This is a genomic window from Streptomyces sp. NPDC006544 (assembly GCF_040611715.1).
Lineage (GTDB): Bacteria > Actinomycetota > Actinomycetes > Streptomycetales > Streptomycetaceae > Streptomyces.
Map to the genome: position 1 here is coordinate 57,672 of NZ_JBEXOV010000001.1, position 56,617 is coordinate 114,288.

Annotated in this window: 51 protein-coding genes and 1 pseudogene (2 of these 52 only partly in view); 24 read left to right on the forward strand and 28 right to left on the reverse strand. The window is 71.6% G+C overall.

All coding sequences use genetic code 11. The features are described from left to right. From pta to pyk, 3 genes are all read left to right on the forward strand, one after another. Window positions 1–637, forward strand: partial view of a phosphate acetyltransferase gene (gene pta / locus ABZY44_RS00230; protein ID WP_356649293.1) — the 3' portion only. 1,448 nt of this gene lie to the left of the window's left edge; the window shows 637 of its 2,085 coding nt (coding positions 1,449–2,085); its start codon lies beyond the left edge, outside the window; its stop codon occupies window positions 635–637. Window positions 638–679: 42 nt separating this feature from the next. After that, window positions 680–1,900: an acetate kinase gene (locus ABZY44_RS00235; RefSeq protein ID WP_356649294.1), complete on the forward strand. Its 1,221-nt coding sequence runs from the start codon at window positions 680–682 to the stop codon at window positions 1,898–1,900. A 63-nt stretch (window positions 1,901–1,963) separates the two neighbouring features. After that, window positions 1,964–3,394: a pyruvate kinase gene (pyk, locus tag ABZY44_RS00240; RefSeq protein WP_356649295.1), complete on the forward strand. Its 1,431-nt coding sequence runs from the start codon at window positions 1,964–1,966 to the stop codon at window positions 3,392–3,394. A gap of 211 nt (window positions 3,395–3,605) precedes the next feature. Here pyk and ABZY44_RS00245 read toward each other — a convergent pair whose 3' ends face one another. The 4 genes from ABZY44_RS00245 to ABZY44_RS00260 form a co-directional block, all read right to left on the reverse strand. Then, the gene (locus tag ABZY44_RS00245; protein ID WP_356649296.1) at window positions 3,606–4,910 is read right to left on the reverse strand and encodes a hypothetical protein; all 1,305 of its coding nucleotides are present in this window, start codon (window positions 4,908–4,910) and stop codon (window positions 3,606–3,608) included. Next, window positions 4,900–5,487, reverse strand: coding sequence for a DUF6114 domain-containing protein (locus ABZY44_RS00250; RefSeq protein WP_356649297.1), 588 nt, complete (start codon window positions 5,485–5,487; stop codon window positions 4,900–4,902). Before ABZY44_RS00250 ends, ABZY44_RS00245 begins: the two co-directional genes overlap by 11 nt. Before the next feature lie 114 nt (window positions 5,488–5,601). Continuing rightward, window positions 5,602–6,246 carry a DUF6230 family protein gene (locus ABZY44_RS00255; protein ID WP_356649298.1) on the reverse strand — a complete coding sequence of 215 codons (645 nt, stop codon included), beginning with the start codon at window positions 6,244–6,246 and terminating at the stop codon, window positions 5,602–5,604. Between the two features lie 604 nt (window positions 6,247–6,850). After that, window positions 6,851–7,864, reverse strand: a complete 1,014-nt coding sequence (locus ABZY44_RS00260; RefSeq protein WP_356649299.1) for a tetratricopeptide repeat protein — start codon at window positions 7,862–7,864, stop codon at window positions 6,851–6,853. 287 nt (window positions 7,865–8,151) lie between these two features. Between ABZY44_RS00260 and ABZY44_RS00265 the strand changes: the two genes are divergently transcribed. Continuing rightward, the gene (locus ABZY44_RS00265) at window positions 8,152–8,829 is read left to right on the forward strand and encodes a TetR/AcrR family transcriptional regulator (protein WP_356649300.1); all 678 of its coding nucleotides are present in this window, start codon (window positions 8,152–8,154) and stop codon (window positions 8,827–8,829) included. A gap of 131 nt (window positions 8,830–8,960) precedes the next feature. Here the strand turns inward: ABZY44_RS00265 and ABZY44_RS00270 are convergent, their stop codons facing one another. The 4 genes and pseudogenes from ABZY44_RS00270 to ABZY44_RS00285 form a co-directional block, all read right to left on the reverse strand. After that, window positions 8,961–10,661, reverse strand: a complete 1,701-nt coding sequence (locus ABZY44_RS00270) for a methylmalonyl-CoA mutase family protein (protein ID WP_356649301.1) — start codon at window positions 10,659–10,661, stop codon at window positions 8,961–8,963. A gap of 87 nt (window positions 10,662–10,748) precedes the next feature. Then, the gene (locus ABZY44_RS00275) at window positions 10,749–11,078 is read right to left on the reverse strand and encodes a DUF3817 domain-containing protein (RefSeq protein WP_356649302.1); all 330 of its coding nucleotides are present in this window, start codon (window positions 11,076–11,078) and stop codon (window positions 10,749–10,751) included. A gap of 64 nt (window positions 11,079–11,142) precedes the next feature. Further along, window positions 11,143–11,652 carry a MarR family transcriptional regulator gene (locus ABZY44_RS00280; RefSeq protein ID WP_356649303.1) on the reverse strand — a complete coding sequence of 170 codons (510 nt, stop codon included), beginning with the start codon at window positions 11,650–11,652 and terminating at the stop codon, window positions 11,143–11,145. Window positions 11,653–11,662: 10 nt separating this feature from the next. Then, window positions 11,663–13,052, reverse strand: a pseudogene (locus ABZY44_RS00285) (MFS transporter). Window positions 13,053–13,138: 86 nt separating this feature from the next. Here ABZY44_RS00285 and ABZY44_RS00290 point away from each other — a divergent pair. Both ABZY44_RS00290 and ABZY44_RS00295 read left to right on the forward strand, forming a co-directional pair. Then, complete coding sequence (locus ABZY44_RS00290; RefSeq protein ID WP_356649304.1) at window positions 13,139–14,131, forward strand: DUF5937 family protein; 993 nt, start codon at window positions 13,139–13,141, stop codon at window positions 14,129–14,131. Window positions 14,132–14,198: 67 nt separating this feature from the next. Continuing rightward, on the forward strand, window positions 14,199–15,230 hold the full coding sequence (locus ABZY44_RS00295) for a glycoside hydrolase family 6 protein (protein WP_356649305.1): 1,032 nt from the start codon (window positions 14,199–14,201) through the stop codon (window positions 15,228–15,230). A 16-nt stretch (window positions 15,231–15,246) separates the two neighbouring features. Here ABZY44_RS00295 and ABZY44_RS00300 read toward each other — a convergent pair whose 3' ends face one another. The 4 genes from ABZY44_RS00300 to ABZY44_RS00315 form a co-directional block, all read right to left on the reverse strand. Then, window positions 15,247–17,217: a kelch motif-containing protein gene (locus ABZY44_RS00300; RefSeq protein WP_356649306.1), complete on the reverse strand. Its 1,971-nt coding sequence runs from the start codon at window positions 17,215–17,217 to the stop codon at window positions 15,247–15,249. Window positions 17,218–17,220: 3 nt separating this feature from the next. Next, window positions 17,221–19,008 (reverse strand): cellulose synthase catalytic subunit, encoded by a 1,788-nt coding sequence (locus ABZY44_RS00305; RefSeq protein ID WP_356649307.1) that lies wholly within the window; start codon window positions 19,006–19,008, stop codon window positions 17,221–17,223. A gap of 227 nt (window positions 19,009–19,235) precedes the next feature. Continuing rightward, window positions 19,236–19,532 (reverse strand): MTH1187 family thiamine-binding protein, encoded by a 297-nt coding sequence (locus ABZY44_RS00310; RefSeq protein WP_356649308.1) that lies wholly within the window; start codon window positions 19,530–19,532, stop codon window positions 19,236–19,238. Continuing rightward, entirely contained in the window at window positions 19,529–19,873 is a 345-nt protein-coding gene (locus ABZY44_RS00315) for a DUF3817 domain-containing protein (protein WP_356649309.1), read from the reverse strand. The genes ABZY44_RS00310 and ABZY44_RS00315 overlap by 4 nt, the downstream gene beginning before the upstream one ends. Window positions 19,874–20,076: 203 nt before the next feature. Here ABZY44_RS00315 and ABZY44_RS00320 point away from each other — a divergent pair, with 203 nt between their 5' ends. From ABZY44_RS00320 to ABZY44_RS00340, 5 genes are all read left to right on the forward strand, one after another. Beyond that, window positions 20,077–20,715: an AIM24 family protein gene (locus ABZY44_RS00320; RefSeq protein ID WP_356649310.1), complete on the forward strand. Its 639-nt coding sequence runs from the start codon at window positions 20,077–20,079 to the stop codon at window positions 20,713–20,715. Further along, window positions 20,715–21,365, forward strand: coding sequence for an AIM24 family protein (locus ABZY44_RS00325; protein WP_356649311.1), 651 nt, complete (start codon window positions 20,715–20,717; stop codon window positions 21,363–21,365). Before ABZY44_RS00320 ends, ABZY44_RS00325 begins: the two co-directional genes overlap by 1 nt. A gap of 11 nt (window positions 21,366–21,376) precedes the next feature. Further along, on the forward strand, window positions 21,377–22,180 hold the full coding sequence (locus ABZY44_RS00330; RefSeq protein WP_356649428.1) for an AIM24 family protein: 804 nt from the start codon (window positions 21,377–21,379) through the stop codon (window positions 22,178–22,180). A 98-nt stretch (window positions 22,181–22,278) separates the two neighbouring features. After that, a complete protein-coding gene (locus tag ABZY44_RS00335; RefSeq protein ID WP_356649429.1) occupies window positions 22,279–22,755 on the forward strand; it encodes a MarR family transcriptional regulator in 477 nt (158 codons plus the stop codon). A gap of 118 nt (window positions 22,756–22,873) precedes the next feature. Continuing rightward, a complete protein-coding gene (locus ABZY44_RS00340; RefSeq protein WP_356649312.1) occupies window positions 22,874–23,425 on the forward strand; it encodes a PepSY domain-containing protein in 552 nt (183 codons plus the stop codon). A 185-nt stretch (window positions 23,426–23,610) separates the two neighbouring features. Here the strand turns inward: ABZY44_RS00340 and meaB are convergent, their stop codons facing one another. Beyond that, on the reverse strand, window positions 23,611–24,597 hold the full coding sequence (gene meaB, locus ABZY44_RS00345) for a methylmalonyl Co-A mutase-associated GTPase MeaB (protein WP_356649313.1): 987 nt from the start codon (window positions 24,595–24,597) through the stop codon (window positions 23,611–23,613). A 56-nt stretch (window positions 24,598–24,653) separates the two neighbouring features. Further along, window positions 24,654–25,853, reverse strand: coding sequence for an acetyl-CoA C-acetyltransferase (locus tag ABZY44_RS00350; protein WP_356649314.1), 1,200 nt, complete (start codon window positions 25,851–25,853; stop codon window positions 24,654–24,656). Between the two features lie 137 nt (window positions 25,854–25,990). Here ABZY44_RS00350 and mce point away from each other — a divergent pair, with 137 nt between their 5' ends. From mce to ABZY44_RS00385, 7 genes are all read left to right on the forward strand, one after another. Then, on the forward strand, window positions 25,991–26,419 hold the full coding sequence (gene mce, locus ABZY44_RS00355; RefSeq protein ID WP_215033973.1) for a methylmalonyl-CoA epimerase: 429 nt from the start codon (window positions 25,991–25,993) through the stop codon (window positions 26,417–26,419). 181 nt (window positions 26,420–26,600) lie between these two features. Continuing rightward, entirely contained in the window at window positions 26,601–31,190 is a 4,590-nt protein-coding gene (gene scy / locus ABZY44_RS00360) for a polarized growth protein Scy (RefSeq protein ID WP_356649315.1), read from the forward strand. Between the two features lie 201 nt (window positions 31,191–31,391). Further along, entirely contained in the window at window positions 31,392–32,330 is a 939-nt protein-coding gene (locus ABZY44_RS00365; RefSeq protein WP_215033977.1) for a cellulose-binding protein, read from the forward strand. A 102-nt stretch (window positions 32,331–32,432) separates the two neighbouring features. After that, a complete protein-coding gene (locus ABZY44_RS00370) occupies window positions 32,433–33,470 on the forward strand; it encodes an ATP-binding cassette domain-containing protein (RefSeq protein WP_356649316.1) in 1,038 nt (345 codons plus the stop codon). A gap of 2 nt (window positions 33,471–33,472) precedes the next feature. Continuing rightward, window positions 33,473–34,252, forward strand: coding sequence for an ABC transporter permease subunit (locus tag ABZY44_RS00375; protein WP_356649430.1), 780 nt, complete (start codon window positions 33,473–33,475; stop codon window positions 34,250–34,252). A 135-nt stretch (window positions 34,253–34,387) separates the two neighbouring features. Beyond that, window positions 34,388–35,590 (forward strand): ATP-binding cassette domain-containing protein, encoded by a 1,203-nt coding sequence (locus ABZY44_RS00380; protein WP_356649317.1) that lies wholly within the window; start codon window positions 34,388–34,390, stop codon window positions 35,588–35,590. Next, window positions 35,587–36,456 (forward strand): ABC transporter permease, encoded by an 870-nt coding sequence (locus ABZY44_RS00385; protein ID WP_356649318.1) that lies wholly within the window; start codon window positions 35,587–35,589, stop codon window positions 36,454–36,456. Before ABZY44_RS00380 ends, ABZY44_RS00385 begins: the two co-directional genes overlap by 4 nt. 49 nt (window positions 36,457–36,505) lie before the next feature. Here ABZY44_RS00385 and ABZY44_RS00390 read toward each other — a convergent pair whose 3' ends face one another. Beyond that, window positions 36,506–36,847: an ATP/GTP-binding protein gene (locus tag ABZY44_RS00390; RefSeq protein ID WP_356649319.1), complete on the reverse strand. Its 342-nt coding sequence runs from the start codon at window positions 36,845–36,847 to the stop codon at window positions 36,506–36,508. A 230-nt stretch (window positions 36,848–37,077) separates the two neighbouring features. Here ABZY44_RS00390 and ABZY44_RS00395 point away from each other — a divergent pair, with 230 nt between their 5' ends. Further along, window positions 37,078–38,145 (forward strand): LLM class flavin-dependent oxidoreductase, encoded by a 1,068-nt coding sequence (locus ABZY44_RS00395; protein WP_356649320.1) that lies wholly within the window; start codon window positions 37,078–37,080, stop codon window positions 38,143–38,145. Window positions 38,146–38,358: 213 nt separating this feature from the next. Here the strand turns inward: ABZY44_RS00395 and ABZY44_RS00400 are convergent, their stop codons facing one another. After that, window positions 38,359–38,751: an SCO5389 family protein gene (locus ABZY44_RS00400; RefSeq protein WP_356649321.1), complete on the reverse strand. Its 393-nt coding sequence runs from the start codon at window positions 38,749–38,751 to the stop codon at window positions 38,359–38,361. A gap of 219 nt (window positions 38,752–38,970) precedes the next feature. Between ABZY44_RS00400 and nucS the strand changes: the two genes are divergently transcribed. Then, window positions 38,971–39,642, forward strand: a complete 672-nt coding sequence (gene nucS / locus ABZY44_RS00405) for an endonuclease NucS (RefSeq protein WP_356649322.1) — start codon at window positions 38,971–38,973, stop codon at window positions 39,640–39,642. A 46-nt stretch (window positions 39,643–39,688) separates the two neighbouring features. On the opposite strand, the gene ABZY44_RS00410 is transcribed toward nucS, so the two are convergent. The 3 genes from ABZY44_RS00410 to ABZY44_RS00420 form a co-directional block, all read right to left on the reverse strand. Further along, the gene (locus tag ABZY44_RS00410; protein WP_356649323.1) at window positions 39,689–42,166 is read right to left on the reverse strand and encodes an ATP-binding protein; all 2,478 of its coding nucleotides are present in this window, start codon (window positions 42,164–42,166) and stop codon (window positions 39,689–39,691) included. 192 nt (window positions 42,167–42,358) lie between these two features. Next, window positions 42,359–42,682, reverse strand: coding sequence for an STAS domain-containing protein (locus ABZY44_RS00415; protein WP_030708167.1), 324 nt, complete (start codon window positions 42,680–42,682; stop codon window positions 42,359–42,361). 194 nt (window positions 42,683–42,876) lie between these two features. Beyond that, window positions 42,877–43,725 carry a 3-hydroxyacyl-CoA dehydrogenase family protein gene (locus ABZY44_RS00420; protein ID WP_356649324.1) on the reverse strand — a complete coding sequence of 283 codons (849 nt, stop codon included), beginning with the start codon at window positions 43,723–43,725 and terminating at the stop codon, window positions 42,877–42,879. Between the two features lie 250 nt (window positions 43,726–43,975). Between ABZY44_RS00420 and ABZY44_RS00425 the strand changes: the two genes are divergently transcribed. The 4 genes from ABZY44_RS00425 to ABZY44_RS00440 all read left to right on the forward strand — a co-directional run bounded on the left by ABZY44_RS00425 (window position 43,976) and on the right by ABZY44_RS00440 (window position 48,711). Then, entirely contained in the window at window positions 43,976–44,548 is a 573-nt protein-coding gene (locus ABZY44_RS00425; protein ID WP_356649325.1) for a cob(I)yrinic acid a,c-diamide adenosyltransferase, read from the forward strand. A 191-nt stretch (window positions 44,549–44,739) separates the two neighbouring features. Beyond that, complete coding sequence (locus ABZY44_RS00430; protein WP_356649326.1) at window positions 44,740–45,975, forward strand: histidine kinase; 1,236 nt, start codon at window positions 44,740–44,742, stop codon at window positions 45,973–45,975. Next, window positions 45,972–46,619: a response regulator transcription factor gene (locus ABZY44_RS00435; protein ID WP_356649327.1), complete on the forward strand. Its 648-nt coding sequence runs from the start codon at window positions 45,972–45,974 to the stop codon at window positions 46,617–46,619. The genes ABZY44_RS00430 and ABZY44_RS00435 overlap by 4 nt, the downstream gene beginning before the upstream one ends. Window positions 46,620–46,899: 280 nt before the next feature. Continuing rightward, a complete protein-coding gene (locus ABZY44_RS00440) occupies window positions 46,900–48,711 on the forward strand; it encodes a glycoside hydrolase family 18 chitinase (protein WP_356649431.1) in 1,812 nt (603 codons plus the stop codon). A 171-nt stretch (window positions 48,712–48,882) separates the two neighbouring features. Here ABZY44_RS00440 and ABZY44_RS00445 read toward each other — a convergent pair whose 3' ends face one another. The 9 genes from ABZY44_RS00445 to atpB form a co-directional block, all read right to left on the reverse strand. After that, window positions 48,883–49,329 carry a DUF2550 domain-containing protein gene (locus ABZY44_RS00445; protein WP_356649328.1) on the reverse strand — a complete coding sequence of 149 codons (447 nt, stop codon included), beginning with the start codon at window positions 49,327–49,329 and terminating at the stop codon, window positions 48,883–48,885. A 156-nt stretch (window positions 49,330–49,485) separates the two neighbouring features. Beyond that, on the reverse strand, window positions 49,486–49,860 hold the full coding sequence (locus tag ABZY44_RS00450; protein ID WP_356649329.1) for a F0F1 ATP synthase subunit epsilon: 375 nt from the start codon (window positions 49,858–49,860) through the stop codon (window positions 49,486–49,488). Window positions 49,861–49,988: 128 nt separating this feature from the next. Next, on the reverse strand, window positions 49,989–51,431 hold the full coding sequence (gene atpD / locus ABZY44_RS00455; protein ID WP_356649330.1) for a F0F1 ATP synthase subunit beta: 1,443 nt from the start codon (window positions 51,429–51,431) through the stop codon (window positions 49,989–49,991). Then, a complete protein-coding gene (locus ABZY44_RS00460; protein ID WP_356649331.1) occupies window positions 51,431–52,348 on the reverse strand; it encodes a F0F1 ATP synthase subunit gamma in 918 nt (305 codons plus the stop codon). The genes atpD and ABZY44_RS00460 overlap by 1 nt, the downstream gene beginning before the upstream one ends. Window positions 52,349–52,368: 20 nt before the next feature. Continuing rightward, window positions 52,369–53,964, reverse strand: a complete 1,596-nt coding sequence (gene atpA / locus ABZY44_RS00465) for a F0F1 ATP synthase subunit alpha (protein ID WP_356649332.1) — start codon at window positions 53,962–53,964, stop codon at window positions 52,369–52,371. Between the two features lie 127 nt (window positions 53,965–54,091). After that, entirely contained in the window at window positions 54,092–54,907 is an 816-nt protein-coding gene (locus ABZY44_RS00470; protein WP_356649333.1) for a F0F1 ATP synthase subunit delta, read from the reverse strand. Next, window positions 54,904–55,443 (reverse strand): F0F1 ATP synthase subunit B, encoded by a 540-nt coding sequence (locus ABZY44_RS00475; RefSeq protein WP_356649334.1) that lies wholly within the window; start codon window positions 55,441–55,443, stop codon window positions 54,904–54,906. Before ABZY44_RS00475 ends, ABZY44_RS00470 begins: the two co-directional genes overlap by 4 nt. A gap of 42 nt (window positions 55,444–55,485) precedes the next feature. Further along, entirely contained in the window at window positions 55,486–55,719 is a 234-nt protein-coding gene (atpE, locus tag ABZY44_RS00480) for an ATP synthase F0 subunit C (RefSeq protein WP_073773063.1), read from the reverse strand. Window positions 55,720–55,796: 77 nt separating this feature from the next. Beyond that, on the reverse strand, window positions 55,797–56,617 hold the 3' portion of the coding sequence (atpB, locus tag ABZY44_RS00485; RefSeq protein ID WP_356649335.1) for a F0F1 ATP synthase subunit A. Its footprint extends 4 nt past the window's final position; only the last 821 of its 825 coding nucleotides appear in the window; the start codon falls outside the window, past its right edge; it ends in the stop codon at window positions 55,797–55,799.

Genomic DNA, 56,617 nt, shown 5'->3' on the forward strand with positions numbered 1-56,617 from the left:
CGGCATGGTCTCCGGTTCGGTGCACTCCACCGCCGCCACGATCCGCCCGGCGTTCGAGATCATCAAGACCAAGCCCGACGCGTCCATCGTCTCCTCGGTCTTCTTCATGTGCCTGGCCGACAAGGTCCTCGCGTACGGGGACTGCGCCGTCAACCCGGACCCCAACGCCGAGCAGCTCGCCGACATCGCCATCCAGTCGGCGACGACCGCCGCCGCCTTCGGGCTGGAGCCGCGGATCGCGATGCTCTCGTACTCGACCGGCACCTCCGGCACGGGCGCCGACGTGGACAAGGTCCGCAAGGCCACCGAGCTCGTCCGCGCGCAGCGCCCCGACCTGCTGATCGAGGGCCCGATCCAGTACGACGCCGCCGTGGAGCCCTCGGTCGCCGCGACGAAGCTCCCCGGGTCCGAGGTGGCCGGCCGCGCGACCGTGCTGATCTTCCCGGACCTGAACACGGGCAACAACACGTACAAGGCCGTGCAGCGCTCGGCCGGCGCCGTGGCGGTCGGTCCCGTCCTGCAGGGTCTGCGCAAGCCGGTCAACGACCTCTCGCGCGGCGCCCTGGTCCAGGACATCGTCACCACCGTGGCCATCACCGCCATCCAGGCGCAGGGCGCGCCGGCCCCCACCGCCTGAGCTCTTCCCCCGAGCCCCCACCGCAAAGGAAAGACCCCCATCGTGACCGCATCGCGCGTACTCGTCCTCAACTCCGGCTCCTCGTCGGTGAAGTACCAGCTGCTCGACATGGCGGACTCCTCCCGTCTGGCGGCCGGCCTGGTCGAGCGCATCGGCGAGGAGACCTCCCGGCTCACGCACGAACCGTTCACCGGCGGGGCCCCGGACGGCGCCGGCGCCCAGCGCGAGCGGGCCGGGCGGATCGCGGACCACGGGCAGGCGCTGCGGGCCGTGGCCGAGGAGCTCGCCGCCGACGGGCTGGGACTGGACTCCCCCGAACTGGCCGCCGTGGGCCACCGGGTGGTGCACGGCGGGACCAAGTTCACGCACCCGACGCTGATCGACGACGCGGTGCTGGCCGAGATCCGCGCCCTGATCCCGCTGGCGCCGCTGCACAACCCGGCGAACGTGACCGGCATCGAGGTGGCGCGCGAGCTGCGCCCGGACCTTCCTCAGGTGGCCGTCTTCGACACGGCCTTCCACTCGACGATGCCGGAGCACGTGGCCCGGTACGCGATCGACGCGGCCACGGCGGACAAGTACTCCATCCGGCGGTACGGGTTCCACGGCACCTCGCACGCGTACGTCGCCCGCGCCACGGCCGCGCTCCTCGGCGAGCCCGAGGAGGACGTGAACGTGATCGTGCTCCACCTGGGCAACGGGGCCTCGGCCTCGGCCGTGCGCGGCGGTGTCTGCGTGGAGACGTCCATGGGCCTGACCCCGCTGGAAGGGCTGGTCATGGGCACCCGCTCCGGCGACATCGACCCGGCGGTCGTCTTCCACCTGGCGCGCGTGGGCGGCATGCCCATCGACGAGATCGATTCGCTCCTGAACAAGAAGAGCGGTCTGCTGGGTCTGTGCGGCGACAACGACATGCGCGAGGTGCAGCGGCGGGCGCAGGAGGGCGATGCCCCGGCGCGCCTGGCACTGGCCTCGTACGTCCACCGGCTGAAGAAGTACATCGGTGCCTATACGGCCGTCCTGGGCCGTGTGGACGCGGTGGCCTTCACGGCCGGTGTCGGCGAGAACTCCTCCTCCATCCGGGAGATGGCCCTGGCCGGGCTGGAGGAGCTGGGTCTGGCCCTGGACCCGGAGGCCAACGCGGCGCGGTCCTCCGCGCCGCGCCTGGTGTCCGCGGAGCATGGCCGGGTGGCCGTGGCCGTGGTCCCGACCGACGAGGAACTGGAGATCGCCAGCCAGACGTACGCGCTGGTTACTCGCTAGTCACTTTGGACTTTCCACCAGACGGAATATTCCACTGCGAAACAAACCGATAGGATCCGCTCCATGCGCCGTTCCAAAATCGTCTGCACCCTGGGCCCCGCCGTCGACTCCTACGAGCAGCTGAAAGCGCTCGTGGAGGCCGGTATGAACGTGGCCCGATTCAACTTCAGCCACGGCTCCCAGGCAGAACACCAGGAGCGGTACGACCGCGTCCGGAAGGTCTCCGGGGACACCGGGCGGGCGGTGGGCGTCCTCGCCGACCTCCAGGGCCCGAAGATCCGTCTGGAAACCTTCGCCGAGGGTCCCGTCGAACTCGTCCGCGGTGACGAGTTCACCATCACCACCGACGACGTCCCCGGTGACAAGTCGATCTGCGGCACGACCTACAAGGGCCTGCCGGGCGACGTCTCCAAGGGCGACCAGATCCTGATCAACGACGGCAACGTCGAGCTCCGGGTGACCGAGGTCGACGGGCCCCAGGTCAGGACCATCGTCATCGAGGGCGGTGTCATCTCGGACCACAAGGGCATCAACCTGCCGGGTGCCGCCGTCAACGTCCCCGCCCTGTCGGAGAAGGACGTCGACGACCTCCGCTTCGCCCTGCGGATGGGCTGCGACATGGTCGCCCTCTCCTTCGTGCGGGACGCCGACGACGTCAAGGACGTCCACAAGGTCATGGACGAGGTGGGCCGCCGGGTGCCCGTCATCGCCAAGGTCGAGAAGCCGCAGGCCGTCGCCAACATGGAGGGCGTCGTAGCCGCCTTCGACGCGGTCATGGTGGCCCGTGGCGACCTGGCCGTGGAGTACCCGCTGGAGAAGGTCCCGATGGTGCAGAAGCGCCTCGTGGAGCTCTGCCGCCGCAACGCCAAGCCGGTGATCGTCGCGACCCAGATGATGGAGTCGATGATCACCAACTCCCGCCCGACGCGCGCGGAGGCCTCCGACGTGGCCAACGCGATCCTCGACGGTGCGGACGCGGTCATGCTGTCGGCCGAGTCCTCGGTGGGTGCCTACCCGATCGAGACCGTCAAGACGATGTCGAAGATCGTCGAGGCGGCCGAGGAGGAGCTCCTGTCCAAGGGCCTCCAGCCGCTGGTCCCCGGCAAGAAGCCCCGCACCCAGGGCGGCTCCGTGGCCCGCGCGGCCTGCGAGATCGCCGACTTCCTCGGCGCGAAGTCGCTCGTCGCCTTCACCCAGTCCGGCGACACCGCCCGCCGGCTCTCGCGCTACCGCACGATCCAGCCGATCCTCGCCTTCACCACCGACGAGGGCACCCGCAACCAGCTCACCCTGAGCTGGGGCGTCGAGTCGTACGTGGTCCCGCACGTGGACAACACCGACGCGATGGTCGACCTCGTGGACGCGGAGCTGCTCAAGCTCAACCGCCACAACCAGGGCGACATCATGATCATCACCGCCGGCTCGCCCCCCGGCGTCCCGGGCACGACCAACATGGTCCGCGTCCACCACCTGGGCGGCGACACCCGCGACTGACGTCGCCCGCACCGCCGTGTGAACTCTGCCGCGCAGAGACCGAGGGCGGCGCCACGGATCCCTCACGGATCCGGGGCGCCGCCCTCGGCGTCTCCCCGTGCGTCACGGCCCCGCCCCGCATCCTGCCCGGTGGACGGCGAACGGCCCGCCCCCCCTTCGCAGGGGGGCGGGCCGCCGGCCACGGACCTGGGTGCTCGCCCGGCGGGAGCCGCTACTCCGCCGGGCCGATGTAGTTCTTGAGGCCCGGTACGGTCAGCGTGCCGCCGAACTGGCCGGCCTGGACGACCTTGGCGTTCGTGAAGAACGCGAAGGGAACGTTCAGGGGCGGCGGGCTGTTCGGGCTGAACTCGATCGGGATCAGGCCGAACAGATTGCCCTTGAGGCTCTCGGTGTACATCGTCACCTTGGCGCCGCGGATCTTCGACGTGGAACCCGGACGGGACTTCAGGTGCGCGACCTGCTGGCCCGTGCCGACCGTCTGGTACAGGTCCTTGATGTCCAGCGAGTCCGCCGTGAACTTCAGGACCGTCTTGGTCTTGCCGCCCGCCGTCTTCACCTCGACGATGCCCTCGTAGTCGAGGCCGTAGAGGGTCAGCAGCGAGCTGTCCAGGTACCAGGGCTCGTCCGGGAGCAGCGGGATGCCCTGCTCCACTTCGGCGTCGGCCAGCGCCTTGGCGTCGTAGGTCGGGCAGGGGAAGGGTTCCTTCCCGTCCGCGTCCTTCTCGTCCTCGGCCTTCTCCTCGGCGGCCTTCTCGTCCGCCGCCTTCTTGTCGGCGGCCTTCTTGTCCGCCGCCTTCTTGTCGGCCTCGGCCTTGGCGCCCGTCTCGTCCTTCGGGGTGGCCGCGGTGTCCTTGACCTCCTCGGAGAGCTCCGAGACCTCGGCCCCGGCCGTCTTCGCGGCCTCGCGGATCGCGTCCGCCGCCGGGTCCGGGGCGGGAGCAGCGGGTGCCGGCTTGTCGGCCGTCTTCCCGGCGGGCGGGGTGACCGCGGCCTGGAGGGGCTTGCCGAGCTCGTCGAAGAAGCCCTTGACCGCGGCGCCCACACCCAGCGGGTCCAGCGGGTTCGCGGCCTTGGCCTCCGCCGGGGCGGGGGCCGCCTGCTTCTCGGCGGGCTTGGCGGGCGTCTCGGCCGGCTTCGCCGCCTCCTTGGACGCGGAGGGGCTCGCGGTCGGCGAGGGCACCGCGGTGGGCGACTTGCCCGGCGACGGTTCCGTCTTCTTCGAAGGGGTCTTCGACGGTGACGAGGACGGGGAAGCCGACTCCGCGGGCTCGTCGGACCGCGTCACACACGGTCCGGGCGCGAAGGGGATCTCCTTGTCGTCGGCCACGGCCAGCTTCGGCGCCATGCTCATGCCCACGAAGACCGCCGTGGGCATGGCTGCCAGCGCCATCGTCTTGCCGACGGGTATCTGGAACTTGGTCAGCAGCGACTTCCTGGGCGCCGCGTGGCGCGGGCCCTTCTTCTCACGGGACTCCGCACCTGGGGTCACACCCCGCTGCGTCTCGTCACCCCGCACTGTTCCTCCCGCCATCGGCGTGGGCAGTCGTCTCGCTCGCGTATGCCGTTTCCGTCTCACGGGGGCCGGGTACGCCATGGAACCCACCCGCCATCGCGTCCGTCATGCCCGGGTCCACGGCCTGCGCCGTACCCCGGTCGCCCGATGCGTCCGTCTCGTCCTGCTCCGGCCTGGCCGGCACCCAGGCGAGCGCGAGACCCCCGCCGACCATGGCGAGGACGAAGCCCAGGCCGAAACCACCGAGGTTGGACACCGGCAGGGACACCAGCGCCAGCAGGATCGAGGCGACCCCGGCGAAGATGCGTACGCCCTGCTGGAACCAGAGGGTCAGGCCCAGCGTGATCAGCAGGATGCCGATGATGAGCGAACCGGCACCGGCCGTCGTCGCCATCGCGATGGTGACGTTGCCGAGCCGAAGGTCCGCGTACGGGAAGTACGCGATCGGAAGACCACCGAGGAGCGTGAACAGACCTGCCCAGAAGGGACGGCGACCGCTCCAGCCGTGGAAGCGGTAATACACCAAGGTGAGCCAAGCGTCGTCTTCGGCGCGCACGTAAGCCGGGGCCTGGGGGTTCATGGACAACAGCTCCCTGGAAACGGGTGGTACTGAGAACTATGTGGAGCCCGGACGGGCGGGCGACGGCGACGGCCGCCGTCACCGCCCGCCCGTCCGGTTACGCACCCGGGACGATTACTGCCCGTCCTGGTAGCAGGGCTGGTCGCCACCCATGAGGCGCAGCTTGAGGTCGGGCAGCTTGAAGGTGCCCGCCGTCGTCGCCCACGCCTTCTGGCGCACGTTGGACAGCACCGCGCGGTCCGCACGCTGCGAGAACGCGTAGGGGCTGGCAACCGTACCGGCCTGCGGCTTGGTCTTGTGGCTCGCGTCGCCGACGGCGACACCGATATCCAGGTTGGTGAACTCGGCGTCGGTGTCGAGCTCCGCAACATCGAGGTAGATGTTGTCGGCCACCGCGGGCTTGCCCGCCTTGGTGCCCGTCTGGAGCTTCATCGTGATGTTGCCGAGCGGGGTCGGCGTCACCAGCGACTGGCACATGTTGGTGATCTCGGCGTGGCTGAACCCGGAGATGGTGACCGGGTGGTGCGCCGCGGCACCCGTCTTGAGGTCGTGACCCTCGGCGACGCCGCCGTACTGGATCAGGTTCTGGCCGTCGAGCTTGTCGGCCGAAACCTTGAAGTCCTGGCCGGACACGGCGAACGAGGCCGCGAGGGCACCCTGCGCCAGGCCGACACCGACCACGGCCGTGGCCGCGATGCTCGGCACCATGACGAGCGCGAAGCGCTTCCATCTGGTCCCGCCACGAATCTGAGAACTCATTACGTTCCTCCTTCTCGGACGTACATCTCCGGTCCGGGCGGTGCCCGTCCTGGGATGGGAGAAGTGCTACGTCCTCGGGAAGGAGCGCGCGCTGCCGGGCGGCGGCACAGCCGCTTCCCGTACACCGGCGATCACCCCCGAGCGACAACCACTTGGCCACGCGTTCGCGCAACCTCGAGGACAGGCCCCGCCGTGTGACGGAGACCCCCCTGTCCCACGGCCGGTGCCACTGCCACCGGCCGGCCCGGTGGGGACCCTCCGCCGCGGCTCCGGATGAGCGGCTCTGCGGGAAGGACCGAGCGTCGCCGATCGTGGTCCATTCGGGGCCGGGGCACAAGGGGGTTCGTTACTGGCGGGTAACGGCCAGATAACTTGAGGAAGACATGCCGCTGTCGGGCAGCAACACAGGGTGTCACCAAGGGCCACGACAGATCGGCGGAAGAGTGAACACACCGGACAGTTCACGGGGTTCGATTTACTGCGAGTAACAGCGACCGCGATTGCCAAGTTTTGGCAAAGTGCGGCCGCTGTTTATCTCCGTGTCAACACATCACCGGCGCCGGACCCGAACCCGGGCCGCTGCCGGACCAGCGGCGGGGCGCCGCTAGAAGAGCACCCGCGCGAGCGCCGTACGGGCCGAGGTGACGAGCGGATTGTCCGCGCCGACGGCCTCGAACATCTCCAGGAGCCGCACCCGTACGGAGTCCCGGTCCTCACCCACCGTCACGCGGACGGTGTCCACCAGGCGCCCGAACGCGTCCGCCACGTGGCCGCCGGCCAGGTCCAGGTCGGCGGCGGCGATCTGCGCCGCCGCGTCACGCGGGTTCTCGGCCGCCGCGGTGCGCACCGCCTGCGGGTTCATGTCCTTCACCCGGGCGAGGAGCTCGGCCTGTGCGAGGCCCAGCTTGGCCTCGGTGTTGGCCGGATCCGACACCAGGACGTTCTTGTACGCCTGCACCGCGCCGCCCAGGTCGCCCGCGTCGAGCGCCGCGACGGCCGCGTCCAGCAGCGCGTCGTACGGCCCGGCGGGCGCCTCGGCGGGTTCCGCGCCGGGGCCGCGGCCCGGGGCGTCCGCGCCCTCCGCGGCCGGGTCCACGGTGAGGCCGAGGACGCCGAAGCGCTCCTCGGCGATCTGGACGAGCTGGGCCAGGACCGCACGGACCTCGTCCTCGCGCGCGAAGTCCTGGAACAGGGGCATGGCCTGCCCCGCGACCAGGGCGAAGACGGCCGGGAGGGCCTGGATGCGGAACTCGCGGATCAGGTTCTGGCTGGCCGCCACGTCGAGCGAGGCCAGGGCCAGGCGGCCGTTCGCCTCGAAGGTGAGCCGCTCCAGCAGCAGGCTCAGCTCGCGGCCCTGCTCGAAGCCCTCGGCGCGGAAGTCGAGGATGACCGGAACCTCGCTCGAGAGCGGGACGACATGGCTCTCGAACTGGGTCTCGTCGGTGTCGAAGACGAGCGCGGAGGGCGGCACCGCACCGGCGGACGCGGGCGCACCGCCCTGAGCGGCCTGCCGGGACGCCTCGGCACGGGCCTGCTCGGCCTTCGCCTTGGCCTCGCCGGCCGCCTTCACCGCGGCGAGGTCGACGACGCCGCTCATGGACATGTTTCTGGGCTGCATGCGTACATCCTCCCCCGTGTGTGCGCGCCGACGAAAAAGATCGGCCGAAACGAACCGATCGCGGTATGCCTGGTACTCCCGTACTGCCCCGGTTGCGCCGGGCCCGCTCGCCGTACCGGTTGCGCCGTGGCGCCGGGTCCCCACCTGGCGCCGGTAGCTCTTCGCGTGGTTGCCGCTCTTACGCTACGACCCGTAGCGTAACTCGCTACGCCCGTCCGTGCCCCGTGATCTGAGGCACACCGGCGGGGCCCCCGGCGGTTCCGATACCGGCGGGTATGGTCTCGCCCATGCGCAACCCCAGCTCAGGCGGCCCGTCCGGCGGCCCCCTCCCCTCCCCGGCCGGCCGCACCGGCCGCCCGCGCAGCGCCACGGCCGACGCCGCGATCCTCGCCGCGACCCGGGACGCGCTGGTGGAGCTGGGCTGGTCGAAACTGACGATGGGGGACGTCTCGGCGCGGGCGGGGGTCGCGAAGACCACCCTCTACCGACGCTGGTCCGGCAAGAACGAGCTGGTCGTGGACGCCGTGGCGGAGCTCTTCGACTCCCTGGAACTCCCGGACCGGGGTTCGCTCGAGGCCGACATCGAGTACGTGGTGCTCCAGTTCGCGGAGCTGCTGCGGCGCCCCGAGGCCCGCACCGCCCTGATGGCGGTCGTCGCCGAGTCCACCCGCGACGAGGCCCTGCGGGACCGGATCCGGTCGGCCATCGTGGACCGGCAGAAACGTCTCGTCGTACTGGGCCGCGAGCGGGCGCAGGCCCGCGGCGAACTGCCCTACGAGGAGGACGAGTCCCTCGCCTCGCACACCACGGACCTGATCTTCGACGTGATCGCGGGCACGGTCGTCCACCGCGCGCTGGTCAGCTCGGAGCCGGTCGACGAGGTGTGGGTGGCCACCTTCACCGCCCTGCTGATGCACGGCCTCCAGGGCGCCGGTGGCGCCGCTCCCGGCCCCGCCGGGGCGTGACCACCGCTTCGGACGGCCGCCCCGGCCACGGGGACGGGAAGCCGAAGGGCCGGCCGCGGCCGCCACCGCGGGGGTGGACGGCCACGACCGGCCCGTGTGCGAAGGCGGTCGGGATCTGGGCGGGGCCGGCCTCAGAAGCCGGGCGGCTCCGTGTAGGTGCCCCACTCGTCGCGCAGCAGGTTGCAGATCTCGCCCATCGTGGCCTCGGCGCGCGCCGCGTCCAGCATGGCCGGGATCATGTTCGACCCGTCCCGGGCGGCGGCCAGCATGGCGTCGAGCGCCCGCGTCACCTTCGCCTCGTCGCGGCCCGCCTTGCGCTCCGCGAGCTCCCGTACCTGCACGCGCTCCACCTCGTGGCTGACCCGGAGGATCTCCAGGTCCCCGGTGACCGAGCCGTGGTGGACGTTGACGCCGACGACCCGCTTGTCGCCCTTCTCCAGCGCACGCTGGTACTGGAAGGCCGACTCGGCGATCTCGCCGGTGAACCAGCCGTCCTCGATGCCGCGCAGGATGCCCGAGGTGATCGGCCCGATCGGGTGCCGGCCGTTCGGGTGGGCGCGCAGTCCGCGCTCCTTGATCTGCTCGAAGATCTTCTCGGCTTCGGCCTCGATGCGGTCGGTGAGCTGCTCGACGTACCAGGAACCGCCCAGCGGGTCGGCCACGTTGGCGACGCCGGTCTCCTCCATCAGCACCTGCTGCGTGCGCAGGGCGATCTCGGCGGCCTGCTCGCTCGGCAGCGCGAGGGTCTCGTCGAGGGCGTTGGTGTGCAGCGAGTTGGTGCCGCCGAGGACGGCCGCGAGGGCTTCCACGGCGGTGCGGACGACGTTGTTGTACGGCTGCTGCGCGGTGAGGGAGACCCCCGCCGTCTGGGTGTGGAAGCGCAGCCACATCGTCTTCTCGGACTTCGCCCCGTACACCTCCTTCATCCAGCGGGCCCAGATCCTGCGGGCGGCGCGGAACTTGGCGATCTCCTCGAAGAAGTCGAGGTGCGCGTCGAAGAAGAAGGAGAGCCCGGACGCGAAGTGGTCCACGTCCAGTCCCCGCGAGAGGCCCAGCTCCACGTAGCCGAACCCGTCGGCGAGGGTGTACGCGAGCTCCTGTGCGGCCGTGGCCCCGGCCTCGCGGATGTGGTAGCCGGAGACGGAGAGCGGCTTGTAGGCGGGGATGCCGTTCGCGCAGTACTCCATGAGGTCGCCGATGAGCCGCAGGTGCGGCTCGGGCTCGAAGAGCCACTCCTTCTGGGCGATGTACTCCTTGAAGATGTCGGTCTGGAGCGTCCCGTTGAGGACGGCCGGGTCGACACCCTGTCGCTCGGCGGCGACGAGGTACATGCAGAAGGCGGGCACGGCGGGCCCGCTGATGGTCATGGAGGTGGTCACGTCGCCGAGCGGGATGTCCTTGAAGAGGACCTCCATGTCGGCCGCGGAGTCGATGGCGACCCCGCAGTGGCCGACCTCGCCGAGCGCGCGCGGGTCGTCGGAGTCCCGGCCCATGAGGGTCGGCATGTCGAAGGCGACCGAGAGCCCGCCGCCGCCCGCGGCCAGGATCATCTTGTAGCGCTCGTTGGTCTGCTCGGCGTTGCCGAAGCCCGCGAACTGCCGGATGGTCCAGGTCCGCCCCCGGTAGCCGGTGGCGTGCAGGCCCCGAGTGTAGGGGTACTCCCCCGGCCAGCCGATGCGCTCGAAGCCCTCGTACGTGTCGCCGGGCCGCGGCCCGTAGACGGGATCGACGTCATCCCCGGAGAGCGTGGTGAAATCGGCCTCGCGCTTGCGGGCCTTGTCATAACGGGCCTGCCAGCGACGGCGGCCCTCCTCGATGGCGTCAGCGTCCATACCGATGAATTTACTAGGACGTCCTAGTAAATGTCGATGGGCAACCCCCGGAGAGTCGCTCCCCGGGGGTGGTGGATCACATGGGGATCAGGCGCGGGCGCCGGCCAGGCCGCCCTCGACGAGGGGCTCGACCTCGGCACGGACCTTGCGCTCGACGAAGAACGCGGCGAGCGGGATGGTGCCCGAGACCAGCACCCACAGGAGCTTGCCGAACGGCCACTTCGCCTTGGAGCCCAGGTCGAAGGCGAAGACCAGGTAGACCATGAACAGCACACCGTGCGCCTGCGAGACCGCGAAGGTCAGGTCGGCGCCGGTGTCGAAGCCGTACTTCGCCACCATGCAGCAGCACAGGATCAGGAGCATGACCGCGGTCACGTAGGCCATGACGCGGTAGCGGGTCAGCACGCTTCGTTTCATGCCGCCGAGCCTAGCCGTCCGTTTTGCACGATCTTGCAGCGGGCCGCCCCGGCCGGCGCCGCGGCTACCTCTCCTCGAAGTCCGAGGCCGCCACGCGCAGCGGGCGCAGCAGGGCGAAGATCTCCTCGCACTCCTCGGCGTCGTACACGCCCAGCCCGAAGTCGACCTCCATGAGCGCCTTCGTGGCCGCCTCGACGACCTCGCGGCCCTTGTCCGTGATCGACGCGAGCGTGCCGCGCCCGTCGTTCGGGTTGGGGCGCTTGGCGACGAGCCCGGACCGCACCAGCCGGTCCACCGTGTTGGTCACGGACGTCGGGTGGACCATCAGCCTCTCGCCGATCTTCGACATCGTCAGCTCCCCGGCCTTGGAGAAGGTCAGCAGCACCAGCGCCTCGTAGCGGGCGAAGGTCAGTCCGTACGGTTTGACGACCGCGTCGACCTCGCCGAGCAGGATCTGGTGCGCCCGCATGATCGAGGTGATCGCGGCCATCGAGGGCACCGGCCCCCACCGCTGCTGCCACAGTTCGTCGGCGCGGGCGATCGGATCGAAGGGAAGGCTGAGCGGCTTGGGCACGCATCAGACCCTACCGGGCGGTCATTTGGCGGCGGGACCCGTCTCACGCCTCGGCCCGTCCGTCCTGCGGACCTCCCTGAGGAGCAGCAGGACGACACCCGTGGCGAGCAGGGCCGCGAGCGTGACCACGGCGTGGACGGGCAGGAACTCCGCGGCCACCCCGGCCAGCGCCATGCCCACGCCCTGCAGGGTCATCAGGCCGGTGCTGAGCAGCGTCATCGCCCGGCCGCGGAGCTCCTCGGGGACGGCGTCCACGTACCACTGGTCGAGGCCGAGGGTGTAGGCGTGGGCCAGCCCGGCCAGGACGAGCGCGGCGAGCAGGAGCGGTACGCCGGGCCGGACGGCGTACGCGAGCAGCGGCAACGGCGAGAGGGCGGCGAGCGGCGCCACGATCCGCGAACGCGTTCGGGCGGTGAGCACGGAGCCCGCCCACAGCTCCCCGGCGATCGTGCCCGCCGGCAGCGCGCACATCAGCAGCCCGAGCGCGGCGGTCGACGCGCCGGTCCCGGCGGCGTACGGAGTGAGCAGCGCCTCGGGGACGACCACGAAGAGCGGCGGCAGCCAGCACAGGAGGGTGAGCGCGCGCAGCCGTCGCTCACCCAGGACGGCGCGCAGGCCCGCGAGCGGGGAGCTGCGGGGCGCCCCGTCCGCGGCGCGGGCGGCCGGGCCCGGGTGCCGAGGCGCAGCAGGAGCGCGGAGCCGAGGAATCCGGCGGCCGTGAGGGTGATGGCCCCGCGCGGGGCCAGCACGGTGAGCAGCAGCCCGCCGAGGCCGAAGCCGACGAGCTGGGCGCTCTGCGCGACCATGCGCAGCAGGGAGCGGCCGAGGACGTAGGCGTCCCCGGGGCCGAGGACGTCGGCGAGGGAGGCGCTGCGGGTGCCCTGGAACAGCGGGGCCACGAAGGCCATCGCGCAGCGCAGTACGAGGAGCAGCGCGATCGGGGTGGCGGGCACGGCCATGGCCGCCGCGCAGGCCGCGCAGAGGAGGTCGCAGCCGACGAGCACGCGGCGGGCGGGGAGGCGGTCGGCCAGGGGGGCGAGGAGGGTGCCGCCGAAGGCGTAGGGGATGAAGCCGAGGGCGAAGGTGAGGGCGCTCATCAGGGGCGAGCCGGTGGCGCGGAAGACGAGGACGGTGAGGGAGATCTCGGCGACGACGATCCCGAGCACGGACAGCAGGTGCGCGGCGAAGACGGGCCGGAACTCGCGGACGCGGAAGACGGAGCGGTAGCCGGCGGACTCCTTCGCGGGGGCCCGCACGGGGGCGGGAGCGGGGCCTGCGGTGGGAGCGGGGTCTGCGGCGGGGGTGGTCTCCTCCGGACGGGAGGTCTCCTGCGGACCGGAGGTCCCCTCGGGTGTGGTCCGAGATGCGGGGGCGGGTGCGCCCGGGTCGACGGTCGTCATACGGAGCACCCTGACGGCGCCTAGGCTGGGGGGACAGAGATTCGTTCCAGCACGAATGATCCGGCCGGACGTCCGGGGAGGGCGCGGTGACGTTCCACTTCCGCTTCGGTCCGGCGGACCTGATGCGCTGCCGGTTCTCGATCTCCCCCCGCTGGGAGACGCAGGAGGCGGTACGGGTCCTGCTGGACCGGCGGCGCCATGCCTACCACCTGCCCTGGCTGCGCCAGATCCGCGGGGCGGCGGCCGGGCTGGACCTGCGTCCCCTGTGGCTGCTGATGCCGCGCACCGGACACAACCCGGATTTCCTCAGCCCGCCGCCGACGGGCCCCTCCGTCACCTTCGAGGAGGAACTGGCGCGGGTCCGGGCCACCGGTCCGGACGCGGCCGAGGACGACCTGCGACGCTCCCTGGCGTGCACCCCGGGCGCCCTCGAGAGCGAGGCCGGACGGCGGATGCTCGCCGATCCGGCGCGGGCCGTCCAGGAGTTGGCCGACCTGATGGAGGCGGCCTGGCACGCGCTGGTCGCCCCGCACTGGCCCCGGCTGCGGGCGCTGCTGGAGGCCGACGTCCTCTTCCACTCGCGGCGGCTGGCGGCGGGCGGGCTGGAGGCGCTCTTCGACGGCCTCCATCCGGACCTGCACTGGTCGGGCGACACCCTGACGATCGACCGCCGCACGCACCACGACCGCTCACTGGACGGCCAGGGACTCCTGCTCATGCCGAGCGCGTTCATCTGGCCGGAGGTGGTCGGCGGCTACGACCCGCCGTGGCAGCCCACCCTGGCGTACCCGGCCCGCGGCATCGGCGCCCTGTGGACGGCCTCGGCGGGCCCGGCTCCACAGGCCCTGGCCCGCCTGCTGGGGCGCGCCCGCGCCGACGTCCTCTGCGCGCTGACCGACCCGGCCTCGACCACGGCCCTGGCCCACCGGCTGTCCCTGGCCCCCTCCACGGTCTCGTCCCACCTGAAGGCCCTTCAGGCCGCCGGCCTCCTGGTCACGTCCCGCCACGGCCATCAGGTCCTCTACGAACGCACCCCGCTGGCCATCGCCCTGACGGCGGGTCCGGACGCGGGCGCCTAAGGGCTGTCCCGCATGTCACGATATGCCGGTCCGCTGCCCGACCCTCCGCCCCCCAGGAAGCCGCCGGATGCCAGGCCGTCGCAGAGCCCTCACCCTCTCTCCCCTCGTCCCCGCCGTCCTCGCCCTCGCACTCGCCGCACCGGCCTGCGGCCACCGCCCCGACGCGCAGCCGCAATCCGCGCCGCCCAGGTCCCCCGCGGCCGCCGGCCTCGTGGACGAGTCGCCGTTCTGGGTGGACCCGCAGAGCGACGCGGCCCGGCAGGTCGCCCTCTGGGAGGCACAGGGCCGCACCGGCGACGCCCAGGTGCTCCGGCGGATCTCCGAGAGGCCGATGTCCCTGTGGAGTCCGGGGGACGACCCCGGCCCCGAGATCCGCCGGGCCCGGGAGAGCGCCCGCGCGGCCGGCCGCACGCTCGTCCTCACCGCCTACAACATCCCGTACCGCGACTGCGGCCAGCACTCCGCCGGCGGCGCGGCCGACGCCGCCGCCTACCGCAGCTGGATCGGCGCCTTCGCCGACAACATCGCCGACAGCAAGGCCCTGGTCGTCCTGGAGCCGGACGCGGTCCCGCACGTCGTCGACGGCTGTACGCGGGCCGGCCACCACGACGAGCGGCTGCGCCTCCTCTCCGACGCCGTCGACCGGCTCAAGCGCAACAGGAACACCAGGGTCTACCTGGACGCCGGCAACCCGGACTGGATCCCGGACCCGATGAAACTCGTCGGCCCCCTCTACCGGGCCGGACTCGAGCACGCCGACGGCTTCTCGCTCAACGTCTCCAACTTCCAGCCCGACTCGGCCGGCCGGGCCTACGGGGCCGCGATCTCCAAGGCGGCCAAGGGCAAGCACTTCGTCATCGACACCAGCCGCAACGGGAACGGACCGCTCCCGGGCGCCGACCACGCGCAGGCCTGGTGCAACCCGCCGGGCCGGGCGCTGGGCACGCCCCCGACCGACCGGACGGGGGACCCGCTCGTGGACGCGTACCTCTGGGTCAAGCGGCCCGGCGAGTCCGACGGCTCCTGCCGCGGCGGCCCGCCGGCGGGCACGTGGTGGCCGGACTACGCCCTGGGCCTGGCCCGCCGCTCGACCCGGTAGGGGCGCGGCGCCCCGGTCAGCCGGCGGAGCCCGCCCGGACCCGTATCCACCGCGCCGCCGAGGGGGTCCCGTCGGCGTTCGTCACGAAGAGCATGTACCAGCCCGGTGGCGCCAGCGTGGGATCCGCGGGGACGGTGACCGTCACCGTCCCCGCCGACTTCTCCAGCCCGAGCGCGACCGAGCGCTGCTCCACGTCCGTGGTGTGCGTGACCGCGCTCGGCCGCATGAGGCGGGCCCGCACGATGTCCCGCGCCCCCTTCGCCCCGAAGGTGGCGCGGCCGCCGAGGGCGACCTCCCCGGGCCCTTTCCCCAGCACCGGCCGCAGCGCCGGATCCCGGTAGAGGTAGGGCGGGGTGTACACCTCCAGGCGGTGTTCGAACTTGCCCAGCCTGGTGTTGTCCTTGTCCGCGAAGAGCGGGTCCGACCCGAAGGTGGCGACCCTCCCGTCGGGCAGCAGCAGCGCCTCGGAGTGGTAGTTGCGGCCGACGGCCGGATCGGCGGCGGCCGTGAAGGAGTCCGTGCGCGGGTGGTAGAACTGCGCCTTGCGGACGTCGCTGGCGCCCCGGCCCCGGTAGTCGGCGGAGCCGCCCGTGGTGAAGACGGAGTCGTCGGGGAGCAGCACGCTGCTGAGGTAGCGGACGCCGCGGGGCAGCCGGGCCGTGGGGCGGAAGACCGGGTCGGCCTCCTTGAGGTCGACGACGGCCGTGCGGGCGGTGACGAGCCTGGACTCGCCGACGCCGCCCCCGCCGAGCACCATCACCTTCTGGTCCTGGGCCGGGGGGAGCAGCACGGAGGAGGAGGTCTCCAGCCGGTCCTGGTCGGCCAGCCCGCGGACCTTCCGGAACCGGTTGGTCTTCAGGTCCCACAGCCCCGGCTCGCGCCCCTTGTCCTTGGGCCCGTAGCCCGCGTTGGAGCCGGTGTAGAGGAGCGTGCCGCCCCGGGCGAGGAAGAGGGCGGGGTAGGTGGGGAAGTAGTGGGAGGGTCCTGCGGTCCACTTCTTGGTCCGCGGGTCGTAGTACTCGTTGTCGCCGGGTACGACGTCGCCCACGTCGTTGAGTCCGGACACCGCGAGGACCCGTCCGTCCTGGAGGCCGACCAGGGTCGGGTACCAGCGGGCGTCCTTCATCGGGTCGACCGGGACGTACTTCTCCGCCACGGGGTCGAACTCGTAGGCCGACCTGATGCCCTGGAAGTCCTGCTTGTCGGCGCTGAGCCGTTCCGCGAGCCCGTACACGTTGTCCGCGTCCTTGCCGGTGAGGCCGGCCACCGCGTACTGCGCGGCCTGGGTCGTGAGTCCCGCGGCGCCCCGCTCGACGGCCTCGACGAACACCCGGGCCTCGGCGGCGACCACCTTGGTCCTCCACGGCGTCGGCTGGCCGCCGCGCCCGTAGCCGGCCTCCAGCCGCCGGGTGGCCCTGGGGACGGTGACGTCGAACTTCGACACGTACTCGACGCCCGAGGGGGACCTGAAGACGGTCCCCTTCGGCAGTCGGACCGCCTTGTCGGGGCTCTCGTTCTTGACCCGCATGCCGCCGCCCGCGCGGGTGACCTTCCCGCCGAGGACCTCGTAGCGCGCCGTCCCGCCGGCCACGAGCAGGCGCCCGTCGGGCAGTTGGCCGTGCCCGGAGCAGAAGAAGTCCTCGGGGGTCGGGATCTTCTTGAAGGTGTCCTCCTTCGGGTCCCACAGGACCGTGGAGAAGGTGCCCCTGTCGAAGTTCCGCTGGTCGTTGCCCGAGCCGGCGATGAGGAGGACCTTGCCGGTGTGCAGCAGCGCCGCGTGCATCGCGTTGATCTTGTACTCGTCGGGCAGGCCCACCAGCGCCCAGGAGCCGTACTGGAGGCGGTAGCCGGGCCGCCCGGTCCTGTACGCGTGGTACCTGCCCTCGGCGAAGGAGAGCGCGGCGGGCGCGTTGAGCGCGAGGAGGAGCGCCACGGCGCCCGTACCGAGTGCGGTCCTCTTGAAGGGCTTCGACGGCCGGTACCCCATGGCTCAGTCCCCTCCGGCGCTCGTCGCGCACGCGGGCTCCGGCTCCTCGCCCGGTTCGCGGCCCCCGCCCGGGAGGGCCGGGCGGGCCCGCGCCGCGTCGCGGGCCCGCGCCGCGTCGCGCAGCGCCGTCGCGGCCCATGCGGCCGGAGGCGCGAGGGACACGGCCAGCGCGAGCACCGCCCAGACGCGCATGGCCGCGTGGGTGTGGCCGGTGCGCACGGAGGCGGCGAGCGAGGCGAGGAGGACGGCGGCCCACAGGAGGTGGGTGCGGAAGGTGGCGGGCCGGTCGCGGCTGGCGTCGCCGCCCTTGGGGGTGACGACGAAGCGGCCCCGGGTGCGCAGCACCGCCGAGCCGAGGGACGCGAGGTAGACGGGCGCGCAGATCGCGGACATCGCCATGCCGGCCAGCCCGCCGGAGCCGGCCGGCTCGTGGGGCGAGACGTTGTGACGGCGGTTCCACAGGTACAGGCCCACCTGGAGGGCGGCGGCGTCGGTGCAGAGCATCAGCCAGACCTCGGAGGAGACCTGGGTGCCGGAGGCCCCGAACCACAGGAAGAGCACGCAGCTGAGGACGCCGAGCAGCCAGTTGACGGCCGTCATCGGGTAGTAGACGAGCATCAGGGTGTAGTGGAACCACCGGCCCGGGGGCATCCGGAAGCAGCCGCGCCAGTACTGCCGCAGGAGGGTCTCGTACGTGCCGCGCGACCAGCGCAGCTGCTGTGTGAAGAGGTCGGTCCAGGAGGTCGGGCCCTCTCCGACGGCGAGCACGTCGGGGGTGTAGACGGAGCACCAGAACCGCCCGGTGGCGGGGTTGCGGCGGCGGTGCAGTTCGAAGCCGGTGGCCATGTCCTCGGTGACGGAGTCGTAGAGCCCGCCGGCCTGTGCCAGGGCGCTGATCCGCACGGCGTTGTTGGTGCCGACGAACATGGGGGCGCCGTAGCGGTTGCCCGCGCGCTGGATCAGCGCGTGGAAGAGGTACTGCTGGGATTCGGCGGCCTTGGTGACCGAGGCGGTGTAGTTGCCGTAGACCTGCGGGCCGACGACGAAGGCGATGTCGGGGTCGCGGAAGAAGCCGAGCATCCGTTCCAGGTAGTTCGGCAGCGGCACGTGGTCGGTGTCGACGGAGGCGAAGTAGTCGTAGTCCGCGCCGTGCCGGGCCAGCCAGGAGTTGTAGTTGCCGTGTTTGGTCCTCGCCCGGTGGGCGCCCTTCGCGGTGTTCCACTCGGGTACGCCCTTGCGGGTGAAGTGGCGCACGCCGAGTTCCGCGCACAGTTCCCTGGCCCCTGGGTCGTCGCCCTCGTCGAGGAGCCAGACGTCGAGCGGCCCGTCGTGGCGGATCCGCACGGCCCCGCGGAGGGTGGCCGCGAGCATGGGGAGCGGTTCCTTGCCGGGCACGTAGGTGGTGAGGAAGGCGACCCGGGTGGCGGGTTCGGCGGGGACCGGTACGGGGTCCCGGGCGGCCATCGTGGCGTGGGCGATCGAGACCACGTTGACCAGCATGAAGAGCGCGATCAGGGCGATGGCCACGAGCATCACGGCGTCGAGGTGGACCAGCCAGGGGCTCGCGCCCTCGCGGACGGTCCGGTGCGTGGGCCAGACGAGGTAGAGGAGGAGCGCGGCGGCGGCGAGGGGGGCGAGCGTCATGAGGGCGAAGGCCCGTATTCGGGTGCGGAGCTCCTCGCGCGACAGCAGGGAGCGGTACTCCACCCGGTAGGTCCCGGCCGGGTCCGGCTCCGCGAGCGGGCCGGCGAGACGGCTGTGCGTCTCGTAGTCGAAGTCTTCCGCCCTCACGGTTCCTCCCGTGCTCGAAACCGAGGCCTTCGTCCCCACGAAAGGGGACGCGGGCCGGCCTGTCGAACCGGGTTGGGCCGAGCGGGCGGTTCCGCGCGGGGCGGCGCGCGCGGGGCCGTACGGGTGGCGGCGGGGTCCGCGGCCGGCCCCTGCCGGTCGCAGGGGGCACGCGAGAGCGCCCCCGCCCTGTCGGGCCGGGGGCGCTCTCGGCAAGGACCGGCGGGGGGTCAGCCCCGCGCGAGGTGCCGCTCGATCGTCTCCATCTTGGAGGTCATCCCGTCGGTGACCCCGGGGCGGATGTCGGCCTTGAGGATGAAGGAGACCCGGGGCGCGCGCGCCTCCACGGCCTCCACCGCGCGCTTCACCACGTCCATCACCTCGTCCCAGTTTCCTTCGATGGTGGTGAACATCGCGTCCGTGCGGTTCGGCAGCCCGGACTCGCGCACGACGCGGACGGCGTCGGCCACGTACGCGCCGACCTCTTCGCCGACGCCCAGCGGAGTCACCGAGAACGCGATCATCATGCGCGGGCCGCCTCACGGGCGCGGGCCGCGAGCACGCTGGCCGACTCCTCGCGCTTGAGCAGCCGGTCGCCGTAGAGCCCGCCGAAGGGGAGCATCGCCAGCAGGAAGAACAGCCCGGCCTTCTTCAGCGGCCACTTCGCCTTGTTCCAGACATCCAGCAGGAACACCGCGTAGATCAGGAACAACAGCCCGTGCAGGGCGCCGAGGGGCATCATCAGGTAGTCGATGTCCGAGATACGGCTCAGCAGCGATCCGAAGATCAGCAGGGCCGGGAACGACAGCGCCTCCGGTACGGAGATGAGGCGCAGCCGGTGCAGGGCGGAAGCGGTCTTGATGTCCACGTGGAACCTTCGGGATGGATGCCGGGGGTCCGCCCCAGTGTCTCAGCCGCCGGGAGTGATCTTCCCGCAGGCCCCGTCGGGAATCCGCCGGGGACGCGGGCCGTGGCCGACGTGACGTCCGCCACCGTCGGAACCGACCATTCCTGACCCATATCGGCCACGGGGCCCTGTTCGCTCCCGCGCTCTGCCGATAACGTCATCCCGTGGCTCAGTTCAGACTTCAAGGCAGCAAGGTGCTCGCCGTCGACCTGACCGGTGACGCCGTCAAAGCAAAGAACGGCGCCATGGTCGCGTACGACGGCCAGATGGCCTTCAAAAAGATGACCGGCGGCGGCGAAGGCCTCCGCGGCATGGTGACCCGGCGGCTCACCGGCGAGCAGATGACCGTGATGGAGGTACAGGGTCACGGCACCTGCTTCTTCGCCGACCGGGCGAGTGAGATCAATCTGGTCAATCTGCGCGGCGAGAAGCTGTACGTCGAGTCCAGCAACCTGCTGTGCACCGACGCGGGCCTGCGCACCGGCACCACGTTCACGGGCCTGCGCGGCGCGACGTCGGGCAACGGCCTGTTCACGACGACCGTCGAGGGCAACGGGCAGGCGGCGATCACGTCCGACGGCCCGGCGGTGGTGCTGCGCGTCAGCGCCCAGTACCCGCTCTCCGTCGACCCGGGGGCCTACGTCGCGCACACCGGCAACCTCCAGCAGTCCTTCCAGTCGGGCGTGAACTTCCGCACGCTGATCGGCGAGGGCTCGGGCGAGGCGTTCCAGATCCGTTTCGAGGGCGAGGGCCTGGTGTACGTGCAGCCCAGCGAGCGCAACACCGTCGGGGGCGACATCTGATGCCGTTCCGCGAGCTCAACTCGAAGATGGTCGAGGCCCAGGTCGTACCGGGCCAGAAGATGTACAGCCAGCGCGGCGCGATGCTCGCGTACCGCGGCGAGGTCTCCTTCACCCCGAGCCTGACCGGCGGCCAGGGCGGCGTGATGGGCATGATCGGGCGCCGGGTGGCGAACGAACAGACCCCGCTGATGGAGGTCGAGGGCAGCGGCACCGTGATGTTCGGCCACGGCGGGCACCACATCCAGGTGATCCACCTGACCGGCGAGACCCTCTACGTGGAGGCGGACCGGCTCCTCGCCTTCGACGGCACCCTGCAGCAGGGCACGATGTTCATGGGCTCGCAGGGCGGGGTCATGGGCATGGTGCGCGGCCAGGTCACCGGACAGGGCCTGTTCACCACCACCCTCAAGGGCCACGGCTCGGTGGCCGTGATGGCCCACGGCGGGGTCATCGAGCTGCCGATCACCCCGCAGCGGCCGGTCCACGTGGACCCGCAGGCCTACGTCGCCCACCACGGCGAGGTCCGCAACAAGCTTTCCGCGGCGCTGGGCTGGCGGGACATGGTCGGGCGGGGCTCGGGCGAGGCGTTCCAGCTGGAGCTGTCGGGACAGGGCGCGGTGTACGTACAGGCCTCGGAGGAGAAGCTGTGAACTTTGGCCCTGTGACCGGCGGTCCCGGCGGACCGACGGTGTTCGACCCGCACACCCTGCCCTCCGACGACAACGTCAACGCCTACACCTTCTGCGTGGAGCTCAAGGGGAGCCAGTGGTTCCTGCAGAAGGGCAAGATGATCTCGTACTACGGGCGCATCGAGTTCAACGGCATCGGCCACGGCCGCTTCGACCGGCTGCTGCGCAGCAGCTTCCACTCGCCGCTGCACGCGAGCGACTGGGTGGTGGCCGAGGGGCAGGGCAAGATGCTCCTCGCCGACCGGGCCTTCGACGTGAACTCGTACGACCTGGACAACGGCAATCTGACCATCCGGTCGGGGAACCTGCTCGCGTACCAGCCCTCGCTCGCGCTCAAGCAGTCGATCGTCCCGGGTTTCCTCACCCTGATCGGGACCGGCAAGTTCGTCGCGGCCTCCAGCGGGCCGGTGGTGTTCATGGAGCCGCCGCTGCGCGTGGACCCGCAGGCGCTGGTGGGGTGGGCGGACTGCCCGTCGCCCTGCCACCACTACGACCACGGGTACATGTCGGGCGTGATCGGGGGCCTGCGTTCGCTGACGGGCATCGGGGGTTCCTCGGGCGAGGAGCACCAGTTCGAGTTCGTGGGCGCCGGGACGGTGCTGCTGCAGTCCTCGGAGATGCTGATGCCGGAGCAGGCGGTCGGGGCCGTGGGCGCCGGCGCGGCCACGGGCAACGCCCAGGGCGTCCCGGGAGCCGGCCAGGGGCCGCTCGGGCAGCTGGGCGTTCCGCGGATGCCCGGACAGCTGGGTGATCTCCAGCGGCGCTTCGGCCTGTAGCGGGCCCGCGGGGCACCCGGCGCATCCGGAGCATCCGGCACGCACGGCAATTTTTGTACGCAATTCAACATCTTAGGTAGAGTTCTTTCATGGAGACCATCGAGACCGAGACGGCCACCCAGTGGCTGAACGACGCCGAGCAGTGCGCCTGGCGCACACACCTGGACGTCAGCAGACTGCTGATGCACCAGCTGGAAAAGGATCTCCAGCCCTTCGGGCTCACCAACAACGACTACGAGATCCTCGTGAACCTCTCGGAGTCCGAGGACCACCGGATGCGGATGAGCGACCTCGCGACGTCCACCCTGCAGTCCAAGAGCCGGCTCTCCCACCAGATCACCCGGATGGAATCCGCGGGCCTGGTCCGCCGCGTGAACTGCGAGTCCGACCGCCGGGGGCTCTACGCCGTCCTCACCCCCGAGGGCATGGAGACCATGCGCAAGGTCGCCCCGCACCACGTGGCGTCCGTCCGCCGGCACTTCATCGACCTGCTGCCGCCGGACGCCCTGGCGGCGCTGCGCGCCTCGCTCGGGCCGGTCGCCGAGCACCTGCGCGCGGGCCGCGGCAAGGCCTGAGTCCGGGGCGCTCGACGCGCCCGCCCCGGCGGATCACCGGACAATGGGTGCGTAACGCACTCGCTGCCGGCCCCGCCGGGCAACCGCAGGCGTCGTGGCCGGCCGAAGGAGGTCAGCCATGCAGCGCAACACCTACGTCTCGGCGGCCGCGGCCGTGGTCCTGGCACTGGGGGGCCCGGTGGCGGCCGCGGCGACGGCGGCCGCCGCCGCGCCGGCCGCCCTGCCCGCGGCCACGGCCGCGCGCGCCGACGTGACCGCCGAGGCGGCGGCCGCAGCGGCCCTGAAGGCCCACCCGGGCGTCGTCGAGTCCCTCGACCGCGACGGCGCCGTCTGGCACGTGGACGTGGTCGCCAAGGACGGCACGCACGCGGAGCTGGAGGTGAACGCCGCGAGCGGCGCCGTCACCAAGGAGGACCAGGACGACGAGCGGCAGGCCGAGGAGTACGCCGCGCTGCTCGCCGCCAAGGTGACCGCCGAGCAGGCGATGAAGACGGCCCTCGCCGCCCACCCCGGCACGGTCTGGTCGGTCGAGTGGGACGACGGCGACAACGGCGGCGCGGCCTCCTGGAACGTCGAGGTCAAGACGGCCGACGGCAAGACGCAGAACGTGCACGTGGACACCGCCACCGCCAAGGTCGTCCCGTCCGACTCGGACGACGACGACAACTGACGGCGTACGCGAGAGGAGCCGCACCCCCGTCACGGGGGCGCGGCTCCTCTCGTACGTTCACACGGGCCGGTCAGGCGTTGGGACGCTTGCCGTGGTTGGCCTTCTTCTTCTTGCGGGCTCGCTTCTTGTTGCCGCGCTTCGCCATGAAACCTCCCTGCGTCGGGGCATTCCGGGCGTTCGACAGTCTATGACCGGCCCGCGTCCCGCGCATCCGGTTCGGTCAGGGTCGCCAGCAGCGCGTCCGAAGCGGCGTACGGGTCCAGCTCGCCCCCGGCGACCCGGCCGGCCAGGGCGTCGAGCCGGGCGTCGCCGTGCAGATCGGCCAGCCTGGCCCGGAGCGCGGTGATCGCGATCGTCTCGACCTCGCGCGCCGCCCGTGCCGTGCGGCGCTGGGCCAGCACCCCGCGTTCGTCCATCCACGCCCGGTGCTTCTCCAGCGCCTCGACGAGCTCGTCGATGCCCGTGCCACGGGCCGCGACCGTCTTGACGATCGGCGGCCGCCAGTCTCCCTTGCCCCGGGACTCCCCGAGGCTCAGCATGTGGTTCAGCTCCCGCGCGGTGGCGTCCGCGCCGTCCCGGTCGGCCTTGTTGACCACGTAGACGTCACCGATCTCCAGGATGCCCGCCTTCGCGGCCTGGATCCCGTCGCCCATCCCGGGGGCCAGCAGCACCACCGAGGTGTCGGCCTGGGCCGCGATCTCCACCTCCGACTGCCCGACCCCGACGGTCTCGACCAGGATCACCTCGCAGCCGGCGGCGTCCAGCACCCGGATGGCCTGCGGAGCGGCCCAGGCGAGGCCGCCCAGGTGCCCGCGGGTGGCCATCGAGCGGATGTAGACCCCCGGGTCGGAGGCGTGGTCCGACATCCGCACCCGGTCGCCGAGCAGCGCGCCGCCGCTGAACGGCGAGGACGGGTCGACGGCGAGGACGCCGACCCGCCTGCCGGCCTGGCGGTACGCGGAGACCAGCGCCGAGGTCGTCGTGGACTTGCCGACGCCCGGCGAGCCCGTGAGGCCCACCACGTACGCGTTGCCCGTGAGCGGCGCCAGCGCCGCCATCACCTCGCGCAGCTGCGGGGACGCCCCCTCGACCAGCGAGATCAGCCGGGCCACCGCCCTCGGCCTGCCTTCGCGCGCCTGGGCAACCAGCTGGGGGACGTCCACCGCCGTCATAACGTGCTGCACTCCTCGGTTCTCGAACGGGTACGGGGTCCGGCCGCGGGCCGTGCCTACTGGGCGACGCGCACGATCAGGGCGTCGCCCTGCCCGCCGCCGCCGCACAGCGCGGCCGCGCCGACCCCGCCGCCGCGGCGCTTGAGCTCCAGCGCCAGGTGCAGCACCACGCGGGCCCCGGACATGCCGATCGGGTGGCCCAGGGCGATGGCGCCGCCGTTGACGTTCACCTTTTCCGGGGTCACCCCGAGGTCCTTCATTGACTGCACGGCGACCGCCGCGAAGGCCTCGTTGATCTCGATCAGGTCCAGGTCGGCGACCTCCAGGCCCTCCTTCTTCAGGGCGTGCAGGATCGCGTTGGACGGCTGCGACTGGAGCGAGTTGTCCGGGCCGGCCACGTTGCCGTGGGCGCCGATCTCGGCGAGCCACTCCAGGCCCAGCTCCTCGGCCTTGGCCTTGCTCATCACGACCACGGCGGCCGCACCGTCGCTGATCTGCGAAGAGGTGCCGGCGGTGATGGTGCCGTCCTTGGTGAAGGCCGGGCGCAGCTTGCCGAGGGACTCGGCGGTGGTCTCGGGGCGGATGCCCTCGTCCTGCGAGAAGATGACCGGGTCGCCCTTGCGCTGCGGGATCTCGACCGGGGTGATCTCGGCCTCGAAGACGCCGTTCTTCTGCGCGGCGGCGGCGCGCTGGTGCGAGGTGGCCGCGAACGCGTCCTGCGGGGCCCGCTCGATGCCCAGGCGGGTGTTGTGCTTCTCGGTGGACTCGCCCATCGCGATGTTCTCGAAGGCGTCGGTGAGGCCGTCGTAGGCCATCGCGTCGAGCATCTCGATGGCGCCGTACTTGAAGCCCTCGCGGGACTTCGGCAGCAGGTGCGGGGCGTTGGTCATCGACTCCTGGCCGCCCGCGACCACGATGTCGAACTCCCCGGCGCGGATGAGCTGGTCGGCCAGGGCGATGGCGTCGAGGCCCGAGAGGCACACCTTGTTGATGGTGAGGGCGGGCACGTTCATCGGGATGCCGGCCTTGACCGCGGCCTGGCGGGCGGGAATCTGGCCCGCGCCGGCCTGGAGCACCTGGCCCATGATCACGTACTGGACCTGGTCACCGGAGATCCCGGCCCGCTCCAGCGCGGACTTGATGGCGAAGCCGCCGAGGTCGGCGCCCGAGAAGGACTTCAGCGAACCCAGCAGCCGTCCCATGGGCGTGCGGGCCCCGGCGACGATCACTGACGTGGTGTTGTTCGTTCCGGACATGGAGCACAGCCCCTTGAAGATGAGGAGTGAACGAGGGTTTACCCGAATGTACTGAGCGGTACCCGCGCCGTCACCGGCCCGCCAGTGTGATCGCGCGCACGTTGCGTAACCACCTCCCGTGGCGCTGCACTGTGTCCATGCTGACAAGAATCGACCACATCGGGATCGCCTGCTTCGACCTGGACAAGACCGTCGAGTTCTACCGTGCCACGTACGGCTTCGAGGTGTTCCACTCCGAGGTCAACGAGGAGCAGGGTGTGCGCGAGGCCATGCTCAAGATCAACGAGACCTCCGACGGCGGCGCCTCGTACCTCCAGCTCCTGGAACCCACCCGCGAGGACTCCGCGGTCGGCAAGTGGCTGGCCAAGAACGGCGAGGGGGTGCACCACATCGCCTTCGGCACCGCGGACGTCCTCGGTGACTCGGAGGCCATCCGCGGCAAGGGCGTGCGCGTCCTCTACGACCAGCCCCGCACGGGTTCGATGGGGTCTCAGATCACCTTCCTGCACCCCAAGGACTGCCACGGCGTCCTGACCGAACTGGTCACGAGCAACCCCGAGCACTAATGTCCCGTTTCCCCGGCCGGTAGAGTGGCTCTGGCTCGGCCGGGGTTCGGTGCGGAGACGGGGTCGGGGCCTGTATCCCCAGCCCCGCCATCTGACACCATTCCCCGGGGGCGTCGTTCAGCGGGCGGACGATGCTCATGTGCGTGTGAGCTTGCGACCAGGGGACGGATGGGACCGCGCTGTGCGGGGCTACGAAAGCCAGGAGAGCCATCAGGCCGAGGCCGACCATCTCTCGCTCTTCGAAGCCGAGATGGAGCGGCTGAGGAAGGAACGCGGGAAGGCCGTCCAGCACGCCGATGACCTGGGATACCAGGTCGAGGTGCTGCGCGCCAAGCTCCACGAGGTACGCCGCAATCTGGCGTCCCGCCCCGCCTACGACGGCGCGGACATGGGCTATCAGGCGGAGCAGCTGCTTCGCAATGCCCAGATCCAGGCCGACCAGATGCGTTCCGACGCCGAGCGCGAACTGCGCGACGTACGGGCGCAGACCCAGCGCATCCTCCAGGAGCACGCCGAGCACCAGGCGCGGCTCCAGGCCGAACTGCATGCCGAGGCCGTCAACCGCCGCCAGCGGCTGGACCAGGAGCTGGGCGAGCGCCGCCAGACGGTCGAGGCCCACGTCAACGAGAACGTGGCCTGGGCCGAGCAGTTGCGCGCCCGCACCGAGTCGCAGGCCCGCCGGCTCATGGACGAGTCCCGCGCCGAGGCCGAGCAGACCCTGAACGCCGCCCGGGCCGAGGCCGCCCGGGTCACCGCCGAGGCCACCCGCCGGCTCGCCGCCGAGAACGAGGCGACCCGCGCCGAGGCCGAGGCGACGCTGCTGCGCGCCCGCAAGGAGGCCGAGCGGCTGCTGACCGCCGCCGGGGCGCAGGCCCAGGAGGCCACCGAGCACGCGGAGCGGCTGCGCTCGACCACCTCCGCCGAGGCCGAGCAGACCCGCCAGCAGACCATGGACCTGGGCCGGGTCGCCGAACAGCGCGCCCAGGAAGCCGACGTGTCGCTGCGCGAGGCGCGCGCGGCCGCCGAGAAGCTGCTCGCGGAGGCCAAGGAGAGCGCCGCGCGCCAGCTCGCCTCGGCGGAATCCGTCAACGAGCAGCGCACCCGTACGGCCAAGGAGCAGGTGGCCCGCCTGGTCGGCGAGGCCACCAAGGAAGCCGAGATCCTCAAGGCCGAGGCCGAGCAGGCGCTGGCGGACGCCCGGGCGGACGCCGAGCGGCTGCGCGGCGAGGCCGGCGAGCAGGCCCGTACCGCCGCCGCCGAGGACACGGCGGCCCAGCTGGCCAAGGCGGCCCGCACCGCCGAGGAGGTCCTGAACAAGGCCACGGAGGACGCCCGCGCCACCACCCGGGCGGCGTCCGAGGAGGCCGAGCGGATCCGCGGCGAGGCGGAGGCGGAGGCCGAGCGGCTGCGCGCCCAGGCCGCGACCACCGCCGACGAGCTCAAGGGCGCGGCGAAGGACGACACCGAGGAGTACCGGGCCCGTACCGTCGAGCTCCAGGCGGAGGCCCGCAGGCTGCGCGGCGAGGCCGAGCAGCTGCGCGCGGAGGCCGTCGCCGAGGGCGAGCGGATCCGCGGCGAGGCCCGCCGCGAGGCGGTCCAGCAGATCGAGGAGGCGGCCCGGACCGCCGAGGAACTGCTCGGCAAGTCCCGGGCGGACGCCGACGAGGTGCGCGCGAGCGCGAACGCCGAGAGCGAGCGGGTCCGCGCCGAGGCCGTCGAGCGGGCCACGACCCTGCGCAAGCAGGCCGAGGAGACCCTGGACCGGACCCGCGCCGAGGCCGAGCGGCTGCGCGCGGAGGCCGAGGAGGAAGCGCAGTCCGTACGGTCCGAGGCGGACGCGGCGGCAGCCGTGCGGCGCGAGGAGACCGAGCAGGCGCTGGCCGCGAAGCGGGCGGAGGCCGACGAGGAGCTCGTCCGGCTGCACACGGACGCCGAGGCGCGGCTCGTGACGGCCGAGCAGACCCTGCGCGACGCCAGGGCGGCCGCGGAGAACGTCCGCAAGGAGAGCACCGAGGAGAGCGAGCGGCTGCGCGCCGAGTCGGCGGAGCGGATCCGCACGCTGCAGGCGCAGGCGCAGGCCGAGGCCGACCAGCTGCGCACCGGCGCGGCCGAGGACGCCGGCCGGGTCCGCGCCGAGGCCGAGCAGACCGCGGTGCGGCTGACGGGCGAGGCCGAGGCCGAGGCGGAGCGGCTGCGCTCCGAGGCCCAGGAGACCGCCGACCGGCTGCGCGCGGAGGCCAAGGCCGCCGCCGAGCGGGTCGCGCAGGAGGCCGCCGAGGCGCTGGCCGCCGCCCAGGAGGAGGCCGCGCGCAGGCGCCGGGAGTCCGAGGAGACCCTGGCCTCGGCGCGCACCGACGCGGAGAGCGAGCGGGCGCAGGCCCGGGAGGAGAGCGAGGAGCTCCTCGCCCAGGCCCGCAAGCGTTCCGAGGAGGCCCAGGCCGAGGCGGTCTGGCTCACCGAGGAGGCCGAGCGGCGCGCGTCCGAGGTGGTCGCGGCCGCCGAGGCCACCGCCCAGCAGGTGCGCGACGCCGTGGCGGGGCTGCACGAGCAGGCCGAGGAAGAGGTCGCGGGGCTGCGCAGCGCGGCCGAGCACGCCGCGGAGCGCGCGAGGACGGAGGCCGAGGAAGAGGCCGGCCGGGTCCGCGCCGACGCGTACGCCGAGCGGGAGCTGGCCACCGAGGACGCGAACCGGATCCGCAGCGAGGCGCGGACCGAGACGGACGCGGCGAAGGCGCTGGCCGAGCGGACGGTCGGCGACGCGATCGCCGAGGCCGATCAGCTGCGTTCGGACACCGCGGAGTACGCGCAGCGCGTGCGGACGGAGGCCACGGACGCCCTGGCCGCCGCCGAGCGCGACGCCGCCCGTACGAAGGCGGACGCCCGCGACGACGCGAACCGCATCCGCGGCGAGGCCGCGGACGCCCTGGAGGCTTCCCGCGCCGAGGGCGGCAGGATCGTGGCGCAGGCCACGGCGGAGGCGGCGCGGCTCACCGAGGAGACCGCGGCCGCGAACGCGGCGACGGTCGCCGAGGCGCAGGCCGAGGCCGACCTGCTCACCGAGGCGGCGCTCACCGCCGCGGACGCCACCCGCGCCGAGGCGGACGGCACGCTGGACGAGGCCCGTGCGGAGGCCAATCGGCTGCGTACGGAAGCCGCCGAGCAGGCGGACCGGCTCATCACCGAGGCCGCGTCCGAGGCGGAGAAGCTCACCCAGGAGACCCGCGCCGCGAACGCGGTCACGGTGGGCGAGGCCGAGAGCGCCGCGAAGGCCCTGCGGGCCGAGGCGGCCGAGGCCCTGGACGGGGCACGGGCCGACGCGGGCCGGATGACGGACCAGGCGGCGCAGACGCTGGCCGCCGCCGAGCGGGACGCGGCCCGGATCCTGGTCGACGCCCGTACCGAGGGCGACCGGCTGGTCGACGAGACGCGCGTGGCGAACGAGGCCACGGTCGCCGAGGCGGCCGCCGAGGGCGCCCGGCTGCGGGCCGAGGCGGCCCGGGTCCTGGACGACGCCCGCGCGGAGGGCGGCCGGATCATCGGCGAGGCCACCGCGGAGGCGGACCGCGTCACGATCGCGGCGAACGAGACCCTGGCGGGCGCCGAGCGAGAGGCCGAGCAGACGCTGGACGAGGCGCGCGCCGAGGCGGGCAGGCTCCGTACCGAGGCGGCCGAGCAGGCCGACCGGCTGGTCGCGGAGGCCGTCGGCGAGGCGGACCGGCTCACCGAGCAGACCCGCAAGGACAACGAGCGCACGGTCGGCGAGGCCGCGAACGAGGCGGAGCGGCTGCGCGCGGAGGCGGCCGAGGCGCTGTCCTCGGCGCAGGAGCACGCGGCCCGCACCCGCTCCGAGGCGGAGCGGGTCAAGGCCGTGGCCGCGACCGACGCCGAGCGGGTGCGCAACGAGGCGCGCGCGGAGTCGGAGCGGCTGCTGGACGAGGCCCGCGAGGAGGCCAACAAGCGCCGCAGCGAGGCCGCGGCGCAGGTCGACCGGCTCATCACGGAGGCGTCGTCGGAGGCCGAGAAGCTCACCGGGGACGCGCGGAAGCAGGCCCTGGCCGCCACCACGGCGGCCGAGGAGCAGGCGGACGCGATGGTCGACGCGGCGCGCAAGGAGGCCGCGCGGATCTCCTCCGAGGCGACCGTCGAGGGCAACTCCCTGGTGGAGAAGGCCCGTACGGACGCCGACGAGCTGCTGGTCGGGGCGCGTACGGACGCGTCGGCCATAAGGGAGCGGGCGGAGGAACTGCGCGGCCGCGTCGAGGCGGAGGTCGAGGAGCTGCACGAGCGGGCCCGCCGGGAGTCGGCCGAGCAGATGAAGTCGGCCGGCGAGCGCGTGGACAAGCTGGTCCGGGCGGCGACCGAGCAGAGCGTCGAGGCGGAGGCGAAGGCCAAGGCCCTGGTGTCGGACGCGAGCAGCGAGGCGGGCAAGGTCCGCATCGCCGCGGTGCGCAAGGCGGAGGCGCTGCTCAAGGAGGCCGAGCAGAAGAAGGCGGAGCTGGTGCGGGAGGCCGAGGGCCGGCTCGCGGAGGCGAAGGCGGAGGCCGAGCGGCTCGTCGACGAGGGCCGGCGCGAGCTGGCGGTCCTGGTGCGGCGGCGCGAGGACATTCAGGCGGAGATCTCCCGTGTCCAGGACGTTCTTGAGGCGTTGGAATCATTCGAGGCGCCTTCGGGTGGCGCGAAGCCCGGGGCCGGCGGCCAGGGCGCGGGGGGCGTGAAGGCCGGTGCGACAGCGGGATCCGCTCGTTCGGGTGGCAAGGCGTCAGAGGGGTAGTCAGCGCGCCTTGATGTGTGCTCCTGATGGAGGTTCAGGCGAACGAGTGACAAGCATTCTGTCGCCTTGCCACTCAAAAGGGGTGTCATTGTCCAGATCAAACGTGGATTGACTCGATGACACGCCGTCTGGGCGCCTAGGATTCCCCTTAACACCCATCACCTCACGTAGCACCTCATCGTCTCATTCGACAGGAACCCCATGAGCGACACTTCCTCCCCCTTCGGCTTCGAGCTCGTGCGGCGTGGTTACGACCGTGGTCAGGTGGACGACCGCATCACCAAGCTGGTCTCCGACCGTGACAGCGCCCTCGGACGAATCAACTCTCTGGAAAAGCGGATCGAGGAGCTACACCTCGAGACGCAGAACGCCCAGGCCCAGGTGAACGACGCCGAGCCGTCGTACGCCGGTCTCGGTGCCCGGGTCGAGAAGATCCTGCGCCTGGCCGAGGAGGAGGCGAAGGACCTGCGCGAGGAGGCCCGTCGCGCCGCCGAGCAGCACCGCGAGCTCGCCGAGTCGGCGGCCCAGCAGGTGCGCAACGACGCCGAGTCGTTCGCCGCCGACCGCAAGTCGACGGCCGAGGACGAGGGTGTCCGGATCGTCGAGAAGGCCAAGGGCGACGCCTCCACCCTGCGCGCCGAGGCCCAGAAGGACGCGGCCTCCAAGCGCGAGGAGGCCGACGCGCTCTTCGAGGAGACCCGTGCCAAGGCCGCCCAGGCCGCCGCGGACTTCGAGACCAACCTGGCCAAGCGCCGCGAGCAGTCCGAGCGCGACCTGGCCGGCCGCCAGGCCAAGGCCGAGAAGCGTCTCGCGGAGATCGAGCACCGCGCGGAGCAGCTGCGCCTGGAGGCCGAGAAGCTCCGTACGGACGCCGAGCGCCGCGCCCGCCAGACCGTGGAGACCGCGCAGCGCCAGGCCGAGGACATCGTGGCCGACGCCAACGCCAAGGCGGACCGGATCCGCAGCGAGTCCGAGCGCGAGCTGGCGGCTCTCACCAACCGCCGCGACTCGATCAACGCCCAGCTCACCAACGTCCGCGAGATGCTCGCGACGCTGACGGGTGCCGCGGTCGCCGCCGCCGCCTCCCCGATCGACGACGAGCCGGTCACCCGCGGCGTTCCGGCGCAGCAGAGCCGCTAGTCTCCGGACCGTCACCGGAAGGCAATCTTCCAGTTCAGCCCGAGGGCCCTGTGTCACCTGCGAGAGGTGGCGTAGGGCCCTCTGGCGTTCTAGCGTGGCCCAATGATCGAGCTCGAGGGCCTTACCAAACGATTCGGCGCGAAGACCGCCGTGGACAACCTCAGCTTCCAGGTCAGACCGGGGGTGGTGACCGGCTTCCTCGGCCCCAACGGGGCGGGCAAGTCCACGACCATGCGCATGATGCTCGACCTCGACAACCCGACCAGCGGGACGGTCCGGATCGACGGCAAGCACTACCGGGACCTGCCGGAGCCACTGAAGTACATCGGGGCACTGCTGGACGCGAAGGCCATGCACGGCGGCCGCAGCGCGTACAACAACCTGCTCTGCCTCGCCCAGTCGAACCGGATCCCGCGCAGCCGGGTGTCCGAGGTGCTCGACCTGGTCGGCCTGTCGGCCGTCGCCAAGAAGAAGTCGAAAGGATTTTCGCTGGGTATGGGCCAGCGGCTGGGAATCGCCTCCGCACTGCTCGGCGACCCGGAGATCCTGATGTTCGACGAACCCGTCAATGGTCTGGACCCGGAGGGAATTCTCTGGATCCGCAATCTCATGAAGGGCCTCGCGGCAGAGGGAAGGACGATCTTCGTTTCCTCCCACCTGATGAGTGAAATGGCGCTGACCGCGGAACACTTGGTCGTCATCGGACAGGGAAAGCTGCTGGCCGACCTGTCGATGGCCGATTTCATCCACCAGAACTCCCGCAGTTTCGTCCGCCTGCGCTCTCCGCAGCAGGAACGGCTGAAGGACGTCCTGCACGGGGCGGGAATCGACGCGATCAGCGTCCCGGCCACCGGCGCCCTGGAGATCGACGGGGTGTCGTCGGAGCAGCTCGGCGAGCTGGCCGCCCAGCACCAGATCGTGCTGCACGAACTCAGCCCGCAGCGGGCTTCACTGGAGGAAGCGTTCATGCGCATGACGGCCGACTCCGTCGAGTACCACGCCCACGCACCGGGCGCCCCGGGCTTCTCGGGCGGACCCGGCCCGGCCGCCGACAACCCGGCCCGGCCGGCCGACGTACCCGCGTGGGGCGCCGGCTTCGAGGCCCAGGACAAGCGCAACAAGAACAAGGGCGGCGAGTGAACGTGTCCTCCTTCTCCGCCGTCCTGCAGTCCGAGTGGACCAAGATCCGCTCGGTCGCCTCGACCTTGTGGACCCTGGCCTCCGCGGCCCTCGTCACGGTCGGCATCAGCTCCCTGCTCTGCGCCTTCATCAGCTCCTCCTTCAAGGACATGAAGCCGGAGGAGCAGGCCACCTTCGACCCGACCCTGGCCAGCTTCGCCGGCATGTCCCTGGGTCAGCTCGCGATGATCGTCTTCGGCGTGCTGGTCGTCGGCACCGAGTACAGCTCGGGCATGATCCGCACCTCGCTGGCCGCCGTGCCCCGGCGCGGCAGCTTCCTGGCCGGCAAGCTGCTCGTCGCCACCGGGCTCGCCCTGGCCGTCGGTCTCGTCACCAGCTTCGCGTCCTTCTTCATCGGACAGGCCATCCTGGGCGACCGCAGCATCGCCATCACCGAGCCGAACGTGCTGCGCGCCGTCTTCGGCGCCGGGCTGTACATGGGGATGCTCGCGCTGTTCTCCATGGGCGTGGCCACCATGCTGCGCAGCTCGATGCTCTCGCTCGGCATCCTGATGCCGTTCTTCCTCCTGGTCTCGAACATCCTCGGGGCGGTCCCGGCCACCCGGAAGGTCGCCCAGTACTTCCCCGACCAGGCCGGCTCCAAGATCATGCAGGTGATCCCGGGGGCGATGGGCAGCGACAAGGCGCCCTACGGACCCTGGGGCGGCTTCGGGATCATGGCCCTGTGGGTGCTGGCCGCCGTGCTCGGTGGTTACCTCGTCCTCAGGAAGAGGGACGCCTGAGGTCTCCGGGGCATACCCGGGTCGGTCTCAGGGGCAGCTCAGGGATCCGGCCCGGGACGGAACCGTAGGATCCTCGCTATCCTCTTAACCCTTACGCGGGCGAAAGTCGTCCCGGCCTGGTAAGGGGCAGAGCACATGATCGAGGCAGTCGGCCTGACGAAGCGCTTCGGCGCGAAGACCGCCGTCGACGACCTGTCCTTCCAGGTCAGGCCCGGCCACGTCACGGGATTCCTGGGGCCCAACGGCTCCGGGAAGTCCACCACCATGCGCCTGGTCCTGGGCCTGGACCGCCCCAGCTCCGGCCGGGTCACCATCAACGGCCTGCCCTTCCGCGAGCTGCCGAACGCCCAGCGGCACGTCGGCGCCCTGCTCGACGCCAAGGCCATGCACGGCGGCCGCCGGGCCCGCACCCACCTCCTGGCCACCGCCCAGCTGTCCGGGATCCCCGAGAAGCGGGTCGACGAGGTCCTCGGCGTCGTGGGCCTCCAGGACGTCGCCCGGCAGCGCACCAAGGGCTTCTCGCTCGGCATGGGCCAGCGCCTGGGCATCGCGACGGCCCTGCTCGGCGACCCGAAGGTGCTCCTCTTCGACGAGCCGGTCAACGGCCTCGACCCGGAGGGCATCCTCTGGGTCCGCAACCTGATGCGCCAGCTCGCCGCCGAGGGCCGCACCGTCTTCGTCTCCTCGCACCTCATGAGCGAGATGGCGCTGACCGCCGACCACCTGATCGTGATCGGCCGGGGCCGGCTGCTCGCCGACATGACCACCCAGGACTTCATCACGCACAATTCGGCCGGATTCGCACGGGTGCGCACCGCCGATACCGACCCGGCGGGGTGGGACACGCTCGGCTCCACGCTGACCAGGGCCGGCGCCCGGGTGCTCAAGGAGCCCGACGGAGCACTGCGGGTGACCGGGCTGGACCTGCCCCGGATCTCGGATCTCGCGCACCAGGCCGGCGTACGGCTGTGGGAGCTGTCGCCGCACCGGGCCTCCCTGGAAGAGGCGTACATGCGGATGACCCAGTCCTCGCTCGAGTTCACCTCCACCGAGGACCCGCGGGCCGAGCTGTGGGAACCGGATCCGCTGAGCCTGCCCGCATGGGAGGAGAGCGGCACCGCGTCCGGCCCCGACGTCCCGCAGACCGGCTTCTTCGCACCTCCGCCGCCCGGATCCGACGGAAGGCCGTTCCTGATGCCCGCCAGCCCCGGTGCGCTGGGCGCCGCCGCGCCCGGCCAGTCGCCCGATCACTCACCCGGGCCCTCCCCCGAGCCCGTGCACTCCCCCGTGCGCTCCCCCGCGCAGGGCGCCGCCGAGAACGCCGAGGACATCCGATGACCGCTCCGACGACCACGGCCGCCGGCGAGCGGACGCAGCCGGAGGGCTACAGCTCGCCGCTGCCTGCTCCCCGGCCCCACCTCGGGCACGCGCTGGCCTCGGAGTGGACCAAGCTGACCTCGGTGCGCTCCACGATGTGGACGCTCGGCTCGCTGGTGCTGCTGGTCGTCGGTGTCGGCGGTCTGGTCGTCTGGCAGACCGCGTCCCGCGACTACGAGCGGATGCCGTTCACCACCCCCGCCCTCTTCGGCCTGCTGGTCGGGCAGCTCTCGGTGATCGTGCTCGGGGTGCTGACGATGACCTCCGAGTACGGCACGGGTCTGATCCGCACCACCTTGACGGCGGCCCCCGACCGGTACCGCGTGCTCAGCGCGAAGTACCTCGTCTTCGCCGTCACCGCGTTCCTCACCACCGCCGGCTCGGTCTGCCTGGTCGGACTGGCCGCCTCGATCCTGCGCGACGGTCCGGGCTCGGGTCCGCACCCGGGCAACGAGTGGGCGGCCGGGCTCATGGGCAGCTTCTACGTCACCCTGCTCGGTGTCCTGGCCCTGGCCGTCGGGACTCTGGTGCGGCACTCCGCGGGGGCCATCGCCGTCATGCTCGGCCTCGTCACGCTGCCACCGGTGATAGGGGCGGTACTCAGCATCTGGGAGGCCCTCGCCCCGGTCGGCCGGGCCCTGCTGCGGTACAACGCGCCGGTGGCGCTCATGCAGCTGTTCGGGCTGCCCACCAACGCGACCGACCCGACGGCGGCCGGCGAAGCGGTCGCAGGCCCCGGCGACCTCAGCCACCTGATGCTGATCCTGCTGGTCACGGGTGCCGCGGTAGCCGGCTCGTACGTGGTGGTCGGCCGCCGCGACGTATGACGCCCGACGTATGACGCCCGACGCGTGACGCGCCGGGCCCGGGTGGGTCTCAGTACCTCGGGGCGTTGCGGGACCGCTGCACCTTCGAGGTGCGGCGGTCCTTCGCGTTCCAGCAGGCCTTGTGCCAGTGCCTGCGGTCGTCGACACCGCCGTACTCCGGCCAGGCCACCAGGTGCGGGGTGCCCGAGGGGATCTCCTGGTCACAGCCGGGGCAGCGGTAACGCTTGCCCGCCGCGCTGGCACCCGCGACGTGCCGGACCTTCCACTCCTCGCCCTGGTACTCCTCCGTACGCTCCAGTCCGTACCGGTCCAGGCTCCCCGGGCCCGAGCCCTGGTCCGAACGATCGGCTGGGTTCTCGCCGCCCCTGGGGCGGTTGTGGCGCGGGGACACGTATACCTCACGGATGGGCGGTCGGCAGTGACTTTCCTCCAGACTACGCGCAGCGAGGCCGGGTAACCGCAGGGTGGCTGAAGGCCGGCCATCGGAAAAGCACGACTGGCCCGACAATCCCAATAACTTTCCGGTCAGGCCGTGCCTTTGGCACGTGTCAGACGTTGTTGCCAGTGAGGAAACCGGTCCACCTGGGGGAGGCCGCGTCAGCCGCGAGGAGGCTACAGGCGATGCGCGTAGGAGCGTTTGTACTGGCGGCCCAGTTCCCGGGCCAGGGACAGGGCGAGGCACTGCACCGGGCGGTGCGGACCGCGGAGGTGGCCGAGGAGGCCGGGCTCGACTCGGTCTGGATCGCCGAGCACCACTTCGTTCCGTACGGGGTCTGCCCCTCGGCGGTGACGCTGGCGGCCCTGATGCTGGGCCGCACCCGGCGGCTGCGCGTGGCCACGGCGGTGAGCGTGCTGCCGAGCACGCATCCGGTGGCCCTGGGCGAGCAGGCGGCGCTGCTGCACCTGACCTCGGAGGGGCGGTTCACCCTGGGGGTGGGCCGGGGCGGCCCGTGGGTGGACCTGGAGGTCTTCGGCGGCGGACTCGACGCGTACGAGAACCGGTTCCCGCAGGACCTGGACCTGCTGCGCCGCTGGCTGACCGAACCCCGGGTGGGGACGGTTGCGGGGACGGCGTCGGGAGCGGGCACGGGGGCGGGCACCGGCCCGGCCGGCGAGCGCTACGGGTTCCGCGAGGTGGCCGTGGTCCCCCGCCCGTCGGAGGCGCTGGACGGGGCGGGGACAGGGCCGGAAGTGATCGTTGCCTGCACCTCTCCCGCGTCGGTCCGGCGGGCCGCCGAGCGCGGACTGCCGATGCTGCTGGGCATGCACTGCGGGGACGAGGACAAGGCCGCGATGGTCGACCTGTGGAGGCGCACCGCGCGGGCCGCGGGCCTCTCGCCGGAGGCGGCCCACGTGTCGGCCGGGGTGTGCCAGCTCGCGGACCGGACGGCGGACGCCCGGGAGACGCTCCTGAAGGCGATGCCGGGCTGGCTCAAGCAGGGCCTCGACGCACACGTGACGGTGGACGGGCGCCGGCGCGCGATGCGGGACCCGGTCGCGTACACGGAGCTGCTGTGCGACCTGCACCCCGTCGGCACCCCGGAGCTGGCCGCGGACCGGCTGGCGCGCACCTCGCAACGTACGGGCATCACGCGGTTCGCCCTGCTGACCGAGGGCTCGGGGGACCTCGCCGCCACGGAGGAGAACCTCCGGCGCCTCGGCGCCGAAGTCGTTCCGGCGTTCGGCTGAGACCAGGGCTGCCGCTCCGTTGGCACCGGAGCGGCAGCGGGATACCGGTCGGACGTCGTAGCTCAGGCGTCGAACGGAAGTGCGGTGGTTCGGTGGTGCGGCCGTACGGTGGTGCGACGGTGCGGTCGGGCGGTGATGAGGTCGTGCGGTGGTGCGGTTCGGTCCTGTGACGCGGCCCCGTGGTGCTGACGGGGCGCCGGGTCCCCGGTCCTGCTAACAGTCCCGCAGTTCCGGCGACTGGTTGAGCAGCTGCCCGCGGATCGAAGTGAACTTGGCCAACCGGTCGTCCACCGACGAGTCCAGCGGGAACACCGCCAGTCGGTGGCAGTTCTGGAAGGCCAGGCGCACTCCGAAGTGGCGCTGCAGCGCCCCCCGAATCGCGTCACTCGCAAGAGCGCGGAGCAGCTGGCCACGCGCCTGCTCGTCGGGCGGAGGCGTCTGGTTGTCGGCGAACTGGCCGCCGTCCACCTTCAGCTGGGCCACGAGCGAGCTGACCATCTCCCATGCGTAGGGCAGGGAGGTCCGGACGCAGTCGACGAAAGCGGCTTCGTCGACCTCGCCTCGCTCGGCCTGTTCGAGTAGGGCCGGTGAGACGTCGAGCGACATGGGTTCTCCTCTCGCGACCCCGGCGTTTGGGTTGCCGGAGCCTTACGGTCAGGGAAGGAGTTCGCAACGCAGTGTGCACGCGTCGCAACCTCCCGCTCACCACGGTAGGCGCCCCGTGGGTACCGCACCAGGAGAATGCGCATACAACGCGCCATCCGCGAAGGGGGCTTTCGGGGGCGAATCGCGTGCGGGCCCGTCGGTCGAGTAGCGTTGCCGACCATGCGCCTCGTCATTGCCCGCTGCTCCGTCGACTATGCGGGCCGGCTCACCGCCCATCTGCCCTCGGCACCCCGTCTGATCCTCGTGAAGGCCGACGGCAGTGTCTCGATCCACGCGGACGACCGGGCGTACAAACCGCTCAACTGGATGTCGCCGCCGTGCACCCTCAAGGAGGGGAGCGGTGACGAGGCCGGCGTCTGGACGGTCGTCAACAAGGCGGGCGAGAAGCTCATCATCACCATGGAGGAAGTCCTCCACGACTCCTCGCACGAGCTCGGCATCGACCCCGGTCTGATCAAGGACGGCGTCGAGGCCCACCTGCAGGAGCTCCTGGCCGACCGGATCGACACCCTGGGCGAGGGGTACACGCTGATCCGCCGCGAGTACATGACGGCGATCGGACCCGTGGACATCCTGTGCCGGGACGCCGACGGCGGGACGGTGGCCGTGGAGATCAAGCGGCGCGGCGAGATCGACGGCGTCGAGCAGCTCACCCGCTACCTGGAACTGCTGAACCGCGATCCGCACCTGGCGCCCGTGAGGGGCGTCTTCGCGGCCCAGGAGATCAAGCCCCAGGCCCGCGTCCTGGCGACGGACCGCGGCATGCACTGCGTCGTCCTCGACTACAACGCCATGCGCGGCATCGAGGACGACAAGCTCCGCCTGTTCTGACGGGGACCGGGAGCGGGCCGGGACACGGCCCGGCGGCCGGTCAGGCCTACGACCCCACCGTCCCCGTCGGCGTCGTCGGGGTGGTCGGCGGGGTGGTCGGCGGGGTGGTCGCGGGTGCCGGCTCGCTCGACGTCGGCGCGGACGGGCTCGAGGACGACGGCGGCGGGGACGGGTTCCCCGGAGTCGAAGAACGCGGAGTCGGCGAGGGCTTGCGCGGCGGGGACTTCCGCGGCGACGGGCCCGCGCTCGGCTCCGCCGCGGCGGGAGCCGAGGTCTCCGGATCCGGCGCGGCAGGATCGTTCCCGCTCGTGTCCGGCGCGCCGGGCGACCCAGCCGTCTCCGGCGTCGTCGGGGTGGTCGAGACGCCCGGGCCCTGTACCGGGGGCAGCGCGTCCTCGGACGTGTTCATGGCCAGCGCGACCACCGTGCCGAGCACCGCCACCGTCAGCGCCCCGGCCGCGGCCAGCAGGACCGGCCTGCGGCGGGACTCCCGCCGCGGTGAGGGCTTGACGGGGGCCGGGACCGGGACGGGCTCCGGGCTGAGCGGGAAGGCGTCCTCGAACACCTCCGCCAGTGTCGCGGGCGGGACCGAGCCCGGCGGCGCGATCGCGGGTACGACGGTGGTCACCGCTTCCGGAGTCCCCGCACCCCCCTGCGCCCCCGTGCCGACCGGGCCCCGCGGGACCGGGCGGCCCCCAGGACCCTGCGCAGCCGCCGCACCCGCGGGCTTCAGCGGAGCCCCGGCGGAAGCCGGAACCGAAACCGGACCGGCGGCCCCGGGCACGGACCCGGCCCCGGGCACGGTCCCGGCACGGGGTGCGGGCGCCGGCAGGGCCGCGGGCGGGGTCGTGGCCGCACGCGCGGCCGCGGTCCCGGCCACGCCGGGCGGAGCCAGCCGCAGCGGCGGCGAGGCCTCCACCCCGGCCTTCTCCCGGTCGGTGACCAGCGCCAGCGCACGCCGCCCCGCCACGGTCCCCCGCTTGTCGGCAAGGGCGCCGCGCAGGCCTATCGAGGCCTCCAGCTCCGCCCGCGCCCGGTCGAGCCGTCCCTCGCACAAGGCCAGTACCCCGAGTTCGTGGTGGAAGTACGCCTGCTCCGCGACCTCTCCCGCCTTGCGCGCGGCCTCCGCGCCCGAGCGCAGCACCCGCTCCCACGCCTCCCAGTGCAGCGAGGCCGCGAACGCCGGGGCCGCCGTCCGCGCCAGCAGGACCGCGGCCACCACGTCGGCCCCGGCCAGCGCCGCGAGCACCGCGTCGGCCTCCGCGGCGACCCGTTCCGGGGTCACCGAGGTGTGTCCGGTCCACCAGGCGTAGTGCCGGGCGGCCGTACGGGCGCCCTCGGCCGCCGAGTCCCCGTACCCGGCCTCCTCCAGCTGCCGGGCGACGCCGGCGGCGAGCCGGTAGCGCGTCCCGACGGGGGTCAGCAGCCCGCAGCCGAGCAGCTCGCCCACCGCCAGGTCGGCGTGCGTGTCACCGACCAGCGCCGGCAGGTGCGCGTGGTGCGGCATCTCGCCGCCCAGCGCGCAGGCGATCCGCAGGGCGGCCCGCGCCGACTCGCTGACCCGCGAGGCCAGCAGTTCCGCCGGGGCGGCGCCCTCGGCGCGCGTGGGCAGCGGTATCAGGGACGCCTCGCGCGGGCGCTCCTCGAAGACGCCGGGCTCCTCGTCCTCGTCCTGGCCGTCCGCCCGGTTCAGTTCGTCGCGCCGGCGCAGCAGGGCGGCGGCCTGTACGAAGCGCAGCGGCAGCCCCTCGGAGGCGAAGCACAGGTCGCCCGCCCAGGCTGTCTCCTCCTCGGTCAGGGGACGCCCGACGCCCGCCTCGAGCAGGGCCACGCAGTCGGCGCGGGCCAGTCCGCCGAGGAAGACCTCTTCGAGGTGCGAATCGTCGGAGGGGGACCGGGTGCCGGGGGTGGCGGCCAGCAGGTAGGCGCACTCCGGCGTGGCCCGCAGCAGCTCGTCGAGGGCGGAGCCGCCCATGTCGAGGTCGTCGAGGAGGACGACGGCTCCGATCTCCCGGACGCGGGCGAGGAGTTCGGCCCGGTCCGGCCGCTCGGCCGGGGCCTCGTAGACGGCGGCGTACAGCGCGTGGAGCAGCTCACCTGCCTGCTGGTGGCCGTGCGCACTGAGCCGTACGACCCCGTCGGGGGCCATGTCCGCGCAGACCTCGGCGACGGAGTCGAGCAGCGCCGTACGGCCGGATCCGGGGGGACCGGTCAGGCGGACGGAGCGGCCGCGTCCGAGGAGCCGTACGAGGCGCTCGCGCTCCTCCTCACGGCCGAGCAGCCGGCGCGTGCCCGCCGGGGCGCCCGGCGGTACGGGGGGCCGTGCCGCGGCCGCGCCCGAGGTGCGGGCGGCGGGGGTGCGCCTGGCCGGGAGACGGGCGGGCTCGCCGCCGGGCCGGTGGGTCGGCTCGATCTCGCTGCCGTCGACGGGGTTCACCGTGAGGGTGAAGTCCCCGGCGGTCAGCGTCACGACCCGTGCGGGTGCGTCCGCCGTCCCGGCAGCCTGTCCCTGAGTGCGGTCCATGACCAAGTCCCCCGATCGCGCCCTGCGCCGTCGTTGCCGTCTGTCGCCCGGCCTTCGCTCACGCCGCTGTCGCTACTGGTCCGGTTTCCGCCCGAACCCTAGACCGTGCCCGGCCGCGCCGGAACCGCAGGGGTGTCTTCACCACCGGACCGTTACGTTTCTGCAGGGGGTGTACACCCGGGGTCCGCAGGATCAGACGCGCGGCAGGGATTCCGCTTCGAGGCCGCCCTCGATCGCGAGGATCCGGTGCAGGCGGGTGGCGACGAGCAGCCGCTGCATCTGCGGGGGGACCCCGCGCAGGACGAGCCGCCGGCCGGTCCGGCCGGCCCGGCGGTGTGCGCCCATGATGACGCCCAGGCCGGTCGCGTCCCAGGAGTCGAGCCCGGTGAGGTCCAGCACGAGGTCGCCGCGCCCGTCGTCGAGGGCGGTGTGCAGGGCCGTCCGGGCGTCCGCCGCGCTGCGCACGTCGAGGCGGCCCCCGACAGCGAGTTCGGCGTGGTCGCCCCTGATGTGCATGTGTGCTCCCGGCAGTGCGGTACTGCGTACATATGGTCCGACTGGTCCGTGGTCGGCAACTCTCAATCCAACTGACTGCCTCAGGGGCGGGGAAGTTGCCGACCGTGAGCGAACCGATACCAAATTCACTCCGAGGGGTGAAGAACGGTGTTCGAACGCACCGTCCCGTCCCGGCGCCGCCGCCGGCCCCCGGTTCAGTGCTGGTAGAAGCCCTGACCGCTCTTGCGGCCGATGTCGCCCGCGTCCACCATGCGGCGCATCAGCTCCGGCGGCGCGAACTTCTCGTCCTGGCACTCGGTGTAGATGTTGCTGGTGGCGTGCAGCAGGATGTCGACGCCGGTGAGGTCGGCGGTGGCCAGCGGGCCCATCGCGTGACCGAAGCCGAGCTTGCAGGCGATGTCGATGTCCTCGGCGGACGCGACGCCCGATTCGTACAGTTTCGCGGCTTCGACGACCAGCGCGGAGATCAGACGGGTCGTCACGAAGCCGGCGACGTCGCGGTTGACCACGATGCAGGTCTTGCCGACGGACTCGGCGAACGCCCGGGTGGTGGCGAGGGTCTCGTCGCTCGTCTTGTAGCCGCGTACGAGCTCGCACAGCTGCATCATCGGGACGGGCGAGAAGAAGTGCGCGCCGACGACCCGCTCCGGACGCTCCGTCACGGCCGCGATCTTGGTGATCGGGATGGCCGAGGTGTTGGAGGCGAGGATCGCGTCCTCGCGCACGAGCTTGTCGAGCGCGCGGAAGATCTCGTGCTTGACTTCCAGCTTCTCGAAGACGGCCTCGACGACGATGTCGGCGTCGGCGACCGCCTCGAGGTCGGTGCTGGTGGTGATGCGGGCCAGCGCGGCCTCGGCATCCTCGGCGCTCAGCTTGCCCTTCGAGACGAACTTGTCGTACGAAGCCTTGATCCCGTCGGTCCCCCGGGTCAGCGCGGCGTCGGTGACATCGCGCAGCACGACGTCCCAACCCGCCTGAGCGGAGACCTGCGCGATTCCGGAACCCATCAGTCCGGCACCGATGACGGCGAGCTTCCCTGCCACTGCACACCCCACGCTCTTCCATACGGCACGGCCCCCGGTACGGGCACGGCCTTCGATACGGAACGGTCTTCGATACGGCACGGTCTCGTACCTTCTCCGGCGGAGACTAGCGTCCGCGAGGGGTCGTGTGACCGCGAAGTAACACGCGTCACGTCTCAGATGACGGACATCACACCGGTACGGCCCAGCAGTGCGCCAGGGGGCCCCAGTTGGCCCGCGGGCTCCTCCGTCCCCAACTACGCTGGCGGACATGGTGAACCTCACGCGCATCTACACCCGCACCGGCGACAAGGGCACGACGGCCCTCGGCGACATGAGGCGGACCGCCAAGACCGACCTGCGGATCTCGGCCTACGCCGACGCCAACGAGGCCAACGCGGCCATCGGAACGGCGATCGCACTCGGCGGACTGTCCGCCGATGTCGCGAAGGTCCTGGTCCGGGTGCAGAACGACCTGTTCGACGTCGGCGCGGACCTGTGCACGCCCGTCGCCGAGAAGCCGGAGTATCCCCCGCTGCGCGTCGAGCAGTTCTACATCGACGCGCTGGAGGCGGACTGCGACCGCTTCAACGAGGGCCTGGAGAAGCTCCGCAGCTTCATCCTCCCCGGCGGCACCGCCGGGGCGGCCCTGCTCCACCAGGCCTGCACGGTGGTCCGCCGCGCGGAACGCTCCACCTGGGCGGCTCTGGAGGTGCACGGCGACGTGATGAACCCGCTGACGGCCACCTACCTCAACCGCCTCTCCGACCTCCTGTTCATCCTGGCGCGCACGGCCAACAAGGAGGTCGGCGACGTGCTGTGGGTCCCGGGCGGCGAACGCTGACACCCGTCCGCCCGCGGCCGGGCCTCCGCGGGCGCCCGCTTCCGCCACGGCCCGCGGGCGGCGGCGGTCAGGACGTGGATGCGGTCGCCCCGCTTCCTCGCCGCCGGTGACCGGAGGGGCCGGGGCGCACTGCATCCTTCGATGTACCGGCCCTCGGCCCCGGTGGCGATGTCCGCGCCCGCCGCAGCCTGTTGGATGGGACAGTGACCCCCAAGATCCCCGCCCCCCACCGCGACGACGTCCTCCTCGCCGTGATCAGCGTCCTCGCGGGCCTGTTCCTGTGGTCGCTCGGGGTGTACAGCTCCCCCTCCCGGACCCTGCTCCCCGACTGGGCGGCCCTGGTCCCCCTCGCCGCCCTCGGCGCGATGGAGCCGCTGCGCCGCAGCGCGCCCCGCGTGACCCTGGCCGTCGGCACCGCCGGGGTGATCGCCGACCAGTTCACGGTGGGAAATCTGGCCACCGTTCTGATCTTCACCGACCTGATGTACGCGGCGGTCGTCTACGGCAAGGCCGCCATGGCCCGCCGTCTTCCCGTCACCACCGGCCTGATCACCGTCGCCGTCACCATCGCGTCCGTGGCCTGGCTGCGCACCCCGCAGGCCCTGATGATCGGCGTGGTCACCGGCATCGTGAGCTTCGGCCCGGCCCTGACCGGAGCCACCCTGCGCAACCACCGCGAGGCCGCCGAGGCCGCCCGGCTGCGCGCCGAGCAGACCGCGCTGCTCGCCGAGACGGACCGCGCCCAGGCCGTGGTCGCGGAACGCGCCCGGATGGCCCGCGAGCTGCACGACATGGTGGCCAACCACCTCTCCGCCATCGCCATCCACTCCACGGCCGCGCTCTCCATCGACTCCCCCGCCACCAGCCGCGAGTCCCTCGCGGTGATCCGGGAGAACAGCGTCCAGGGCCTGGCCGAAATGCGCCGGCTGATCGGGCTGTTGCGGGACGCGGGCGCGGACTCCGGGCAAGAGGCGGTCGCCATGCCGTCGCTGGACGGGCTCGACGCCCTGCTGGAGCAGGCCCGGACGAACGGAACGGCGAGCGGACTGGACTTCGTCCTCCTCGACGGCCGCTCCCCCGGACCCGGGGGACCCGGGCGCCCCGCCGAGCCGCTGCCGGCCCCGGTGGGCCTGGCGGCGTACCGGATCGTCCAGGAATCACTGACGAACGCCCTCAAGCACGCCGCCCCGGGCACGGTCACCGTCCGCCTCACCGACGACCGCGCCGGAGGGGGCCCGCTGACCGTGGAGGTCGACTCCCCGTACGGGGACCGGCCCGGGCCGCGCGCCCCCGGCTCCGGGGCCGGCCTGACCGGCATGCGGGAGCGGACGGAGCTGCTCGGCGGCCGGTTCGAGGCGGGCCGCGACGGCGCGGCATGGCGGGTGCGGGCATCGCTGCCCGCCGAGGAGAGGGCGGTACGGGCATGACGGCGATCAGGGTCGTGGTGGCGGAGGACCAGAGCGCGGTGCGGGCCGGGCTGGTGCTCATCCTGCGCAGCGCGGGCGACATCGAGGTGGCGGGCGAGGCCCGTGACGGGGAGGAGGCGGTGCGCCTGACCCGGGAGCTGCGGCCTGACCTGGTGCTCATGGACGTGCAGATGCCGCGCCTGGACGGGGTGTCGGCGACCCGTCAGGTGGTCGCGGAGGGGCTGGCTGACGTTCTCGTGCTCACGACCTTCGACCTCGACGAGTACGTCTTCGGGGCGCTGCGCGCCGGCGCGGCGGGTTTCCTGCTGAAGAGCGCGGACGCGGCCGAGCTGATCGAGGCGGTCCGGACGGTCGCGCGCGGCGAGGGCCTGATCGCCCCGGCGGTGACGCGGCGGCTGATCGCGGAGTTCGCGGCTCCCCGGCCCGTACGGGTTCCCGTGCCCGCGGCCGTGGACTCACTGACCCGGCGCGAGCGGGAGGTGCTGGGCGCCTTGGGCGCGGGGCTGTCGAACGCGGAGATCGCGGTGCGCCTGGGGATGGCGGAGGCGACGGTGAAGACGCACGTCAGCAGGGTGCTGGGGAAGCTGGGCCTGCGAAGCCGAGCCCAAGCCGCGGTGTTGGCGCGGGAGTTGGCGATCCAGTAGGGGCGCGGTGGAGGCCCGGTGGGGAGCGGGGCGGGAAGGGGGCGGGAACGGGGCGGTTCGGCTTCACCGGGAGGTCTGGACCTCTTGACGCTTGGTCCAGACCTTTCTACCCTCCAACCCAACTGTGGTGAGCGTGCCATGACAAAAAGATCATGTCGGGCAGGCTCACGGGCGGCGCAGGTCCCACCCCCATGCCGCGGCCATCCCCACGGCCGCGACGGACCTCGGAGGAGCACCCTTGAGCACAGCACCCCCACGACGCGCACCGTTTTTCCGAAGAGTGGCGGCCGCCCTGGCCGTGCTCGCCCTGCCCGTCGCCGGGCTGGTGGCCATCGCCGCCCCCGCCGAGGCCGCCGCCTCGGCGACCGCGACGTACACCAAGGTCTCCGACTGGGGCTCCGGCTTCGAGGGCAAGTGGACGGTGAAGAACACCGGCACGACCACCCTCAGCAGCTGGACCGTGGAATGGGACTATCCGTCCGGCACCGCCGTCACCTCCGCCTGGGACGCCACCGTCACCAGCTCCGGCACCCACTGGACCGGCAAGAACGTCGGCTGGAACGGCACCCTCGCGCCCGGCGCGAGCGTCAGCTTCGGCTTCAACGGGACCGGCTCCGGCGCGCCCGGCGGCTGCAAGGTCAACGGCGGCACCTGCGACGGCGGCAGCACCCCCACCGACAACCCGCCCGGCGCCCCCGGAACCCCCACGGCCGGCGGCGTCACGGACACCGGACTGACGCTCGGCTGGTCCGCGGCCACCGACGACAAGGGCGTCAAGAACTACGACGTCTACCGCGGCGGCGCCAAGATCGCCACGGTCACCACCCCCTCTTACACCGACTCGGGCCTGACCAAGGGCACGACGTACGCCTACACCGTCACCGCCCGCGACACCATCGACCAGACCGGGCCCTCCTCCGGCACCCTGTCGGTGACCACCACCGGCGGCACCACCCCGCCCGACCCGGGCAACCCCGGCTCCGCCGTCAAGCTCGGCTACTTCACGGACTGGGGCGTCTACCAGCGCAACTACCACGTGAAGAACCTGGTCACCTCGGGCACCGCCTCGAAGATCACGCACATCAACTACGCCTTCGGCAACGTGCAGGGCGGCAAGTGCACCATCGGTGACGCCTACGCCGACTACCAGAAGACCTACGACGCCTCCTCCAGCGTCTCCGGCGTCGCCGACACCTGGGACCAGCCGGTCGCGGGCAACTTCAACCAGCTGCGCCAGCTGAAGAAGAAGTACCCGAACATCAAGGTCCTGTACTCCTTCGGCGGCTGGACCTGGTCCGGCGGCTTCGGCCAGGCCGCGGCCAACCCCGCCGCCTTCGCCCAGTCCTGCTACGACCTGGTCGAGGACCCGCGCTGGGCCGACGTCTTCGACGGCATCGACATCGACTGGGAGTACCCGAACGCCTGCGGCCTGTCCTGCGACACCAGCGGCGCCGCCTCCCTGAAGAACGTGCTCTCCGCGCTGCGCGCCAAGTTCGGCGGCAGCAGCCTGGTCACCGCCGCGATCTCCGCCGACGGCTCCAACGGCGGCAAGCTCGACCTCGCCGACTACGCGGGCGCGGCCCAGTACGTGGACTTCTACAACGTCATGACGTACGACTTCTTCGGCGCGTGGGACGCCAAGGGCCCGACGGCCCCGCACTCCCCGCTCACCTCCTACACCGGCATCCCGATCGCCGGCTTCAACTCCGAAGCCGCGATCACCAAGCTCAAGGGCAAGGGCATCGCCGGCTCCAAGCTCAACCTCGGCATCGGCTTCTACGGCCGCGGCTGGACCGGCGTCACCCAGGCCGCCCCCGGCGGCGCCGCCACCGGACCGGCCCCCGGCACCTACGAGCAGGGCATCGAGGACTACAAGGTCCTCAAGAGCAGCTGCCCGTCGACCGGCACGGTCGCCGGCACCGCGTACGCCAAGTGCGGCAGCAACTGGTGGAGCTACGACACCCCGGCCACCATCGCGGGCAAGATGAGCTGGGTGAAGCAGCAGGGCCTCAGGGGCGCGTTCTCCTGGGAGTTCAGCGGCGACACGGCGAACGGCGAGCTCGCCAACGCGATCCACACCGGCCTGCAGTAGGCCCCGCGCGCCGGCCGGTGAACGACGAAGCCGGGGAGACGGGTCCGCCCCCGTCTCCCCGGCTTCTCCTCCTTCACGCGCCGCTCGCACGGCTCGGCCCCGGGGGCATCCCCGGCTTCGCGGCGCTGCGCCGGACTCCGTCCGGCGGGGACAACCCGGCGCCGGCGGGCCTCACGCCACGTTGACCCGCTGCCCGGGAGGCGCGGCCTCGAGCCAGGCCAGGAAACCGGTCAGCGCGTCATCGCTCATCGCCAGTTCCAGGCGGGTCCCCCGGTGGCGACAGCAGAGCACCACGGCGTCGGACAGCAGGGCCAGCTCCTCCTCGCCCTCGGGGGCGCGGCGGGCGATGACCTCGATGGAGGACCGCTCCAGCAGCCGGCGCGGCCGGGGGGAGTAACTGAAGACGCGGAACCAGTCGACGCGGTCACCGCTGTAGCGCGCGACCCCGTACACCCAGCCCTTGCCGGAGATGTCGAGCTCTTCGGCCACGCCCCAGCGCAGGCTGCAGTCGAAGGTGCCGCCGGAACGCTGGATCAGCCTGCGGCGCAACGCGAAGACGAACAACCCGATCACCACCAGGGCTACGACCAGGCCGCTCACAAGCAGAGCGAGGAGCATCTTTCACCGACCTCCTCGCTCATCGAATACCTCGTACGACGGGGCGCCTCCCGGGCGAAGCCCGGGAGCGACCTGCATCGCCTCAGCCGCGACCCGGTCTGGGATGTTCCAGACCGGACCGCGGCTGAGGTTTCACACTCTTACCGGTACCGGGGTTCAGCGCCCCGAAACCGCGCGCAACCGGACATCGGCGCGACGTTCGGCGGCCCCATCGGTCTCCGACTTCGCGCGCTCCAGTGCCCGCTCCGCCCGCTCGACATCGATCTCGTCGGCAAGCTCGGCGATCTCGGCCAGCAGGGACAGCTTGTTGTCCGCGAACGAGATGAATCCGCCGTGCACCGCGGCGATGACAGTGTCGCCACCGACGGTACGGATGGTCACCGGGCCCGATTCCAGCACACCGAGAAGCGGCTGGTGACCGGGCATGACGCCGATGTCGCCGGACGTGGTGCGGGCGACAACCAGGGTGGCCTCGCCGGACCAGACACTACGGTCCGCCGCGACCAGCTCGACGTGCAGCTCAGCAGCCAAGGTGGCTCCTCGGGTCACCACCCGGCGGGAAAGCCGGGTGTTGGGTCAAATTCTAATGGGCGTGGGGAGAGGGACGGGACACACCCGCCCCTCTCCGTCATTCAGCTGTGCTCGCGAGGAGCGCGGCTTCAGGAGACGCCCAGCTCCTTGGCGTTGGCCTTGAGGTCCTCAATGCCACCGCACAGGAAGAACGCCTGCTCGGGGAAGTGGTCGTAGTCGCCGTCGCAGATCGCGTTGAAGGCGACGATCGACTCGTCGAGCGGGACGTCCGAACCGTCGACGCCGGTGAACTGCTTGGCGACGTGCGTGTTCTGCGACAGGAAGCGCTCGACACGACGGGCACGGTGGACAACGAGCTTGTCCTCCTCGCCCAGCTCGTCGATACCGAGGATCGCGATGATGTCCTGGAGGTCCTTGTACTTCTGGAGGATCCCCTTGACGCGCATCGCCGTGGCGTAGTGGTCCGCCGCGATGTACCGCGGGTCGAGGATGCGGGACGTCGAGTCCAGCGGGTCCACGGCCGGGTAGATGCCCTTCTCGGAGATCGGACGGGAAAGAACCGTCGTCGCGTCGAGGTGGGCGAAGGTGGTGGCCGGCGCCGGGTCGGTCAGGTCGTCCGCGGGGACGTAGATCGCCTGCATCGAGGTGATCGAGTGACCGCGGGTCGACGTGATGCGCTCCTGCAGCAGACCCATCTCGTCAGCCAGGTTCGGCTGGTAACCCACGGCGGACGGCATGCGGCCCAGAAGGGTCGACACCTCCGAACCGGCCTGGGTGTAACGGAAGATGTTGTCGATGAAGAAGAGCACGTCCTGCTTCTGCACATCGCGGAAGTACTCCGCCATGGTCAGACCGGCCAGGGCGACGCGAAGACGGGTGCCCGGGGGCTCGTCCATCTGGCCGAAGACGAGCGCCGTCTTGTCGATGACGCCCGAGTCGGCCATTTCCTCGATGAGGTCGTTGCCCTCACGGGTACGCTCACCGACGCCCGCGAAGACCGACACACCGTCGTGGTTGTTGGCGACGCGGTAGATCATTTCCTGGATCAGAACGGTCTTGCCGACACCGGCACCACCGAACAGACCGATCTTTCCACCCTTGACGTACGGGGTGAGGAGGTCGATGACCTTGACGCCGGTCTCGAACATCTCGGTCTTCGACTCGAGCTCGTCGAATCGGGGCGCCTTGCGGTGGATCGGCCAGCGCTCGGTGACGTTGGCGTTCTCCTCCGGGTAGTTCAGCACCTCACCGAGGGTGTTGAACACCTTGCCCTTGGTGAAGTCACCGACGGGGACGGTGATGCCCTCGCCCGTGTCGGTCACCGGGGCCTGGCGGACCAGACCGTCGGTGGGCTGCATGGAGATGGTGCGGACCAGGCCGTCACCCAGGTGCTGGGCGACTTCCAGGGTCAGCGTCTTGAGCGCGCCGTCCTGGGCCGGGTCGGCCACCTGGACCTTCAGCGCGTTGTAGATCTCGGGCATGGCGTCGACGGGGAACTCCACGTCGACGACCGGGCCGATGACCCGGGCGACGCGGCCCGTGGCGGCGGCCGTCTCAACAGTGGTCGTCATTACTTGTCACTCCCCGCGGTCGCGTCAGCCATGGCGCTCGCGCCACCGACGATCTCGCTGATTTCCTGGGTGATTTCGGCCTGGCGGGCCGCGTTGGCAAGCCGGGAGAGGCTCTTGATGAGATCCCCGGCGTTGTCGGTGGCCGACTTCATCGCACGACGGCGGGCGGCGTGCTCGGAAGCGGCCGACTGCAGCAGTGCGTTGTAGATGCGGCTCTCGACGTAGCGCGGCAGGAGGGCGTCGAGGACGTCCTCCGCCGACGGCTCGAAGTCGAACAGCGGAAGGATCTCGCCCTTCGCGCCGGACTCCTCTTCGACCTGGTCGAGGCTGAGCGGCAGCATCCGGCCGTCCACCGCGTTCTGCGTCATCATCGACACGAATTCCGTGTAGACGATGTGCAGCTCGTCGACGCCGCCCTCGGCCGTGTCCGTCTGGATGGCCTCGATCAGCGGCGCCGCGACGCGCTTGGCGTCGCCGTAGGCCGGGCTGTCGGTGAAGCCGGTCCACGACTCCGCGACCTTGCGCTCGCGGAAGGCGTAGTAGGCCACACCCTTACGGCCGACGATGAACGTGTCGACCTCCTTGCCCTCGCCGCGGAGCCGCTCGGAGAGCCGCTCCGCCTGCTTGATGGCGTTCGAGGAGTAGCCGCCGGCCAGACCGCGGTCGCTCGTGATGAGCAGGACCGCGGCACGCGTCGGCGCCTCGACCTCGGTGGTCAGGGCGTGCTTGGTGTTCGAACCGGTCGCCACCGCGGTCACCGCACGGGTGAGCTCGGTCGCGTACGGCATCGACGCCGCCACCTTGCGCTGCGCCTTGACGATGCGCGAGGCGGCGATCATTTCCATCGCCTTGGTGATCTTCTTGGTCGCCGTGACGGCACGGATGCGACGCTTGTAGACCCGGAGCTGCGCTCCCATGAGTCAGGTCCCTTCCGTCGTCACTTGGAGACGTTGACGGCCGGCGCGTCCTCGCCCAGGAGCTTGCCGTCCGAGGTCTCGAACCCACGCTTGAAGTCAGCGATGGCGTCAGCGATGGAGGTGAGGGTGTCGTCCGACATCTTGCCGCCGTCCGCGATGGAGGTGAGGAGGTCCTTGCGCGTCACGCGCAGGTGCTCCAGCAGCTCCGACTCGAAGCGACGGATGTCGGCGACCGGGACGTCGTCCATCTTGCCGGTGGTACCGGCCCAGACGGAGATGACCTGCTCCTCGACGGGCATCGGCTGGTACTGGCCCTGCTTCAGCAGCTCGACGAGGCGCTTGCCGCGCTCCAGCGAGTTCTTCGAAGCGGCGTCCAGGTCGGAACCGAAGGCGGCGAACGCCTCCAGCTCGCGGTACTGGGCGAGGTCCAGGCGCAGACGGCCGGAAACCTGCTTCATAGCCTTGTGCTGGGCCGAGCCACCGACGCGGGAGACCGAGATGCCGACGTTCAGCGCCGGGCGCTGGCCCGCGTTGAACAGGTCGGACTCGAGGAAGCACTGGCCGTCGGTGATGGAGATGACGTTGGTCGGGATGAACGCCGACACGTCGTTCGCCTTGGTCTCGACGATCGGAAGACCGGTCATCGAACCGGCACCCATGTCGTCGGAGAGCTTGGCGCAGCGCTCCAGCAGACGGGAGTGCAGGTAGAAGACGTCGCCCGGGTAGGCCTCGCGGCCCGGCGGACGGCGCAGCAGCAGCGACACGGCGCGGTAGGCGTCGGCCTGCTTCGACAGGTCGTCGAAGATGATCAGGACGTGCTTGCCGGCGTACATCCAGTGCTGGCCGATGGCCGAACCGGTGTACGGCGCCAGGTACTTGAAGCCGGCCGGGTCGGACGCCGGGGCGGCGACGATCGTCGTGTACTCGAGCGCGCCGGCGTCTTCCAGGGCGCCGCGAACGGACGCGATGGTCGAGCCCTTCTGGCCGATGGCGACGTAGATGCAGCGGACCTGCTTGTTCACGTCGCCCGAGCGCCAGTTGTCGCGCTGGTTGATGATCGTGTCGACGGCCAGAGCGGTCTTGCCGGTCTGACGGTCGCCGATGATCAGCTGACGCTGACCACGGCCGACCGGAACCATCGCGTCGATCGCCTTGTAGCCGGTCTGCATCGGCTCGTGGACCGACTTGCGGACCATGACGCCGGGGGCCTGCAGCTCGAGGGCGCGGCGGCCCTCGGTCGCGATCTCGCCGAGGCCGTCGATCGGGTTGCCGAGCGGGTCGACGACGCGGCCGAGGTAACCCTCGCCGACGCCGACGGAGAGCACCTCACCGGTGCGCTGCACCGGCTGGCCCTCCTCGATACCGCTGAACTCGCCGAGGACGACCGCGCCGATCTCGCGCTCGTCGAGGTTCAGGGCGAGACCGAGGGTCCCGTCCTCGAACTTCAGCAGCTCGTTCGCCATGGCGGAGGGCAGGCCCTCCACCTTCGCGATGCCGTCGCCGGCAACGCTGACCGTCCCGACCTCCTCGCGCGAGGCCGCGTCCGGCTGGTACGACTGGACAAAGTTCTCCAGTGCGTCCCGGATCTCCTCCGGCCGGATCGTGAGCTCCGCCATCTGGGTTCCCTGCTCTCCTTGTTGGGCCTGAAGCTTCTTAGGGGTCTGGGGGCTACCCCCAGGAATCTTCTGCAAGTTCTGCACGGCCCAACCGGGCCGCTAGGAATGCTTTGTTATAAGTGGCTGGTCAGCCGGCCATGCGGCGGGACGCCTCGGAGAGGCGCTCCGCGATGGTGCCGTCGATGACCTCGTCGCCGACACGCACCGAGATCCCGCCGAGGACCTCGGGGTCCACGTCCAGGTTCAGGTGCATCTCGCGGCCGTACAGCTTGGCCAGGACCGCACCGAGACGCTGCTTCTGCACGTCGCTGAGCGGAACCGCGGTGGTCACGGTGGCGACCATGCGGTTGCGGCGCTCGGCGGCGAGCGTGGAAAGGGACTCGAGGCCCGCTTCCAGGCTACGTCCACGCGGGTGGGTGACGAGACGCGTGACGAGACGCTCGGTGACGGCGTTCGTCTTGCCGCCGAGCAGGCTGCGCAGCAGCTCGCTCTTGGCGGCGGCGGTCGCCGACCGGTCGGTCAGTGCGGCGCGCAGCTCGGTGCTCGAGGTGACGATCCGGCCGAAACGGAACAGCTCGTCTTCCACGTCGTCGAGTGCGCCCGTGCTCTGGGCCGCCGTGAGGTCGGCGGTGGCCGCCAGCCTCTCGAGCGAGTCGACCAGGTCACGGGACTGCGACCAGCGGGACCGGACCATGCCCGACACCAGGTCGAGGGTCTCCCCGCCCACCTGGCCGCCGAGCAGCCGGCCGGCCAGCTCGGCCTTGGCCTCGCCGGACTGCGCCGGGTCCGTGATGACCCGACGCAGCGAGACCTCACGGTCGAGCAGCGCGGTGACGGCCGCCAGCTCGCCTGCGAGCTTCGCCGCGTCGACGGACGTGTTGTCCGTCAGCGCGTCGAGACGCTCGCGAGCGGTGGCCAGCGCGTCGCGGCTCGCTCCGTTCATCGGGCCGCCTCGGCCTTCTCCTCGAGCTCGCTGAGGAAGCGGTCGATCGTGCGGCTCTGCCGGGCGTGGTCCTCGAGGGACTCGCCGACGAGCTTTCCGGCCAGGTCGGTGGCGAGCTTGCCCACGTCCTGACGGAGCGCCGAAGAGGCGGCCTTGCGGTCGGCCTCGATCTGGGTGTGGCCGGCAGCGATGATCTCCTCACGCTGCCGCTGACCCTCTGCGCGCAGTTCTTCCTTGAGCGCAGTGCCCTGCTCCAGAGCGTCCTGGCGCAGGCGAGCGGCCTCGTGCCGGGCCTCGGCGAGCTGGGCCTTGTACTGCTCCAGCACGCTCTGAGCCTCGGTCTGAGCGGCCTCAGCCTTTTCGATACCGCCTTCGATGGCCTCGCGGCGCTCGTCCAGAACCTTGTTGATGTTCGGGAGGAGCTTCTTCGCGAGGAAACCGAAGACGATGACGAAGGCGATCAGACCGATGACGAGCTCGGGGATCGGCGGAATGAGCGGGTTTTCCGTCTCAGCCGCGAGAACCAGGAGGTTCACATCAGTGCCTTTCGTCGATTCGGACTAGTCGTGGAGTTCGTCTTAGTAGACGAACGGCATGACCAGGCCGATGAGGGCGAGCGCCTCACAGAACGCGAAGCCGAGGATCTGGTTGGCGCGGATCAGACCGGCAGCCTCGGGCTGACGGGCAAGAGCCTGCGTGCCGTTACCGAAGATGATGCCGACGCCGACGCCGGGGCCGATGGCCGCGAGGCCGTAGCCGACGGAGCTGAGGGAGCCGGTGACGCCTTCGGTGGCAGCGAGGATCTGGGACATGCCAGTTCTTCCTTCTCTTTCACGGACCGGTGGGGGTTGGCCACCGGACGACAGGGGGTTTGGGGGGCGGGCCTGGCTCAGTGGTGCTCGGCGAGCGCGCCCTGGATGAAGCTGCAGGCCAGGAGGACGAAGACGTACGCCTGGACAGCCTGGATGAAGAGCTCGAAGGCGGTCATCACGATCACCATCACGAACGAGACACCCGCGTAGGCGATGCCGATGCCGTTCAGCAGGTACCAGCTGGCGATCGTGAAGAGCAGCAGCAGGGTGTGACCCGCGAACATGTTCGCGAAGAGTCGGACCGCGTGGGTGAACGGGCGCACCAGGACGTTCGAGAAGAACTCGATGACCATGACCAGCGGGAGAACCGGGCCGAGCGACTTGTCGTAGCCCGTCAGGTTCTTGAAGCCGCCGACGAAGCCGTGACGCTTGAAGGTCACCGACATCCACGTGAGGTACACGAGCGCCGCGAGGATCGCCGGGTACGCGATGATCGCCGTCGCGGGGAACTGGGCCACCGGGATGATCGACCAGAGGTTCAGGACCCAGACGAAGAAGAACAGCGAGACCATGAAGGGGACGTACTTCTCGCCCTCCTTCTTGCCGAGCGTCTCGTAGACGATGCCGCGGCGCACGAAGTCGTAACCGGCCTCGGCGACCATCTGGAGCTTGCCCGGGACGACCTTCGGCTTGCGGAAGGCGGCCCAGAAGAAAGCCACGATCACGACGCTGCCCAGGAGCGCCAGCAGCATCGGCTTGTTGAAGTACGCACTGGTCTGGCCGGCTTCGCCCCACATCGGCTCGAAGAGGAACGAGTGCAGGCCCGGGCCGGGGAAGCCACATCCGTCGAAGATGTGACAGTCGGTCTCGAAAGCGAGGACCTGCGTCGGGTCAGCAC

Excerpts from the sequence above, each read along its gene's own strand:
- pyk (WP_356649295.1), top strand. The coding sequence starts at position 1,964 with ATGCGCCGTTCCAAAATCGTCTGCACCCTGGGCCCCGCCGTCGACTCC.
- ABZY44_RS00250 (WP_356649297.1), bottom strand. The coding sequence starts at position 5,487 with ATGAACCCCCAGGCCCCGGCTTACGTGCGCGCCGAAGACGACGCTTGG.
- ABZY44_RS00255 (WP_356649298.1), bottom strand. The coding sequence starts at position 6,246 with ATGAGTTCTCAGATTCGTGGCGGGACCAGATGGAAGCGCTTCGCGCTC.
- ABZY44_RS00260 (WP_356649299.1), bottom strand. The coding sequence starts at position 7,864 with ATGCAGCCCAGAAACATGTCCATGAGCGGCGTCGTCGACCTCGCCGCG.
- ABZY44_RS00265 (WP_356649300.1), top strand. The coding sequence starts at position 8,152 with ATGCGCAACCCCAGCTCAGGCGGCCCGTCCGGCGGCCCCCTCCCCTCC.
- ABZY44_RS00270 (WP_356649301.1), bottom strand. The coding sequence starts at position 10,661 with ATGGACGCTGACGCCATCGAGGAGGGCCGCCGTCGCTGGCAGGCCCGT.
- ABZY44_RS00275 (WP_356649302.1), bottom strand. The coding sequence starts at position 11,078 with ATGAAACGAAGCGTGCTGACCCGCTACCGCGTCATGGCCTACGTGACC.
- ABZY44_RS00295 (WP_356649305.1), top strand. The coding sequence starts at position 14,199 with ATGCCAGGCCGTCGCAGAGCCCTCACCCTCTCTCCCCTCGTCCCCGCC.
- ABZY44_RS00300 (WP_356649306.1), bottom strand. The coding sequence starts at position 17,217 with ATGGGGTACCGGCCGTCGAAGCCCTTCAAGAGGACCGCACTCGGTACG.
- ABZY44_RS00310 (WP_356649308.1), bottom strand. The coding sequence starts at position 19,532 with ATGATGATCGCGTTCTCGGTGACTCCGCTGGGCGTCGGCGAAGAGGTC.
- ABZY44_RS00325 (WP_356649311.1), top strand. The coding sequence starts at position 20,715 with ATGCCGTTCCGCGAGCTCAACTCGAAGATGGTCGAGGCCCAGGTCGTA.
- ABZY44_RS00340 (WP_356649312.1), top strand. The coding sequence starts at position 22,874 with ATGCAGCGCAACACCTACGTCTCGGCGGCCGCGGCCGTGGTCCTGGCA.
- meaB (WP_356649313.1), bottom strand. The coding sequence starts at position 24,597 with ATGACGGCGGTGGACGTCCCCCAGCTGGTTGCCCAGGCGCGCGAAGGC.
- ABZY44_RS00350 (WP_356649314.1), bottom strand. The coding sequence starts at position 25,853 with ATGTCCGGAACGAACAACACCACGTCAGTGATCGTCGCCGGGGCCCGC.
- mce (WP_215033973.1), top strand. The coding sequence starts at position 25,991 with ATGCTGACAAGAATCGACCACATCGGGATCGCCTGCTTCGACCTGGAC.
- ABZY44_RS00365 (WP_215033977.1), top strand. The coding sequence starts at position 31,392 with ATGAGCGACACTTCCTCCCCCTTCGGCTTCGAGCTCGTGCGGCGTGGT.
- ABZY44_RS00370 (WP_356649316.1), top strand. The coding sequence starts at position 32,433 with ATGATCGAGCTCGAGGGCCTTACCAAACGATTCGGCGCGAAGACCGCC.
- ABZY44_RS00380 (WP_356649317.1), top strand. The coding sequence starts at position 34,388 with ATGATCGAGGCAGTCGGCCTGACGAAGCGCTTCGGCGCGAAGACCGCC.
- ABZY44_RS00385 (WP_356649318.1), top strand. The coding sequence starts at position 35,587 with ATGACCGCTCCGACGACCACGGCCGCCGGCGAGCGGACGCAGCCGGAG.
- ABZY44_RS00395 (WP_356649320.1), top strand. The coding sequence starts at position 37,078 with ATGCGCGTAGGAGCGTTTGTACTGGCGGCCCAGTTCCCGGGCCAGGGA.
- ABZY44_RS00400 (WP_356649321.1), bottom strand. The coding sequence starts at position 38,751 with ATGTCGCTCGACGTCTCACCGGCCCTACTCGAACAGGCCGAGCGAGGC.
- nucS (WP_356649322.1), top strand. The coding sequence starts at position 38,971 with ATGCGCCTCGTCATTGCCCGCTGCTCCGTCGACTATGCGGGCCGGCTC.
- ABZY44_RS00410 (WP_356649323.1), bottom strand. The coding sequence starts at position 42,166 with ATGGACCGCACTCAGGGACAGGCTGCCGGGACGGCGGACGCACCCGCA.
- ABZY44_RS00415 (WP_030708167.1), bottom strand. The coding sequence starts at position 42,682 with ATGCACATCAGGGGCGACCACGCCGAACTCGCTGTCGGGGGCCGCCTC.
- ABZY44_RS00425 (WP_356649325.1), top strand. The coding sequence starts at position 43,976 with ATGGTGAACCTCACGCGCATCTACACCCGCACCGGCGACAAGGGCACG.
- ABZY44_RS00435 (WP_356649327.1), top strand. The coding sequence starts at position 45,972 with ATGACGGCGATCAGGGTCGTGGTGGCGGAGGACCAGAGCGCGGTGCGG.
- ABZY44_RS00445 (WP_356649328.1), bottom strand. The coding sequence starts at position 49,329 with ATGCTCCTCGCTCTGCTTGTGAGCGGCCTGGTCGTAGCCCTGGTGGTG.
- atpD (WP_356649330.1), bottom strand. The coding sequence starts at position 51,431 with ATGACGACCACTGTTGAGACGGCCGCCGCCACGGGCCGCGTCGCCCGG.
- ABZY44_RS00460 (WP_356649331.1), bottom strand. The coding sequence starts at position 52,348 with ATGGGAGCGCAGCTCCGGGTCTACAAGCGTCGCATCCGTGCCGTCACG.
- atpA (WP_356649332.1), bottom strand. The coding sequence starts at position 53,964 with ATGGCGGAGCTCACGATCCGGCCGGAGGAGATCCGGGACGCACTGGAG.
- ABZY44_RS00470 (WP_356649333.1), bottom strand. The coding sequence starts at position 54,907 with ATGAACGGAGCGAGCCGCGACGCGCTGGCCACCGCTCGCGAGCGTCTC.
- atpE (WP_073773063.1), bottom strand. The coding sequence starts at position 55,719 with ATGTCCCAGATCCTCGCTGCCACCGAAGGCGTCACCGGCTCCCTCAGC.